Source organism: Streptomyces sp. NBC_01016 (assembly GCF_026341035.1).
Classification (GTDB): Bacteria; Actinomycetota; Actinomycetes; order Streptomycetales; family Streptomycetaceae; genus Streptomyces.
Map to the genome: position 1 here is coordinate 1,027,746 of NZ_JAPEOQ010000002.1, position 57,671 is coordinate 1,085,416.

General features: G+C 70.1%; 51 protein-coding genes (2 of these 51 cut by a window edge). 29 read left to right on the plus strand and 22 right to left on the minus strand.

What is annotated here, in order from left to right; translation table 11 throughout:
- Both OG746_RS31335 and OG746_RS31340 read right to left on the minus strand, forming a co-directional pair.
- Positions 1 to 259: the 5' portion of an anthrone oxygenase family protein gene (locus OG746_RS31335; RefSeq protein ID WP_266720813.1), read on the minus strand. 227 nt of this gene lie to the left of the window's left edge; 259 of the gene's 486 nt are visible here — the first part of the coding sequence; it begins with the start codon at positions 257 to 259; its stop codon lies off the left edge, out of view.
- Positions 260 to 320: 61 nt separating this feature from the next.
- The gene (locus OG746_RS31340) at positions 321 to 1,184 is read right to left on the minus strand and encodes a DUF2293 domain-containing protein (protein WP_266720815.1); all 864 of its coding nucleotides are present in this window, start codon (positions 1,182 to 1,184) and stop codon (positions 321 to 323) included.
- A gap of 35 nt (positions 1,185 to 1,219) precedes the next feature.
- On the opposite strand from OG746_RS31340, the gene OG746_RS31345 reads away from it, so the two are divergent.
- Positions 1,220 to 1,861, plus strand: a complete 642-nt coding sequence (locus tag OG746_RS31345; RefSeq protein ID WP_266720817.1) for a nucleoside/nucleotide kinase family protein — start codon at positions 1,220 to 1,222, stop codon at positions 1,859 to 1,861.
- A 60-nt stretch (positions 1,862 to 1,921) separates the two neighbouring features.
- Here OG746_RS31345 and OG746_RS31350 read toward each other — a convergent pair whose 3' ends face one another.
- Positions 1,922 to 3,049 (minus strand): magnesium and cobalt transport protein CorA, encoded by a 1,128-nt coding sequence (locus tag OG746_RS31350; RefSeq protein ID WP_266720818.1) that lies wholly within the window; start codon positions 3,047 to 3,049, stop codon positions 1,922 to 1,924.
- A 173-nt stretch (positions 3,050 to 3,222) separates the two neighbouring features.
- On the opposite strand from OG746_RS31350, the gene OG746_RS31355 reads away from it, so the two are divergent.
- Positions 3,223 to 4,020 carry a methyltransferase domain-containing protein gene (locus OG746_RS31355; RefSeq protein ID WP_266720820.1) on the plus strand — a complete coding sequence of 266 codons (798 nt, stop codon included), beginning with the start codon at positions 3,223 to 3,225 and terminating at the stop codon, positions 4,018 to 4,020.
- Between the two features lie 619 nt (positions 4,021 to 4,639).
- On the opposite strand, the gene OG746_RS31360 is transcribed toward OG746_RS31355, so the two are convergent.
- The 3 genes from OG746_RS31360 to fdhA form a co-directional block, all read right to left on the minus strand.
- Complete coding sequence (locus OG746_RS31360; protein WP_266720822.1) at positions 4,640 to 5,554, minus strand: carbohydrate kinase family protein; 915 nt, start codon at positions 5,552 to 5,554, stop codon at positions 4,640 to 4,642.
- Positions 5,551 to 6,456, minus strand: a complete 906-nt coding sequence (locus OG746_RS31365; RefSeq protein ID WP_266720824.1) for a pseudouridine-5'-phosphate glycosidase — start codon at positions 6,454 to 6,456, stop codon at positions 5,551 to 5,553. Before OG746_RS31365 ends, OG746_RS31360 begins: the two co-directional genes overlap by 4 nt.
- Before the next feature lie 174 nt (positions 6,457 to 6,630).
- Entirely contained in the window at positions 6,631 to 7,857 is a 1,227-nt protein-coding gene (gene fdhA, locus OG746_RS31370) for a formaldehyde dehydrogenase, glutathione-independent (protein WP_266720826.1), read from the minus strand.
- A 206-nt stretch (positions 7,858 to 8,063) separates the two neighbouring features.
- On the opposite strand from fdhA, the gene OG746_RS31375 reads away from it, so the two are divergent.
- The gene (locus OG746_RS31375; RefSeq protein ID WP_266720828.1) at positions 8,064 to 8,438 is read left to right on the plus strand and encodes a cupin domain-containing protein; all 375 of its coding nucleotides are present in this window, start codon (positions 8,064 to 8,066) and stop codon (positions 8,436 to 8,438) included.
- A 43-nt stretch (positions 8,439 to 8,481) separates the two neighbouring features.
- On the opposite strand, the gene OG746_RS31380 is transcribed toward OG746_RS31375, so the two are convergent.
- The 3 genes from OG746_RS31380 to OG746_RS31390 form a co-directional block, all read right to left on the minus strand.
- Positions 8,482 to 9,693, minus strand: coding sequence for an MFS transporter (locus tag OG746_RS31380; RefSeq protein WP_266720830.1), 1,212 nt, complete (start codon positions 9,691 to 9,693; stop codon positions 8,482 to 8,484).
- 133 nt (positions 9,694 to 9,826) lie between these two features.
- The gene (locus tag OG746_RS31385; protein WP_266720832.1) at positions 9,827 to 10,399 is read right to left on the minus strand and encodes a methylated-DNA--[protein]-cysteine S-methyltransferase; all 573 of its coding nucleotides are present in this window, start codon (positions 10,397 to 10,399) and stop codon (positions 9,827 to 9,829) included.
- 41 nt (positions 10,400 to 10,440) lie between these two features.
- On the minus strand, positions 10,441 to 11,316 hold the full coding sequence (locus OG746_RS31390; protein WP_443063065.1) for a glycerophosphodiester phosphodiesterase: 876 nt from the start codon (positions 11,314 to 11,316) through the stop codon (positions 10,441 to 10,443).
- A gap of 270 nt (positions 11,317 to 11,586) precedes the next feature.
- Here OG746_RS31390 and OG746_RS31395 point away from each other — a divergent pair, with 270 nt between their 5' ends.
- The 8 genes from OG746_RS31395 to aroQ all read left to right on the plus strand — a co-directional run bounded on the left by OG746_RS31395 (position 11,587) and on the right by aroQ (position 20,732).
- Positions 11,587 to 12,435 (plus strand): MHYT domain-containing protein, encoded by an 849-nt coding sequence (locus OG746_RS31395; protein WP_266720834.1) that lies wholly within the window; start codon positions 11,587 to 11,589, stop codon positions 12,433 to 12,435.
- A 77-nt stretch (positions 12,436 to 12,512) separates the two neighbouring features.
- Complete coding sequence (gene uvrB, locus OG746_RS31400) at positions 12,513 to 14,654, plus strand: excinuclease ABC subunit UvrB (protein ID WP_266720836.1); 2,142 nt, start codon at positions 12,513 to 12,515, stop codon at positions 14,652 to 14,654.
- 189 nt (positions 14,655 to 14,843) lie between these two features.
- Entirely contained in the window at positions 14,844 to 15,410 is a 567-nt protein-coding gene (locus OG746_RS31405; RefSeq protein ID WP_443063209.1) for a TerD family protein, read from the plus strand.
- A 10-nt stretch (positions 15,411 to 15,420) separates the two neighbouring features.
- Positions 15,421 to 17,334, plus strand: coding sequence for a TerD family protein (locus tag OG746_RS31410; RefSeq protein WP_266720840.1), 1,914 nt, complete (start codon positions 15,421 to 15,423; stop codon positions 17,332 to 17,334).
- 234 nt (positions 17,335 to 17,568) lie between these two features.
- Complete coding sequence (locus tag OG746_RS31415) at positions 17,569 to 18,558, plus strand: TerC family protein (protein ID WP_266720842.1); 990 nt, start codon at positions 17,569 to 17,571, stop codon at positions 18,556 to 18,558.
- A 129-nt stretch (positions 18,559 to 18,687) separates the two neighbouring features.
- Positions 18,688 to 18,990, plus strand: a complete 303-nt coding sequence (locus tag OG746_RS31420; RefSeq protein WP_266720844.1) for a hypothetical protein — start codon at positions 18,688 to 18,690, stop codon at positions 18,988 to 18,990.
- A gap of 83 nt (positions 18,991 to 19,073) precedes the next feature.
- Positions 19,074 to 20,174, plus strand: coding sequence for a calcium:cation antiporter (locus tag OG746_RS31425; protein WP_266720846.1), 1,101 nt, complete (start codon positions 19,074 to 19,076; stop codon positions 20,172 to 20,174).
- An 84-nt stretch (positions 20,175 to 20,258) separates the two neighbouring features.
- Positions 20,259 to 20,732 carry a type II 3-dehydroquinate dehydratase gene (gene aroQ, locus OG746_RS31430; RefSeq protein ID WP_266720848.1) on the plus strand — a complete coding sequence of 158 codons (474 nt, stop codon included), beginning with the start codon at positions 20,259 to 20,261 and terminating at the stop codon, positions 20,730 to 20,732.
- 45 nt (positions 20,733 to 20,777) lie between these two features.
- Here the strand turns inward: aroQ and OG746_RS31435 are convergent, their stop codons facing one another.
- Positions 20,778 to 21,434, minus strand: a complete 657-nt coding sequence (locus OG746_RS31435; RefSeq protein ID WP_266720850.1) for an MBL fold metallo-hydrolase — start codon at positions 21,432 to 21,434, stop codon at positions 20,778 to 20,780.
- 9 nt (positions 21,435 to 21,443) lie between these two features.
- On the minus strand, positions 21,444 to 22,169 hold the full coding sequence (locus OG746_RS31440; RefSeq protein WP_266720851.1) for a maleylpyruvate isomerase family mycothiol-dependent enzyme: 726 nt from the start codon (positions 22,167 to 22,169) through the stop codon (positions 21,444 to 21,446).
- Between the two features lie 308 nt (positions 22,170 to 22,477).
- Here OG746_RS31440 and uvrA point away from each other — a divergent pair, with 308 nt between their 5' ends.
- On the plus strand, positions 22,478 to 25,537 hold the full coding sequence (uvrA, locus tag OG746_RS31445; RefSeq protein ID WP_266720853.1) for an excinuclease ABC subunit UvrA: 3,060 nt from the start codon (positions 22,478 to 22,480) through the stop codon (positions 25,535 to 25,537).
- A 131-nt stretch (positions 25,538 to 25,668) separates the two neighbouring features.
- Here the strand turns inward: uvrA and OG746_RS31450 are convergent, their stop codons facing one another.
- Positions 25,669 to 26,607 (minus strand): carbohydrate kinase family protein, encoded by a 939-nt coding sequence (locus OG746_RS31450; RefSeq protein WP_266720855.1) that lies wholly within the window; start codon positions 26,605 to 26,607, stop codon positions 25,669 to 25,671.
- A gap of 216 nt (positions 26,608 to 26,823) precedes the next feature.
- Complete coding sequence (locus OG746_RS31455; RefSeq protein WP_266725551.1) at positions 26,824 to 27,774, minus strand: hypothetical protein; 951 nt, start codon at positions 27,772 to 27,774, stop codon at positions 26,824 to 26,826.
- Positions 27,775 to 27,936: 162 nt separating this feature from the next.
- On the opposite strand from OG746_RS31455, the gene uvrC reads away from it, so the two are divergent.
- From uvrC to OG746_RS31515, 12 genes are all read left to right on the plus strand, one after another.
- Complete coding sequence (gene uvrC / locus OG746_RS31460) at positions 27,937 to 30,006, plus strand: excinuclease ABC subunit UvrC (protein WP_266720857.1); 2,070 nt, start codon at positions 27,937 to 27,939, stop codon at positions 30,004 to 30,006.
- A complete protein-coding gene (rapZ, locus tag OG746_RS31465) occupies positions 30,003 to 31,112 on the plus strand; it encodes an RNase adapter RapZ (protein ID WP_266720859.1) in 1,110 nt (369 codons plus the stop codon). Before uvrC ends, rapZ begins: the two co-directional genes overlap by 4 nt.
- Positions 31,109 to 32,146 (plus strand): gluconeogenesis factor YvcK family protein, encoded by a 1,038-nt coding sequence (locus OG746_RS31470; protein ID WP_266720861.1) that lies wholly within the window; start codon positions 31,109 to 31,111, stop codon positions 32,144 to 32,146. The genes rapZ and OG746_RS31470 overlap by 4 nt, the downstream gene beginning before the upstream one ends.
- Positions 32,137 to 33,162 carry a DNA-binding protein WhiA gene (gene whiA, locus OG746_RS31475; protein WP_266720863.1) on the plus strand — a complete coding sequence of 342 codons (1,026 nt, stop codon included), beginning with the start codon at positions 32,137 to 32,139 and terminating at the stop codon, positions 33,160 to 33,162. The genes OG746_RS31470 and whiA overlap by 10 nt, the downstream gene beginning before the upstream one ends.
- A 209-nt stretch (positions 33,163 to 33,371) precedes the next feature.
- Positions 33,372 to 36,308: a M14 family metallopeptidase gene (locus OG746_RS31480; protein WP_266720865.1), complete on the plus strand. Its 2,937-nt coding sequence runs from the start codon at positions 33,372 to 33,374 to the stop codon at positions 36,306 to 36,308.
- A 193-nt stretch (positions 36,309 to 36,501) separates the two neighbouring features.
- Positions 36,502 to 37,509: a type I glyceraldehyde-3-phosphate dehydrogenase gene (gene gap / locus OG746_RS31485; RefSeq protein WP_266720867.1), complete on the plus strand. Its 1,008-nt coding sequence runs from the start codon at positions 36,502 to 36,504 to the stop codon at positions 37,507 to 37,509.
- Positions 37,510 to 37,677: 168 nt separating this feature from the next.
- Complete coding sequence (locus OG746_RS31490) at positions 37,678 to 38,889, plus strand: phosphoglycerate kinase (RefSeq protein WP_266720869.1); 1,212 nt, start codon at positions 37,678 to 37,680, stop codon at positions 38,887 to 38,889.
- 39 nt (positions 38,890 to 38,928) lie between these two features.
- The gene (tpiA, locus tag OG746_RS31495; protein ID WP_266725552.1) at positions 38,929 to 39,684 is read left to right on the plus strand and encodes a triose-phosphate isomerase; all 756 of its coding nucleotides are present in this window, start codon (positions 38,929 to 38,931) and stop codon (positions 39,682 to 39,684) included.
- A 118-nt stretch (positions 39,685 to 39,802) separates the two neighbouring features.
- Positions 39,803 to 40,033, plus strand: coding sequence for a preprotein translocase subunit SecG (secG, locus tag OG746_RS31500; RefSeq protein WP_266720871.1), 231 nt, complete (start codon positions 39,803 to 39,805; stop codon positions 40,031 to 40,033).
- A 230-nt stretch (positions 40,034 to 40,263) separates the two neighbouring features.
- Positions 40,264 to 40,599, plus strand: coding sequence for an RNA polymerase-binding protein RbpA (locus tag OG746_RS31505; RefSeq protein ID WP_266720873.1), 336 nt, complete (start codon positions 40,264 to 40,266; stop codon positions 40,597 to 40,599).
- A gap of 159 nt (positions 40,600 to 40,758) precedes the next feature.
- Positions 40,759 to 42,414 carry a glucose-6-phosphate isomerase gene (gene pgi, locus OG746_RS31510; RefSeq protein ID WP_266720874.1) on the plus strand — a complete coding sequence of 552 codons (1,656 nt, stop codon included), beginning with the start codon at positions 40,759 to 40,761 and terminating at the stop codon, positions 42,412 to 42,414.
- A gap of 333 nt (positions 42,415 to 42,747) precedes the next feature.
- Positions 42,748 to 42,969 (plus strand): DUF2087 domain-containing protein, encoded by a 222-nt coding sequence (locus tag OG746_RS31515; protein WP_266725553.1) that lies wholly within the window; start codon positions 42,748 to 42,750, stop codon positions 42,967 to 42,969.
- A gap of 63 nt (positions 42,970 to 43,032) precedes the next feature.
- On the opposite strand, the gene pgl is transcribed toward OG746_RS31515, so the two are convergent.
- From pgl to tkt, 5 genes are read right to left on the minus strand one after another with little or no spacing between them, the layout of a single operon-like run.
- Positions 43,033 to 43,812 carry a 6-phosphogluconolactonase gene (pgl, locus tag OG746_RS31520; protein WP_266720875.1) on the minus strand — a complete coding sequence of 260 codons (780 nt, stop codon included), beginning with the start codon at positions 43,810 to 43,812 and terminating at the stop codon, positions 43,033 to 43,035.
- A gap of 10 nt (positions 43,813 to 43,822) precedes the next feature.
- Positions 43,823 to 44,899 (minus strand): glucose-6-phosphate dehydrogenase assembly protein OpcA, encoded by a 1,077-nt coding sequence (gene opcA / locus OG746_RS31525; protein ID WP_266720877.1) that lies wholly within the window; start codon positions 44,897 to 44,899, stop codon positions 43,823 to 43,825.
- Positions 44,896 to 46,431, minus strand: a complete 1,536-nt coding sequence (gene zwf, locus OG746_RS31530; RefSeq protein WP_266720879.1) for a glucose-6-phosphate dehydrogenase — start codon at positions 46,429 to 46,431, stop codon at positions 44,896 to 44,898. Before zwf ends, opcA begins: the two co-directional genes overlap by 4 nt.
- Positions 46,432 to 46,435: 4 nt before the next feature.
- Positions 46,436 to 47,554, minus strand: a complete 1,119-nt coding sequence (tal, locus tag OG746_RS31535; RefSeq protein WP_266720881.1) for a transaldolase — start codon at positions 47,552 to 47,554, stop codon at positions 46,436 to 46,438.
- A 34-nt stretch (positions 47,555 to 47,588) separates the two neighbouring features.
- Complete coding sequence (gene tkt, locus OG746_RS31540) at positions 47,589 to 49,676, minus strand: transketolase (RefSeq protein ID WP_266720883.1); 2,088 nt, start codon at positions 49,674 to 49,676, stop codon at positions 47,589 to 47,591.
- A gap of 391 nt (positions 49,677 to 50,067) precedes the next feature.
- Here tkt and OG746_RS31545 point away from each other — a divergent pair, with 391 nt between their 5' ends.
- The 3 genes from OG746_RS31545 (at position 50,068) to OG746_RS31555 (ending at position 52,649) form a co-directional block, all read left to right on the plus strand.
- On the plus strand, positions 50,068 to 51,030 hold the full coding sequence (locus OG746_RS31545; RefSeq protein WP_266725554.1) for a heme o synthase: 963 nt from the start codon (positions 50,068 to 50,070) through the stop codon (positions 51,028 to 51,030).
- A gap of 94 nt (positions 51,031 to 51,124) precedes the next feature.
- Complete coding sequence (locus tag OG746_RS31550; protein ID WP_266720885.1) at positions 51,125 to 51,460, plus strand: hypothetical protein; 336 nt, start codon at positions 51,125 to 51,127, stop codon at positions 51,458 to 51,460.
- Positions 51,461 to 51,554: 94 nt separating this feature from the next.
- Positions 51,555 to 52,649, plus strand: coding sequence for an amidohydrolase family protein (locus OG746_RS31555; RefSeq protein WP_266720887.1), 1,095 nt, complete (start codon positions 51,555 to 51,557; stop codon positions 52,647 to 52,649).
- 25 nt (positions 52,650 to 52,674) lie between these two features.
- Here the strand turns inward: OG746_RS31555 and OG746_RS31560 are convergent, their stop codons facing one another.
- From OG746_RS31560 to OG746_RS31575, 4 genes are all read right to left on the minus strand, one after another.
- Entirely contained in the window at positions 52,675 to 53,670 is a 996-nt protein-coding gene (locus OG746_RS31560) for a COX15/CtaA family protein (RefSeq protein ID WP_266720889.1), read from the minus strand.
- Between the two features lie 98 nt (positions 53,671 to 53,768).
- A complete protein-coding gene (locus OG746_RS31565) occupies positions 53,769 to 54,557 on the minus strand; it encodes an ABC transporter permease (protein ID WP_266720891.1) in 789 nt (262 codons plus the stop codon).
- 23 nt (positions 54,558 to 54,580) lie between these two features.
- Positions 54,581 to 55,501 (minus strand): ABC transporter ATP-binding protein, encoded by a 921-nt coding sequence (locus OG746_RS31570; RefSeq protein WP_266720893.1) that lies wholly within the window; start codon positions 55,499 to 55,501, stop codon positions 54,581 to 54,583.
- 66 nt (positions 55,502 to 55,567) lie between these two features.
- On the minus strand, positions 55,568 to 56,359 hold the full coding sequence (locus tag OG746_RS31575; RefSeq protein ID WP_266720894.1) for an AAC(3) family N-acetyltransferase: 792 nt from the start codon (positions 56,357 to 56,359) through the stop codon (positions 55,568 to 55,570).
- A gap of 249 nt (positions 56,360 to 56,608) precedes the next feature.
- Here OG746_RS31575 and OG746_RS31580 point away from each other — a divergent pair, with 249 nt between their 5' ends.
- A complete protein-coding gene (locus tag OG746_RS31580) occupies positions 56,609 to 57,331 on the plus strand; it encodes a helix-turn-helix transcriptional regulator (protein ID WP_266720896.1) in 723 nt (240 codons plus the stop codon).
- Positions 57,328 to 57,671, plus strand: the beginning of a protein-coding gene (sufB, locus tag OG746_RS31585; protein ID WP_266720897.1) for a Fe-S cluster assembly protein SufB. Its footprint extends 1,081 nt past the window's final position; 344 of the gene's 1,425 nt are visible here — the first part of the coding sequence; it begins with the start codon at positions 57,328 to 57,330; its stop codon lies off the right edge, out of view. Before OG746_RS31580 ends, sufB begins: the two co-directional genes overlap by 4 nt.

Sequence of the window (57,671 nt, forward strand, 5' to 3'; positions counted from 1 at the left end):
CGGTGCCGGCCTCGGGCCAGAGCACGAACGTCACGACCGCGATCACCGCGCACAGCACTGCGGCGCCGAGAAAGACGACCATGAACGGCGGCGCGAGGGCGGCGATATTGATGGCGTTCATCGCGGCGATCGCCTGCGCGGCGGGCAGCGCGCCAAGACCGCGCATCACGAACGTGGAGAACGCGATGAACACCCCTGAACTCACCCCGCACCAGACCGCCCCCAGCACGACCAGCGCGAAATACGGACCTTCGATCATGAGCCCCCCTAACAAGAGGGATCATGCCGCAGTTTGTCGGTTGTGGACAGTGATTTCACGATTACATTGAGCGAACGGTGCCGGTTGTGGCGGTTTCGTGGAGTGCCGTGAGAGCGGTGGAGCTGTCGAGGGTGGCGGGGGTGCCGGTGGCGTACGGGTCGGGAGCGGTGGATGGGGCGGGAGTGGGCCCCTGCCACCCGTCCAGTACCGCCGCCACGGCCTCGGTCACCCGGGACCGCGCCTCCCTCCGGGGCACGCCCTCCATCAGCAGCCGGTCGTAGGGCGTGTCCACATGGCGCACGGCGGCCCGCACCGCGGCCGCACCCTCCGAAAGCGCCCGCCCCGCCGCACTCCGGCCCACCCGCCCGCTCCCGCGCGCCCCGGCATGCGCGGCGATCGCCGCCGCCCGGTCCTCGGGGCAACCGGGAAACAGCCGCCGGATCCGCGCCGCGAACTCCGCCACGAACACCGCGTCCTGCGCCGCCCGCCGCGCCGCGTCCCGCGCCCGCCGCCGGGCCCGCGCCTCCGCGTCGGCCAGGCAGCGCGCCTCGGCCCGCGCGAGCGCCTGCTCCTCGATGAGCACGCCCTGTCGCTCGTACCGCCCGCGCCGCCGATGGAAGCGCACGACGACGGCCGAGAGCGCGCTCTCCTCGCGTGCCCTGCGGGTCAGCGCCGTGTCCCCGCGCGGCAGAAACACGAGGTGTCCCAGGTCGGCGCAGTCCAGACAGCGGGGCTGCCCGCCCTCCAGGGTCAGGAGCCGGAGCGGCCCCCGACGGCAGGCGCCGCACCGCTTGCGCTTGACCGACTGGAAGACGAGGGGACTGCGCGCGACGGCCGGTGCGGGGGTGGTGTGCGTGGCCTGCGGCGGGGCGGCGCTGGTCGGCGGTGGGGCGGCTCGGGGCAGTGGTGGGGTGGCTCTGGTCATACGGGCGTGATGCCCGCCCGGGCGTGCCCTGCATCATGGAGTGCGTGCGACTTGAAGCGATCACCTGGGAACGGCTCGGCGACACCCTCGCCGAGCGGCTGCTCGACCTGAAGCCGGCCGACGGCGGCCCGTGGGTGAAGGTCGCCCTCGACGGGGCGCCGGCCGCCCGCCCCGGCGAGCTCGCGGCGCTCGTCTCCGAAGCCCTGCGCGTCCGCGGCCGGTCTTCGCTCACGGTCGGCGCGGAGGGTTTTCTGCGCCCGGCCTCGCTCCGGTTCGAGTACGGGCACCAGGACGTCGAGGCGTACTACAGCGGCTGGTTCGACACGGGCGCCCTGTGGCGCGAGGTGTTCGGACCGCTCGAACCGGACGGCACGGGCCGCGTCCTGCCCGACCTGTGGGACCCGGTCGCGGACCGCGCGACCCGCAGCGGATACGTCCAACTCCCGCCCGGCGGAGTGCTGTTGATGCACGGCCCCCTCCTCCTGCACCACTGGTTCCCCTTCGATCTGACCATTCACGTGAGCCTGTCGCAGGGCGCGCTGCGACGACGTACCGCCGAGTCCGAGCAGTGGACGCTCCCGGCCTTCGAGCGCTACGACTCCGAGACGGACCCCGCGGCGAGCGCCGACGTCGTCATCCGCGCGGACGACCCGCGCCACCCGGCGTGGAGCGGGTGACTGTCCCGCGCGGTGCGGCCGTGGGGCCCGTGCGGCCCTGTGCGCGTGCGGTTCCGCGGCTCACAGCCAGCCGTTGCGCTTGAATCCCCGGTAGACGACGAAACAGATCACGGCGATGACGGACATCATCAGCGGATAGCCGAACCGCCAGTGCAGCTCCGGCATGTTCTCGAAGTTCATGCCGTAGACGCCGCAGCCCATCGTCGGCACGGCCACGATGGCGGCCCACGCCGTGATCTTGCGCATGTCCTCGTTCTGCGCGACCGTCACCTGCGCCAGATGCGCCTGGAGGATCGAGTTGAGCAGTTCGTCGAAGGACGCTATCTGTTCCGCCGCCCGCAGCAAGTGGTCCGACACGTCGCGGAAGTACGCCTGTATCTCCGGCGGCACGGCGGGGAAGGGGCGCCCCGAGAGTTCCTGTATCGGCCGGGTCAGCGGCACCACGGCCCGCTTCAACTCGAGCAGCTCGCGCTTGAGTTGATAGATCCTGCCGGGGTCGGCCTTCGCTCCGTTCGGCGCGAAGACGTCCGCCTCGACCTCGTCGATGTCCGCCTGGACCTCGTCGATCACCGTCAGGTAGTCGTCGACGACGTTGTCCGCGATCGCGTGCAGCACCGCCGCCGGGCCCTTGGCCAGCTGCTCCGTGTCCGCCTCGATGCGCTCGCGCACGGGGCCGAGGGAGCCGTGCCGGCCGTGCCGCACCGTGATGACGAAGTCCTGGCCGAGGAACACCATGATCTCGCCGGTGTCCACGACCTCGCTGGTCGCGGTGAGCTCCGCGTGGTCGACGTAGCAGACCGTCTTCAGGACCGCGAAGAGCGTCTGCCCGTACCGCTCCACCTTGGGGCGCTGGTGCGCGTGCACCGCGTCCTCCACGGCCAAGGGGTGCAGGTCGAACATCTCGGCGATGTCCGCGAACTCCAGCTCCGACGGCTCGTGCAGCCCCAGCCAGACGAATCCGTCCGCCGCCTTGCGCACCGCGCGCACCGACTCGACGAGATCGCTGCCGCCCGACTCGCGCACGCCGTCCCGATAGGTCACGCAGTTGACCACCGCGGAGCCCAGCGGCGAGCGCGCCGGGTGGCTCAGGTCGACCTTGGGCGTCCGCCTCGCGAGCCGCGCGACCTTGCGCAGGCTGCCCACCCTGCGCAGACCGCCGACCTTCCGCAGATTGCCCGCCATCGACATGCTCGGCCCCTCCCGTTTCCCATCCGCTTTCCATCGCGATTCCGTCGCGAAGATGACTTGGTGGGCCAGTCTGCCAGCGGTCACCGACAGTGCGTCCACCCCTGTGGGAACGGAAGGCTCCGCTCCGCTGCGCAATGTCCCGTATCCAACGATTGGGCTGAGATGATCGGTTCATGATGCGATCAGGCGAGCACGCGTACCTCCTCGACAACCAGCAGCCGGAGGCGGGGCGGCGCTTCGACGCCTTCTCGGTCCTCTTCGACCCCACGACGTTCCGGCACATCGAGCGTCTCGGTATCGGTTCCGGCTGGCGCTGTTGGGAGGTCGGGGCCGGTGGTACGTCGGTGGTCTCGTGGCTCGCGCGGAAGGTCGGGCCGACCGGGCGGGTCCTCGCCACCGACATCGACACGTCCTGGCAGACCGCCACGCCGCGGACGCCCGTCGAGGTGCGGCGCCACGACATCGGTGTCGACGAGCCGCCCGCGGAGAGTTTCGATCTGGTGCACGCGCGGCTCGTCCTGGTCCATGTCCCGGACCGGGAGCGGGCGTTGGCGTCGATGATCCGTGCGCTTCGCCCCGGCGGGCGGCTGCTCATCGAGGATGCCGACCCGGCGCTTCAGCCCCTGCTCTGCCCGGACGAGGCGGGGCCCGCGCAGGAGCTGGCCAACCGCCTTCGGCACGGCTTCCGTTCCTTGCTGGCTGAGCGTGGCGCCGACCTGTCGTACGGCCGCAAGCTGCCGGGGCTGCTGCGTGCGGCGGGCCTGCGGCAGGTCGAGGCGGACGCGTACTTTCCGCTGGCGTCACCGGCCTGTACGGCGCTGGAGACGGCGACGGTCGGGCAGATCCGCGAGCAGCTCGTGACGGCGGGCCTGGCAACGGACGCCGAGATCGACCAGCATCTGGCGAACGTGGCCGAGGGCACGATGGACCTGGCGACGGCGCCGCTGATCTCGGCGTGGGGCAAGAGGTAGGCGCGCTCGCCTCCGGCGGGGCCTGGACCGATCCGCCGCGATACGGCTCCTTGCCTGTTGCGGCGGATCGCCTTACGCCCAGGGGCTCCGCCTGTTGCGCCCGACCGCCCTACGCCACGGGGCTCCGCCCCGGACCCCGCGCCTCAATCGCCGGCGGGGCTGGAAAGATCGGGGCTCCGCCCCGGGCCCCGCGCCTCAATCGCCGGTGGGGCTTGATTTGCCCCGCCCCCCGGCAGGCAATGGCCCGGCTCCCGCCCATCTCCCACCACCCGCCCCCTCCGGGGGCGTCGGCCCGACGGGGCCGCACCACGCCTTGGGCAACCTCCGCCAGCCGCGACTCCCCGCCCGCTGCGGTCGACGCCTCCCCGCCTTGGGTAACGCCCACTACGGCTCCCCACCCGCTGCGGTCGGCCGCCCCCGCCTTGGGCAATCTGCCGCCTTGGGCGGCAGGGTGGGCAAGGCGGCGCCCCGGTGCCGCGCAACCAGAACGACAGGCGCCGGCCCCGGCAAAGCGTCGAACCCCGGTGCCGCGCGTCGGCCACCGTGGGCGTCCGCCCCGATACAGCTCAACGACCCCGGTACCGCGCAGCAGTCACGCGGGGCCCGGCCCGACGGCCGGTTACCGCCCAGGTGGCCTCCCGCCCACCACTCCCACCGCCACCGCCCCGGCCCGGCACCCCTCGTCCACGGACTCCCGCCACCCCGCACCCCGGAGCCGCGCAGCGAGGACCGTTCCGGTGAAGGCGTCGCCCGCCCCCGTGGAATCGCGCACCACCACCCCCGCCGCGGCGCCCACCCGCTCGCGGACCACCCCGCCCCGCGCCACACACGCCCCCGCCGCCCCCGCCTTCACCACCACCACGGGAAACCGCCCGCTCAACTTCGCCGCCGCCCCCTCCGCCCCCGGCTCCCCGCTCAGCAACACCGCCTCGTCCCGGCTCGGCACCAGCACATCCACCCCGTCGACCAGCGCAAGGAACCGCTCGACCCCGAGCTCCCGCAGGAACCCGGTCGACGCCGGATCCAGACTCACCGGCACACCACGCGCGCGTGCATCGGCCACGGCTGCGGACACCAACTCCCGCCCGGTGGCGGAGAAGCACAGGTACCCGGACAGATGGAGCAGCTCGACCCCGTCGAGCAACGCCGGCGACCAGTCCTCGGGCCCCACCCGCACCGAAGCCCCACCGTCCGCCAAGAACGTCCGCTCACCCCCGGCACCCGCGTCCACCAGACAGATCACCGCCCCGGTCGGCGCCTCCGCGTCCACCACGAGCCGCGGCCGCACCCCGCACCGTACGAGCTCCTCCTCGTGCCACCGCGCGGAATCCACGCCGACCCGCCCGAGCAGCACCACATCCCGGCAGCCCTGGTACGCCGCCCAGCACGCCACATTGGCCCCGGCGCCACCCGGCACCGTACGGATCGAGGCCGCCGTGTCCGTGCCCGTCGCAAGCGGCCCACGATGCCGCGCGACGACATCCGTCACGACGTCGCCGACCACCAGCAACGCCCCGCCGCCGGCCCCCGTCACACCGCGGCCCAGGCCACCGCGACGCGCGCGGCGAGCCGCACGTTCCCGCGCACGGCCGCCAGGTTGGCCTCCAAGGACGCACCCTTCGTCAGCCGCGCCAAGTAGTCGAGCAAGAAGGGCGTCACGGCCTGCCCGCCGACGCCCTGCCGCTCGCACTCCCGCAACCCGCTCTCCAGCACGCGCGCGTGCAACGCCGGATCCAACTGCTCCGCTTCCGGTACGGGATTGGCGAGGATCAACGCCGAATCGCCGGCGGCCAGGTCGTCCTGGGCGCGCATCACAGCCGCCACCTCACCCGGAGAGCGCAGTGTCCAGTCCACCGGCTCGCCCGAGTCGGCGAGATAGAAGCCGGGGAAGCGCTCGGTCCGATAGCCCGCCACGGACACCCCCAGGGTCTCCAGGCGCTGCAACGTCGCGGGCACGTCCAGAATCGACTTCACACCGGCGCACACCACGGTGATCCGGGTCCGCGCGAGCAGACCCAGGTCCGCCGACTCGTCCTGCGTCTGCGTCCACCCCCGGTGCACCCCGCCGAGCCCACCCGTGGCGAACACCCGCACCCCGGCCCGCGACGCGAGCAGCGCCGTCGCCGAGACGGTCGTCGCGCCGCTCGCGCCCGTCGCCACCGCCGGTGGGAGATCGCGGTGGCTGAGCTTGCGGATCGCGTCGTCGTTCGCCACCCGCTCCAACTGCTGCTTGTCCAGGCCGACATGCGGCCGCCCGTCGAGCACCGCGATCGTCGCGGGCACCGCGCCCTCGTCGCGTACGGCCTTCTCCAGTTCGTGCGCGACCCGCAGATTGCGCGGTCTCGGCAGCCCGTGCGCGATGATCGTCGACTCGAGGGCCACCACCGGGCGCCCCGCCCCGACCGCGTCCCGCACCTCCTCCGAAACGATCAACATGCCTCCGCCTCCGGTCAGTTGACTGTCACCTCTGACATCTTCCCCCGCTCCACTGACATCCCTGGCGGACGCGCGTCGCCCCCAAACGCTCCATGAACCGGAAAGTGGGCCCCACGCGCGCGTGGAGCCCACTTTCCTCGGCCGACCGACCTCGGACCGACCTCAGACCCGGCCTCAGACCGGTCGGGCGCCGCTCAACACACCGTGCGGATCGAGGACGTACTTACGGCTCGCGCCCTGGTCGAACTCCGCGTAACCGCGCGGCGCGTCCTCGATGCCGATGACGGTCGCGTTGACGGCCTTCGCGATGTGCACGCGCTCGTGCAGGATCGCCATCATCAGGCCCCGGTTGTACTGCATCACCGGGCACTGCCCCGTCGTGAGCTGGTGGCTCTTCGCCCAGCCGAGGCCGAGCCGCACCTTCAGCGTTCCGGTGCGTGCGTCCTGGTCGACGCCGCCCGGATCGTCGGTGACGTACAGGCCCGGGATGCCGAGCGCGCCGCCGGCCGCCGTGAGCCCCATCAGGGAGTTGAGGACCGTGGCCGGCGCCTCGGGCGCGTCCGGACCGTGTGCGCGGGCCTCGAAGCCGACCGCGTCCACGGCCGCGTCCACCTCGGGGACGCCGAGGATCTCGGCGACCTGCTCCTCCACCGTGCCGCGCGTGAGGTCGACCGTCTCGCAGCCGAAACTCCGTGCCTGCGCGAGCCGTTCGGCGTTCATGTCCCCGACGATCACGACGGCCGCGCCGAGCAGCTGCGCCGATGCCGCCGCCGCGAGCCCGACGGGCCCGGCCCCGGCCACGTACACGGTCGAACCGACCTTCGTGCCCGCCGTCACCGCGCCGTGGAATCCGGTCGGGAAGATGTCGGAGAGCATGGTCAGGTCGAGGAGCTTCTCGCGCGCCTGGTCGGCGTCGGGGAAGCGCAGCGCGTTGAAGTCCGCGTAGGGGATCATGGCGTACTCGGCCTGACCGCCGACCCAGCCGCCCATGTCGACGTAGCCGTAAGCCGCCCCGGGGCGTGCCGGGTTGACGTTCAGGCAGATGCCGGTCTTGCGCTCCTTGCAGTTGCGGCACCGCCCGCAGGCGATGTTGAACGGCACGGAGACGATGTCCCCGACGTCCAGGAACTCGACGTCCGGGCCCTTCTCCACGATCTCGCCGGTGATCTCGTGCCCCAGGACGAGGCCCTCGGGCGCCGTGGTGCGGCCGCGCACCATGTGCTGGTCACTGCCGCAGATGTTGGTGGCGAGGACCTTGAGGATCACGCCGTGCCGACAGGTCCGGCCCACGTTCGCCGACGCCACCCCCGGCCCGTCCTTCAGCTCGAGCGTCGGGTGCTCGATGGTCCTGACCTCCACCGCTCCCGGCTTGAGATATGCGACTGCCCTGTTTCCGCTCATGCCTGATCGCCGTCCCTTCGGCTCCGTGACTCGCTCTGCGGGATGCTCCGGCTGTGCGCATGGCGGAGTCTGCTACCGAAACGGCGTTCTGAGGAGCCCTCCGGGACGGGTTGTTGAAGCCTCGACGAGCCGTCCAGTCGGCGGGGCCCGTACGGCACAGGCCGTCCAGTGAGAGGAGGGGCGCAGGTCATCTACGGTGACTGGCCATGACCACGAACGATCGACCCGCAACCGCCCTCGGCTCCTTCGCCGTCCACGTCCCGGACGTGGACCTCGAACCCGAGCCTCTCGACCCCGCCCAGATCGCCTCCGGCGCCCCCGAGGTGACCGGAAAGGTGCTGTGGGAGTCGGCCGACGGCAAGCAGCTGCGCGGCATCTGGCAGATCACGCCCGGCGTGGTCACCGACACCGAGGCGAACGAGCTGTTCGTGGTCGTCAGCGGCCGCGCCACCGTCGCGGTCGAGGGCGGCGAGAGCCTGGAGCTCGGCCCCGGCACGGCCGCCGTGCTGCGCGAGGGCGACCGGACGACGTGGACCGTGCACGAGACGCTGCGCAAGGCGTACCACATCACCCTGAGCTGACCCGCGTACGAACGTCCCCTCCCGCTACGGGTGTTGGGTCCCGCTACGGGTGTCGGGCCCGCCGCGTGAACAGGGCCAACGCCCCGAGCGGGAGCAGCAGGCACGCCGCGGCCAGGTTCAGCCACGCGTAGCTCGCCGTCGCCATCACGAGGCCCGCCGCCGCGCCGCCGATGCCCGCCGACAGGCTCATCGTCAGATCGGAGAGCCCCTGCGCGGCGGCCTGCGCGGCCTGCGGCACGGAGTCGGTGAGCAGCGCGGAGCCCGCGACGAGCCCGGCCGACCAGCCGAGCCCCAGCAGGAACAGGGCCGCCGCGCTCTGCCCGTGGTGCCCGCCCGCGGTCCCGGCGAGCAGCGCCGCGCACGCGAGCAGGCCCACCGCGAGCCCGATCACCGTGAGACGCCCGAACTTGTCGGCGAGACGGCCCATCACCGGCGAGAACGCGTACATGCCCGCGATGTGCCCACTGATGACGAGCCCGATCAACTCGATGCCCGCGCCGTGGTGTTCGAGGTCCACCGGGGTCATCGACATGACGGACACCATCGCCGTGTGCGACACCGCCACGGTCACCAGCGCGAGCCGGGCGCGCGGGGACGCGGACACGGCCGCGAACCCCGCCCGTATGGAGCGCGCGGCAGGCGACTGATCCTCGGCGGGAGCCAGGGATCGCGCGGTCAATAGCGGGTCGGGGCGCAGCAGTACGTGCACCACGGCCGCCGATATCAGGAACACCCCGGCCGCCCAGACGAACGGCCCGGCCTCCGCCGGTATGCCGAGTCCGGAGACGCTGCGGCCCGCGGGCGCCGCTATGTTCGGGCCGAGGACGGCGCCGATGGTGGTGGCCCAGACGACGGTCGAGATGGCGCGGGCCCGCCGGTCGGGCTCGGCCAGGTCGGCCGCCGCGTACCGGGCCTGGAGGTTGGCGGACGAGGCCGCGCCGAATCCCATCAGGCCGATGAGCAGCAGCGGAAAGCTCCCGATCGCCGCGGCGACGACGGTGACCACGGCCCCCAGCGTGCCGATCAGATAGGCCAGTACGAGACCGGCCCGCCGTCCGCGCGCGTTCATCAGCGCGGCCAACGGCACCGACAGGACCGCGGTCCCGGCGACGCTCGCCGTGGACGCGAGGCCGGAGAGCGCCTCGTCCCCGCTGACCTTCTTGGCGAGCACGGCGGCCAGCGCGATCCCGGTGGCGGTCCCGAGCCCGCCCAGTATCTGCGAGGCGACGAGCACCCGCTGCGTACGCTGCTGCACCGGCCCGACCCCCGGCCCAGGCCCCGGTTCCGCGGCCTTCGGCCGATCGAGCCGCCCCTCATCCGTGCTCAACGCACACCCCCGCCCCGATCAACCCGCGGACTGCAGGCATCCGCCCCACCCCGGGACCGTCTCAGAACAACGGCTCGGGCAACACCCCTTCCAGCGCGAGCAACTTCCGCTTCGTCTCGAGTCCGCCCCCGAAGCCGCCGATCCCGCCGTCGCGCTCCACGACCCGGTGGCACGGCACCACGACCGGCAGCGGATTCGACCCCATCGCCAGGCCCACGGCCTGCGCGGCTCCGGGCTGTCCGACCCGGTGGGCCAGATCCCCGTACCCGACGACCGCCCCGTACGGCACCCCGGCGAACAGCTCGCGCAGCACCTCCCGGTTGAACCCGGAGATCAGTGACCAGTCGAGCGGCACATCGAACTCGCGTCGACGGCCGCCGAAGTACTCCGCGAACTGCCGTATCGCCTCGGCGAGCAGGGGAGATTCGGGCGCCTCGACGGGCTCGGTCCCGAGTCGGGAGCCGAGCCGGTCGAGTGCCTTGTCCCGCACCGCGTCGGTGGCGTGGAAGACCACGTTCACCAGACCGGCGTCCGTCGCGGCGAGCAGCAGCGGGCCGATGTCACTGCGCACGACGGCCCACACGGCCTGCCGCGGCGCGGCGGGAGTGGTCTCGCTTGGTCCAGTGGCGTTCATGCCGACCACGGTACGGCCGGGCACTGACAACGCCCGGCGGGTCAGCCGCCGACGGCCGCCCGCACCACGTCAGGGGCGTTGCTGATGATTCCGTCGACGCCGAAGCCGGCCACCTGCTGCGCGGTCTTCGCGTCGTTGACGGTCCAGGTGTAGGACTCGAGCGGCTTGCCGTGCGGGCCCTTGAGCGCGTGCACCGCCTTGACGTAGTCCGCCGAGATCGTCGTGTGCGAGGGGTTGATCTGGTCGGCGAACTTCGCGTACGCGGGAAGCTCGGACACGGCGGGTGTGCCGAGGAAGCCCGTCTTGATGTCCGGGCGCCGCGCGTGCAGGGTCCGCATGCTGTCCGCGTTGAAGCTCTGGATGATCAGCCGGTGCTTGACGTCCCAGGAGTCCAGCCAGCCGTCCCTGCGCAACTCGCGCAGGATCTGGCCCTCGATGCCCGGGTACAGCTCGGGCGACTTGATCTCCATGAGCAGCTTCTGATGGTTGCGGTCGACGCGCCGCAGGTACTCGTGGAGCGTCGGGATCCGGGCGCCCGTGTACTCGACGCCCTTCCAGCTGCCCGCGTCCAGCTTGGCGATCTCGTTCGAGGTGAAGTCCGCCACGTTCCACGGGGAGCGGTCGGGATAGACCTGCTCGACGTTGGTGGTGCGGGCCAGCGTGGTGTCGTGGAGGACGACCAGGGCGCCGTCCTTGGTGCGCTGCACATCGTTCTCGACCCAGGTGATACCCAGGGCGTGCGCCCTGTCGATGGCTGCCAGGGTGTTCTCGGGGGCGTAGGCGGAGGCCCCGCGGTGGGCGACGACCGCGGTTCTGTTGTGTGCGGGGGCGGCTTGTGCGGCGGTCGGCAGGACCAGGACACCGATGACGACGGAGCCCGCCACTGAGGTCAGAGCGGCTGCTGCGCGTGCGTGCACGTGTGCTCCTCATACGTCGTGGGATCACGGACTGTACGAGATTGACAGCTGAGAGCGAACGAAAAGTAGGCGCAGGATGGTCACGAGTTGAATGGAGTCACTCAAGTGCGGTCGACCCCCGTGTCGTGCGGCCGGTTTCTTTGCCGGAAAATCGTTCGGACGTTCCCGTGTGCGCTTTAATCTCTGCCTCACCCGCGGTCGCTCCGGCCGCCGCGCGCGAAGGGACGAGCTGCACATCTCACGGAAATCCAGGCGGAAGGGCTGTCACGCATGCAGGGCTCGGTGGACGGCTTCAGTTACGGGCTCGTCACCCCGGTGGTGGCGTATCTCATGGCCTGCCTCGGAGGGGCCCTGGGACTGCGCTGCACCACCAGATCCCTGCTCGTCGCCAACACCTGGCGGGTCGGATGGCTCGCGCTGGGCTCCGCGGCGATCGGCTCCGGGATCTGGACCATGCACTTCATCGCGATGATGGGCTTCAGCGTGGAGGGCATGCCGATCCGTTACGACCCGCTGACGACGTTCGCGAGCCTCGGCCTGGCCATCCTGATGGTCGGCATTGGCGTCTTCATCGTCGGCTACAAGGGCGCGACCGGCACCGCTCTGTTCACCGGAGGCACCATCACGGGCCTCGGAGTGGCATCGATGCACTACCTGGGAATGGCTGGAATGCGCCTTCACGGGACAATCAGTTACAACACGTTCACCGTGGCAGCCTCAGTGGTGATCGCCATGGCGGCCTCGACCGCCGCCCTGTGGGCGGCCGTCCAGGTACGGGGCATCATGTGGAGCCTCGGCGCCAGCATGGTCATGGGGCTCGCCGTATCGGGGATGCACTACATGGCGATGGCGGGAGTCAGCGTCCACGCGCACACCGATGCCGCCGGTTCCCTCGGAGGGGACCCGGCCACCGCCATCCTCGCCCCCATGCTGATCGGCCCGCTGAGCTTCCTGCTCCTGGCCGGGGTGGTCGTCGTCTTCGACCCGATGCTGGTCACGGGCCGCCCCGACTGGCGTGACAGCCGAGCGGCGAAGGACCGGCTCGGGACCCCCGCGCCGGCCGCCTCGCGCCTGCGCCGCCCCCTCGGGCGATCGGCTTCGCGCGCACCGCAGGACTAGTGACCCGGGGCCCCTGAAGGGCGGGCCCGACAGTGGTTCGGGCCCGGTTGTCAGTGGTGGGTCGTACGGTTGATTCCATGCGGCCCGTATCCAAGATCGAACGCACGGTGGCACCCTTCGAGGTCGTCAGCCCGTACCAGCCCAGCGGTGACCAGCCCGCGGCCATCGCCGAGCTGGAGAAGCGCGTGACGGGAGGCGAGAAGGACGTCGTCCTGCTCGGCGCGACCGGCACCGGCAAGTCCGCCACCACGGCGTGGATGATCGAGAAGCTCCAGCGCCCCACGCTCGTGATGGCGCCGAACAAGACGCTGGCCGCCCAGCTGGCCAACGAGTTCCGCGAGCTGCTTCCGAACAACGCGGTCGAGTACTTCGTCTCGTACTACGACTACTACCAACCCGAGGCGTACGTGCCGCAGTCGGACACGTACATCGAGAAGGACTCCTCGATCAACGAGGAGGTGGAGCGCCTGCGCCACTCCGCGACGAACTCGCTGCTGACCCGCAGGGACGTCGTCGTGGTCGCCTCCGTCTCCTGCATCTACGGCCTCGGTACTCCGCAGGAGTACGTGGACCGCATGGTCTCCCTGAAGGTCGGGGACGAGCTCGACCGGGACGACCTGCTGCGCCGCTTCGTGGACATCCAGTACACGCGCAACGACGTGGCGTTCCAGCGCGGCACGTTCCGGGTGCGCGGCGACACCATCGAGATCTTCCCCGTCTACGAAGAGCTCGCGGTCCGCATCGAGATGTTCGGCGACGAGATCGAGTCGCTCTCCACCCTCCACCCCCTCACCGGCGAGGTCATCAGCGACGACGACTCGCTGTACATCTTCCCGGCGACCCACTACGTGGCCGGCCCCGAGCGCCTGGAGCGCGCGGCCAACGACATCGAGAAGGAGCTGGAGGAGCGCCTCGCCGAGCTCGAGAAGCAGGGCAAGATGCTCGAGGCCCAGCGCCTTCGCATGCGCACCACGTACGACCTCGAGATGCTCCGCCAGATCGGCTCCTGCTCCGGCGTGGAGAACTACTCGATGCACTTCGACGGCCGTGAGCCCGGCTCCCCGCCGAACACGCTGCTCGACTACTTCCCGGACGACTTCCTGCTCGTCATCGACGAGTCGCACGTCACCGTGCCGCAGATCGGCGCCATGTACGAGGGCGACGCCTCCCGTAAGCGCACGCTCGTGGACCACGGGTTCCGGCTGCCGTCCGCGCTCGACAACCGCCCGCTGAAGTGGGAGGAGTTCCAGGAGCGCATCGGCCAGACCGTCTACCTGTCCGCGACCCCCGGCAAGTACGAGCTCGCGCGCGCGGACGGCTACGTCGAGCAGATCATCCGCCCCACCGGCCTCGTCGACCCGGAAGTCGTCGTGAAGCCCACCGAGGGCCAGATCGACGACCTGGTGCACGAGATCCGTATGCGCACGGAGAAGGACGAGCGCGTCCTGGTCACCACGCTCACCAAGAAGATGGCCGAGGACCTCACGGACTACTTCATCGAGCTCGGCATCCAGGTGCGCTACCTGCACAGCGACGTCGACACGCTCCGCCGTGTCGAGCTGCTGCGCGAGCTGCGCGCGGGCGAGTTCGACGTCCTGGTCGGCATCAACCTGCTGCGTGAGGGCCTCGACCTGCCCGAGGTCTCCCTGGTCGCGATCCTCGACGCCGACAAGGAGGGTTTCCTGCGCTCCGGCACGTCGCTGATCCAGACGATCGGCCGCGCGGCGCGAAACGTCTCGGGCCAGGTCCACATGTACGCCGACAAGATCACCCCGGCGATGGAGAAGGCCATCGACGAGACCAACCGCCGCCGGGAGAAGCAGGTCGCGTACAACGAGGCGAACGGGATCGACCCCCAGCCCCTCCGTAAGAAGATCAACGACATCGTGGCGTCCATCGCGCGCGAGGACGTCGACACGGAGGCACTGCTCGGCAGCGGCTACCGCAAGGGCGGCAAGGACGGAAAGGGAGCCAAGACCCCCGTCTCCGCGGCCGGCAAGGCGGACAAGGCACCGGCCAAGAAGAAGCGCGGCAAGGCGGACGAGACGGTTCCCACCGACCGTCCCGCGGCCGAGCTGTCCGAGCAGATCGAGGAGATGACCGAGCGGATGCGGGCCGCCGCCGCGGACCTGCAGTTCGAGGTCGCGGCACGGCTGCGCGACGAGGTGTCGGAGATGAAGAAGGAACTGCGGCAGATGAAGGAGGCAGGCATCGCCTGACCTGCCACGACGGGCGGGGTGCCGGGGGTGTGTTGCAGGACCGCCACAAAACCCCGCCCGTGGTAGCGGCGTTGTCAGTGCCGCCCTCTAGGGTTTGGACCAGGGCCTGATCCAAACGACAGGCCCTCACCGTGCATATGGCGCGGCAACAGGGGACGGTTCGAGAGGGGACAGCGCGTGGGCATCGACTTGACCAAGGGTCAGGCCATCAGCCTGGAGAAGCAGGGCGGGGGAACCCTCACCGCGGTACGGATGGGACTCGGCTGGCAGGCGGCCCCTCGGCGCGGCCTGTTCGGCACCCGCACGCGCGAGATCGACCTCGACGCGTCAGCGGTTCTCTTCGCCGACAAGCAGCCTGTCGACGTGGTCTTCTTCCGCCACCTCGTCAGCGACGACGGCTCGGTGCGGCACACCGGTGACAACCTGGTCGGCGGCGCGGGACAGGGCGGCGACGACGAGTCGATCGTCGTCGACCTGCAGCGTGTCCCGGTCCATATCGACCAGATCATCTTCACGGTCAACTCCTTCACGGGGCAGACCTTCCAGGAGGTGCAGAACGCGTTCTGCCGCCTGGTCGACGAGACGAACGGGCAGGAGCTCGCCCGCTACACGCTCGACGGCGGCGGCAAGTACACGGCGCAGATCATGGCGAAGGTGCACCGTGCGGGCCCCGGCTGGAAGATGACAGCCCTGGGCGAGGCGGCCAACGGCCGTACGTTCCAGGACCTGATGCCCTCGATCCTGCCCAGCCTGTAGCGGACCCACGATGGCGGCCGAACTGGTGAGGGGCCAGAACCACCCCCTCACCCAGACCCGTCTGGAGATCCGGGTGTCGGCCGGCCACCCGGTCGTCGCGGGCGCCACGCTCGCCGACGACCGGGGCGCCGTGCGGGGCGCGGACCGGATCGCCCACCCCGGCGCGCCCGCGCTGCCGGGCCTCGAAGTCCCGCGCCAGGCCGCGGCCGACCACCGCCTGGCCGTCGACCTGGACGCGCTGCCGCAGGACGTGCACCGCGTCACCGTGCTGCTCGCGCTGCCCGTGAGCGACGCCGGTCCGGCACGGTTCGGCGCCGCGGCGGCCCCGTTCGTCGCCGTCAGGGGGCCGGACGGCGCGGAGGAAGCCAGCTACACGATCACCGACCTCGACACGGAGTCGGCCGTCGTCGCCCTGGAGCTCTACCGCAGGCACGGCGCCTGGAAGGTGCGCGCCGTGGGCCAGGGCTATGCCGAGGGCCTCGCCGGGCTCCTCGCCGACCAGGGCCTGCCGGACGCGCAGGCCCTCGCGGGCTCCATCCATGACGCCGTCGCCCGTGGCCGCGACCGCGCGGTGGCGCCCCCGCCGCGTACCTCGGAGACCGTGGACGAGGCCCACGCGAGTGGATCCCACGTCCGCGCGGCAGCCACCGCGGGCCACGCCTCCGGCGCCCTGCCCCCGGCCGCCCCCGCGACCGTGCCCACCGCGGCACCGGACGACCCCATCGACTACACGCACCCCGCCCGCCGGGAACCCGTACCGTCCGCGCCGGCGCAGCAGCCCGCGACGCCGGTCGCCGGGGACGCGGCGGGCTGGTCTCTGGAGGAGCGGCTCTACAACCAGGTGTGGGGCATGTTCGAGGACCTGGCCCGCACCACGGCCGCGTACCGCAGCGCCGTCGACTTCGCGGACTCCCGCCTGGAGCGCGAGCTCGACGGGCTCCTCGCCGACTCCGCCGATCCACGCGGCCGCCTCGACGGCCGGGGCGACGCCGCGCGCGAGGCCGCCCGCGCCAGGCACGGCGCCCTGGTCGACCGGGCCAGGGAAGCGCTCGACCGGGACCTGGCGCAGCTCGCCGCCGAGGGTGAGGTCGTCGAGCCCGCCCTCCCGGCGGCGTACGCGGGCTGGGGCAGCCCCTGCTGGCACGCCTACCGCAGCCCCGTGGAGAGCCCCATGGCCGTCCGTCTCGGGGAGCTGAGCCTGCCCGAGAGCGAGAGCGCGGGGCTGCGCATCCCGATGCTCGTACGGCTGCCGCTGGAGCGCGGACTGTGGATCGACGCGGGGCCGTCCGCCGCCGACGGCCTCGCCGACGCCGACGCACTACGCGCGCGTGCCGCCCACACCGCCGTCCTCCATGCGGCCCGGCTGCTTGCGGCCTACCCGGCGGGCGAGCTCAGCGTGCACGTCATCGACCCGGCGGGCACCGCTGCGGGCGCGCTCGCCCCGCTCGTGGACGCGGGCGTGCTCGCCGGTCCGCCGGCCAGGGGAGCGGCGGGCGTCGCGGACACGCTGACCCGGCTGACCGAGCGCGTGGACCTCGTACAGATGGCGGCCCGGGCGGGCGCGGCCGACGCGCTGCCACCGGACTTGGACGTCGCCGAGCAGCTCCTGGTCGTGCACGACTTTCCGCACGGCTTCGACGACCGGGACATCAACCGGCTGCGCTACCTCGCGGACGAGGGGCCGCCGGTCGGCGTGCACCTGATGGTCGTGGCCGACCGGGAGGACGCCGCCGAGTACGGACCGCTGCTCGACCCGCTGTGGCGCGCGCTGCTGCGCCTGACGCCCGTGCCCGACGGACACCTCGCCGACCCCTGGGTGGGCCACGCATGGACGTACGAGCCGTCGACGGTCCCGCCGGGCAGCGGAATCCTGCGGCAGGTGCTCGCGGAGGTGACGAAAGCCCGTCGACAGATGGGCCTCTGACCTGCGAACTTGGTGACTACTTTACCTTCCCCTTTACCTTTCATGGGTGTTTCTAGTACGCTCCTTGACGCGGAGGGGAGTACTCCAACGCGGCGTTCCCGTCAGTACGGACGACAGGCCAGAAGGCGGTCGATCCCGGGGCGCCGGCCCGAGACGCGCCAAGGCGCTCGGGTGGAAGAGACCTCCGGCAGCGACGACGCTGATCAGTAGCCGTACGACGCCGGAGGCGCAGTAGTGGACGTATCAATGACTGTGTGGGTGCTGACCGTTCTCGGTCTGTGCGCCCTCATTGCGGTCGACTTCTTCATCGGGCGAAAGCCCCACGACGTATCGATCAAGGAAGCGGGCATCTGGACCATCGTCTGGATCGTGCTCGCCGCGCTGTTCGGCGTCGGCGTGATGATCTGGGGGAGCAGCCAGGCCGGCGGTGAGTTCTTCGCGGGCTTCATCACGGAGAAGTCGCTCAGTGTCGACAACCTCTTCGTCTTCATCCTGATCATGGCGAAGTTCTCGGTCCCGACCCACCTGCAGCAGCGTGTGCTCCTGTTCGGTGTGCTCATCGCCCTGGTTCTGCGAGCGATCTTCATCGCGGCGGGCGCGGCGGTCATCGCCAACTTCTCGTGGGTCTTCTACATCTTCGGTGCCTTCCTCATCTACACCGCCTGGAAGCTCATCAAGGAGGCGATGTCCGACGAGGAAGAGGAGGACTGGGACGAGAACCGCGTCCTGAAGTCGATCGAGAAGAAGTTCGGTGTCGCGGACCAGTACCACGGCACGAAGCTCTTCATCCGGCAGCACGGCAAGAAGGTCATGACGCCGCTCCTGGTCGTCATGCTCGCCATCGGTATGACCGACGTGCTGTTCGCGATGGACTCGATCCCGGCGATCTTCGGCCTGACCCAGGACCCGTACATCGTCTTCACGGCGAACGCGTTCGCGCTGATGGGCCTGCGCCAGCTGTACTTCCTCATCGGTGGTCTGCTCAGGAAGCTGGTCCACCTCAGCTACGGCCTGTCGGTGATCCTCGCCTTCATCGGCGTGAAGCTGGTCCTGCACGCGCTGCACGAGTCCGGGGTGCACGTACCGGAGATCTCCATCCCGGTCTCGCTCTCCGTCATCTGCGGCGTCCTGATCATCACGACGATCACCAGCCTCATCGCCTCGAAGAAGCAGGCCGAGAGGGACGCGGCCGAAGAGGCTCAGAAGGACAGCATCGAGGCCTGACGGCGTCGAGCGTAGGAATTACCAGCACCGGGAGCGGTGCGCGGCCGATTGCCGCGTGCCCCTCCCGGTGCTTCGTTGTGTCCTGAGCGCGTCCCGCAGGGGCGCGAGGGCACGACGGGGGAGGCCCCCATGAAGTTCGTCCAGATCATCGACTTCGAGTCCCAGCGGTTCGGCGAGATGCGGGAGCTGCTCGAGTCGTTCGAGCAGCAGATGAAGGGCGTATCGGGCGGCCCCACGCACCGCATGATGCTCAAGGACCGGGACACCACGGGCCGCTATCTCGCGGTCATCGAGTTCGAGTCCTACGAGGACGCGATGCGCAGCAACGAGCGCCCCGAGGTGGCCGAGCTCAACCAGCGCCTCTCGGCCCTGTGCACCCGCCCGCCGGCCTTCATCAACTGCGACCTCAAGGACATCCGCGAACTCAAGTGACCTATGTTCCCGGGGCCCGGGGCCCGTCTGCCGCTGCCACCGCCGGAGTCGCGCCCCCGCCGCGCCACCGGCACCATCGATGAATGATCACCAGAGTGCGGGCGCTGAGTACGCAGTGGACCGTGGTGGTGCCACTGATCGCGATCGTGCTGCTCGCGTTCACCTGGGGGCGCGAGCTGCCGGGTGCCGTGGTCGCCGTCGTCGCGGTGGTCCTCGCGGCCTCCGTGCTCGCTGCCGTGCACCACGCGGAGGTCGTCGCCCACCGGGTCGGTGAACCCTTCGGTTCGCTCGTGCTCGCGGTGGCCGTGACGATCATCGAGGTGGCACTGATCGTCACTTTGATGGCCGACGGCGGGGCCAAGAGCTCCACACTCGCCCGCGACACCGTGTTCGCCGCCGTCATGATCACCTGCAACGGCATCGTCGGCGTCAGCCTGCTCGCGGCCGCGCTGCGGCACCGCGTGGCGATCTTCCAGTCCGAGGGCACCGGGGGAGCCCTCGCCACCGTGGCCACGCTCGCGACGCTCTGCCTGGTCCTGCCGACCTTCACCACCAGCAAGCTCGGACCGGAGTTCTCCACCTCCCAGCTGGTCTTCTCGGCCGTCGCCGCGCTCGTCCTGTACGGGCTCTTCGTCGCGACGCAGACCGTGCGCCACCGCGACTACTTCCTGCCGATCACCAAGCACGGCGAGGTGATCGACGCCGATGACCACGCCGACGTACCGAGCACCCGGACCGCCCTGTTCAGCCTCGGCCTGCTCGGGCTCGCCCTGGTCGCCGTCGTCGGACTCACCAAGGGCGTCTCGAAGACGATCGAGCAGGGGGTGGAGGCGGCGGGCATGCCGCAGGCGGTGGTCGGAGTGATCATCGCGCTGCTCGTGCTGCTGCCCGAGACGATCGCGGCGCTGCGCGCGGCTCGCAGGGACCGCGTGCAGACCAGCCTCAACCTCGCGCTCGGCTCGTCCATGGCCAGCATCGGCCTCACGGTGCCGGCCGTCGCCATCGCCTCGTACTGGCTGACGGGGCCGCTCGTCCTCGGGCTCGGCGCCACCCACATGGTGCTGCTCGCGCTGACCATGGTGGTCGCGACCCTCACCATCGTTCCGGGCCGTGCCACACCGCTGCAGGGCGGCGTCCATCTGGTGATCCTCGCCGCGTACATCGAGCTCGCCGTCACGCCCTGACCGCCCTGCACCCACCGCCCTTCGGGCGGTAGTGGCGCCGTGATAGACCCTCAAGGAGCAAACGCTCTTCTACGGAGGTCCCTCGTGCCGCGCACGCTCGCCAACGCCCCGATCATGGTTCTCAACGGTCCGAACCTGAACCTGCTCGGCAAGCGCCAGCCTGAGATCTACGGCCGCGACACCCTCGCCGACGTCGAGGCACTGTGCGTGAAGGCGGCTGCCGCGCACGGCGCCACCGTGGACTTCCGGCAGTCCAACCACGAGGGCGAGCTCGTCGACTGGATCCATGAGGCGCGCGAGAACCACGTGGGCGTCGTCATCAACCCGGCCGCCTACTCGCACACCTCCGTGGCGATCCTGGACGCGCTCAACACCTGTGACGGCATGCCGGTGGTGGAGGTCCACATCTCCAACATCCACCAGCGCGAGGAGTTCCGGCACCACTCCTACGTATCGCTGCGCGCCGACGGCGTGATCGCCGGATGCGGCGTGCAGGGATACGCGTTCGGCGTCGAGCGGGTGGCGGCGCTCGCCGCACCGGGGACGGCGCAGGCGTAAAACGCCGCTACAGGGCGGGCCGCGGCGAAACGGCCCGCCTACAAGTCACCAGCCCCGCTCGCGCCACTCCTGGAGGTGGGGACGTTCGGCGCCCAGCGTCGTGTCGCCCCCGTGGCCGGGGTAGACCCATGTCTCGTCCGGCAGCGTGCCGAAGATCTTCGTCTCCACGTCGTCGATGAGGCTCGCGAAGGCCTCGGGGTCCTTCCACGTGTTGCCCACGCCACCCGGGAACAGGCAGTCACCGGTGAAGACGTGCGGGTGGCCGTGCGGGTCGTCGTAGACCAGGGCGATCGAACCGGGCGTGTGGCCGACCAGGTGGCGGGCCGTGAGCGTGATCCGACCGAACTCGATCGTGTCCCCGTCGGCGACGGCGACGTCCGTCGCCACCGGGATCCCCTCGACGTCCTCGCGCCCCGCGTACGTGCGCGCGCCGGTCGCCTCGACGACCTCCTGGAGGGCCTGCCAGTGGTCGCCGTGCCGGTGCGTGGTGACGACGGCCCCGATGCCGTCCTCGCCGATGAGGTGCCGCAGCGTCTCCGGCTCGTTGGCCGCGTCGATCAGGAGCTGCTGATCGGTCGCGCGGCAGCGCAACAAGTAGGCGTTGTTGTCCATCGGCCCGACCGCGACCTTGGAGATCATCAGGTCCTGCAACTCGTGCACATCCGCCGGGCCGCCGACCTTCACCGCTCCGCTGTACGTCATGGATTCAGCCTATAGCGGGGGCAGGGGCGGCAGGGAGCCCCGGTCGACGGTGAGGGCGCCGCCGTCTCTGCGGCCCGCGAGCCAGCCCAGGAGGTCCGCCTGGCGGCCCCGGATGACGATGCCGAGTGGGACGGGAGCGTCGGCCTTGATCTCCTCAAGGGTGAGCGCCTGAACGGCCCCCGTGGAGATCATCCGGCCGTCGTCCTGCTTGATCAGCAGGGGCGGCAGGCCGGGGTGGTCGCGGAACCGCTTCGCGAGGAAGTTGATCTCCCGCTGGGTGAACTCGGCGGAGAGGTCCTCCAGTTCGTATCCGATCCCGAGGTCCACGTGGTGCAGCTCGACCTCGATCCAGCGCCGGAACGGCACGTTCGAGGCGAGATCCTTCACACCGTTGCGCAGCTCCACCGTGCGGGCCCAGTCGGCGTCCTCGGCCCCCAGACGCTGGAAGCGCTCGGCGCTGTCCTGTACGTCGCCGAGCTGCTCGCGCAGTCCGCGCGGGGCGTCCCGGTCGATGTCGGCGTCGCGGGAGCGGGCGCTCTCGTACATGGGGCGGCCCTCGAGGACGTTGACGAGCGCGTCCGCGTTACGGGCGAGGTGGGCGAGAACGTGCCCGCGGCTCCACCCCGGAAGCCGTGACGGCTCGGTCACAGTGGAGTTGTCCAGGGTGCCGACCGCGGCGAGCAGCCGGTCGGTCGCTTCGCGTACTGACGCCAGGTCGCGCACATGATCACTCATGGCGCCGACGATAGCCCCGCCACACGTTCGGGTGAAGGTGGCCTACGAAGGCCTACGATCCGCGTGAATCGAATGTACGTGCTATATGGTCGAGGGCGGCGTCGGGCATGCTGGAAGTTCTGGTGGGTCGAGTTTGTTACCACCCAGGGAATCCGACCGGCGTTGTCAGTGGCTCCCTCTAGTCTTCGAAGGACAGTCTTCTCAGGGCTGCTCCGCCTCGATCGTGGCGTGAGCGCCCTTGAGAGTCAGACCTCGAGAGACGGGGGCCCGCCCCTGTCACTTGTCTCTCAAGAAAGGTGCGGACCGGCGTGGCCGACCGTCTCATCGTCCGTGGCGCGCGCGAGCACAATCTTCGGAATGTCTCGCTCGACCTCCCGCGCGACTCCCTCATCGTCTTCACCGGTCTGTCGGGCTCCGGTAAGTCCTCCCTCGCGTTCGACACGATCTTCGCCGAGGGGCAGCGCCGGTACGTCGAGTCGCTGTCCTCGTACGCCCGCCAGTTCCTCGGCCAGATGGACAAGCCGGACGTCGACTTCATCGAGGGCCTCTCCCCGGCCGTCTCGATCGACCAGAAGTCCACGTCGCGCAACCCGCGCTCCACGGTCGGCACCATCACCGAGGTCTACGACTACCTGCGCCTGCTCTTCGCGCGCGTCGGCAAGCCGCACTGCCCGGAGTGCGGCCGGCCCATCGCCCGCCAGTCGCCGCAGGCCATCGTCGACAAGGTCCTCGAGCTGCCCGAGGGCAGCCGCTTCCAGGTCCTGTCGCCGCTCGTGCGCGAGCGCAAGGGCGAGTTCGTCGACCTCTTCAGCGACCTGCAGACCAAGGGCTACTCCCGCGCGCGCGTGGACGGGCAGACGATCCAGCTGTCCGAGCCGCCGACGCTGAAGAAGCAGGAGAAGCACACGATCGAGGTGGTCGTCGACCGCCTCACCGTGAAGAGCTCCGCCAAGCGCCGCCTGACCGACTCCGTGGAGACCGCGCTCGGCCTCTCCGGCGGCATGGTCGTGCTCGACTTCGTCGACCTCCCCGAGGACGACCCGGAGCGCGAGCGCATGTACTCGGAGCACCTGTACTGCACGTACGACGACCTGTCCTTCGAGGAGCTGGAGCCGCGCTCCTTCTCCTTCAACTCGCCCTTCGGCGCCTGCCCCGACTGCACCGGCATCGGTACGCGCATGGAGGTCGACCCCGAGCTGATCGTCCCCGACGAGGACAAGTCGCTCGACGAGGGTGCCATCCACCCGTGGTCGCACGGGCACACGAAGGACTACTTCGGCCGCCTCATCGGCGCCCTCGCGGACGCGCTCGGCTTCCGTACGGACATCCCCTTCGCCGGCCTCCCGCAGCGCGCCAAGAAGGCGCTCCTGAACGGGCACAAGACGCAGATCGAGGTCCGCTACCGCAACCGGTACGGGCGCGAGCGCCGCTACACGACGCCCTTCGAGGGCGCCGTCCCGTTCGTGAAGCGCCGGCACAGCGAGGCCGAGTCGGACGCGAGCCGCGAGCGCTTCGAGGGCTACATGCGCGAGGTGCCCTGCCCGACCTGTGAGGGCACACGACTGAAGCCGCTGATCCTGGCCGTCACGGTCATGGGGAAGTCGATCGCCGAGGTCTCGGCGATGTCCATCAGCGACTGCGCCGACTTCCTGAGCGAGCTGAAGCTGAACGCGCGCGACAAGAAGATCGCCGAGCGCGTCCTGAAGGAGGTCAACGAGCGGCTGCGCTTCCTGGTCGACGTCGGCCTCGACTATCTGTCGCTCAACCGCGCGGCGGGCACCCTCTCCGGCGGCGAGGCCCAGCGCATCCGGCTCGCCACGCAGATCGGATCCGGCCTCGTCGGCGTCCTGTACGTGCTCGACGAGCCGTCCATCGGTCTGCACCAGCGCGACAACCACCGGCTCATCGAGACGCTCGTCCGGCTCCGCGACATGGGCAACACGCTCATCGTGGTCGAGCACGACGAGGACACGATCAAGGTCGCCGACTGGATCGTCGACATCGGCCCCGGCGCGGGCGAGCACGGCGGCAAGGTCGTGCACAGCGGTCCGTTGAAGGAGCTGCTGGCTAACCCCGAGTCGATGACCGGCCAGTACCTGGCGGGCAAGAAGGCCATCGCGATGCCGGACATCCGGCGGCCCGTGGACCCGGGACGCCGCCTCACCGTGCACGGCGCCAAGGAGAACAACCTCCGGGACATCGACGTGTCGTTCCCGCTGGGCGTCCTCACGGCCGTCACCGGCGTCTCCGGATCCGGCAAGTCGACGCTGGTGAACGACATCCTGTACACGCACCTGGCAAGGGAGTTGAACGGGGCGCGCTCCGTTCCCGGCCGGCACACGCGCGTGGACGGCGACGACCTCGTCGACAAGGTCGTGCACGTCGACCAGTCGCCCATCGGCCGCACCCCGCGGTCGAACCCGGCGACGTACACCGGAGTCTTCGACAACGTCCGCAAGCTGTTCGCCGAGACGACCGAGGCGAAGGTCCGCGGCTACCTGCCGGGGCGCTTCTCCTTCAACGTCAAGGGCGGCCGCTGCGAGAACTGCTCGGGCGACGGCACGATCAAGATCGAGATGAACTTCCTGCCGGACGTGTACGTCCCGTGCGAGGTCTGCCACGGTGCGCGCTACAACCGGGAAACCCTTGAGGTCCACTACAAGGGCAAGTCCATCTCCGAGGTCCTGGACATGCCGATCGAGGAGGCGCTGAGCTTCTTCGAGGCCGTCCCGGCGATCGCCCGGCACCTCAGGACGCTCAACGACGTGGGCCTCGGCTACGTCCGGCTCGGGCAGCCCGCGCCGACGCTCTCCGGTGGTGAGGCGCAGCGCGTGAAGCTCGCCAGTGAGCTGCAGAAGCGTTCCACGGGCCGCACGGTGTACGTGCTCGACGAGCCGACGACCGGTCTGCACTTCGAGGACATCAGCAAGCTCATCACGGTGCTCTCGGGCCTCGTCGACAAGGGCAACACGGTCATCGTCATCGAGCACAACCTCGACGTGATCAAGACCGCCGACTGGATCGTCGACATGGGCCCCGAGGGTGGCAGCGGCGGTGGTCTCGTCGTCGCGGAGGGCACTCCGGAGGAGGTCGCGGCCGTCCCGACGAGCCACACCGGCAAGTTCCTGCGCGATGTCCTCGGCGCCGACCGGGTCAGCGACGCGGCCGTGCCCGCGGCGCGCCCCCGTAAGGCGGCGAAGAAGACCGTGGCGGCGACGAAGGCGCCCGCCAAGAAGACGGCCACGGCGAAGGCGGCCGCCGCCAAGACGACGACCAAGTCGACCGCCAAGACGGCCACCAAGACCGCCAAGACGGCCGCGAAGAAGCCCGCCGCCAAGAAGGCGACCGGGAAGGCCCGCAAGGCCTGACAGAGGTCCGGCCCCGCCGGTGGACGAGCGACGGCGCCCCGTGGGAACTCCCCACGGGGCGCCGCGCGTTCAGTACTCGGCCGGTCCTCACCAGGCGAGACCCTGACCCTCGTCAGGCGGGACCCCGGTCCTCACCAGGCAGGACCCACCAGTTCGGTGGCGTAGGGCGGCTCCGCGCCCGCCCGTGAGCAGGTGACCGCCGCCGCCCGCGCGGCGAACCGCAGCAGCCGGGACCAGTCGTCGCCGCCGAGCCCGGCGATCCCGGCGGGGGAGAGGGCGTCCTGGCGCGAAAGCCCGTGCAGCAGCGCGGCGTTGACGGTGTCACCGGCGCCGATCGTGTCCACGACGTCGACCCGCTCGCCCGGCACCGAGTACTCGCCCCCGTCCCGCGTGAGCGCGGTGAGCCCCTCCCCGCCGCGCGTGATCACCACGGCGGCGGGCCCCGCGGCCAGCCACTCCTGCGGGGTGCCGCCCAGCCACTCGGCGTCCTCCTCTGAGAGCTTCAGCAGCGTCGTCGACGCGAGCCAGCTCTTGAAGCGGGCCCGGTAGGCGTCCGCGTCCGGGATCAGGCCGGCCCGGATGTTCGGGTCGAGCGCCGTGCACAGGCCCTGCGCGGCGGCCGAGCGCATCACGTCCTCATACGCGGTGGCGCCCGGTTCGAGCGCCAGCGAGCAGGTGCCGAACGACACCGCGCGCGTGCCCGCCGGTAGTGCCTCGGGCACCGTGAAGAGCCGGTCGGCGGTCCCCTCCACGTAGAAGGAGTACCCGGCGGAGCCGTCGGCCCCGATCGAGGCCACGGCGAGCGTCGTCGGCTCGTCGCCCCGCTGCACCGGGGACACATCCACCCCGGCCGTCCGCAGGCCGCCGAGCAGGGCCTCCCCGAAGGCGTCCCGCGACACCCGCGAGCAGAACGCCACGGACGAGCCGAGGCGGCCGAGTGCCACCGCCGTGTTGTACGGGCCGCCGCCGAGCCGCGGGGCGAGGGCGGGCAGCTCGGTGACGGGTCCGCCGTCGGTGGGCACGCCCTGTGGGACGAGGTCGATCAGTGCCTCTCCGGCGACGACAATCACGGTGCTTCCTTTCGGGCGGGCGGGCGTGCGGCGGGTGTGGTGGGGCCCGCTGTTCACGTCGACGCTAGAGCCTCACGCCGGGCGCGGCACCCGCCTCACGCGAACCGGGCAGGCACGCCGCGGACCCGGGCACGTACGCCCTGCATCCGGGCACGATCCACTCCCGGACCCAGTACTCCCAGTCCCATCACACCCGGCCCCAGCACTTCCGGCTCCTCACTCCCAATCCCACCCGATGCCCACAAGGCCCGCCCGCACCTGCGGCTCCACCATGTGCACCGACCGGTGGGGGCCGCTCAGGGCGAGTTCGTGGCGGCCGTCGCGCGGGCCCGCGGCCGACCGCTGGACGAAGCGGTGGCAGCGCACGGGCAGCGTGTCGTCCGCGAACCGGACCTGGAGCGCGTACTGCCCTCCGGCGGAGCCGAACCCGCGGACGTACTCGGTGGCGGACCTGGCCGTCCCGTCCTCGAAGCCGTACTGGAACATATGGGTGTCGCCGGCCCGCAGCCGCGCGTCGAAGAGCAGCTCCGCGACCAGGACGCCCGTCCCGTCGTCCCAACGCACCCGCCCCGTACGGCAGTTCTCCATGGCGTACACCGCCACATCCGCCGGGGAACACCCCGGGGCGCCATGGTGGATGGCCATATAACGGTCCACGCCGTCGCGGTGCGCCCGCACGATCTGCTGCGAGTCCCTGCCCTGGAGCTGCCGGTGCGCGCCGATCCGCACCCGCTCGTGGTGCCCGACGGTGTGCAGCCCGCCGTCCAGCGGGGTCTCCAGCTCCGCGAGCAGCCGCTCGACGGCCCCGGACGCCTCGATGAGCGACCGGTACGAGCGGGTCGCCGGGCGCTTGGGCACGGCCGCTTCGGGAACCGGGCCGAGCAGCCGGATCAGCGATTCCTCGGGCAGTTCGAGGATCTCCTCCAGGGCGCGCACCGCCCGCATCGACTCCGGACGCTGTGGCCGCCGCGCGCCCTGCTGCCAGTAACTCAGGCTGGTGAGGCCGATGGTGACGCCTCGGCGGGCCAGATGGTGCCGTACGCGGTGCAGCGGCAGTTGCCGGGCGATGATCGCGGCCCGCAGGGCGCTGTGGAACGGGCCGGAGCGCAGGGCTCCCGCCAGGTCCGGTGCCTGTGCCGCGTTCACTTGTCGTTCGCCGAGCCGCATCCGGGCCTCCTGCTTGTGCGCGCTGCGCCCGCGGGCCGCCACTGGGAACAAGTCACCCGGCATTGAAGCGTGCCGCCCAGCCCCCGACAAGACTTCGGGGTGCCCGGCGCCACCGCCGCCGGGCACCCCGAACTGTCACACACCGCCAGTAGGGTGTCTGACATGGCCGACCCCTCCAGCTACCGCCCCAAGCCGGGACAGATCCCCGACTCTCCAGGGGTGTACAGGTTCCGCGACGAGCACCGCCGGGTGATCTACGTCGGGAAGGCGAAAAGCCTGCGCCAGCGCCTGGCGAACTACTTCCAGGACCTGGCGAACCTGCACCCCCGTACGCGCACGATGGTCACCACGGCCGCGTCCGTGGAGTGGACGGTGGTGTCCACGGAGGTCGAGGCGCTGCAGCTGGAGTACTCCTGGATCAAGGAGTACGACCCCCGGTTCAACGTCAAGTACCGCGACGACAAGAGCTACCCGTACCTCGCGGTGACGATGAACGAGGACTTCCCGCGGGTCCAGGTGATGCGCGGCCAGAAGAAGAAGGGCGTGCGCTACTTCGGTCCGTACGGGCACGCGTGGGCGATCCGCGACACCGTGGACCTGCTCCTGCGCGTCTTCCCGGTACGCACCTGCTCCAAGGGCGTGTTCAAGAACGCGGAGCGCACCGGCCGCCCCTGCCTGCTGGGCTACATCGGCAAGTGCTCGGCGCCCTGTGTGGGCCGCGTCACGCCCGACGAGCACCGCGAACTGGCCGAGGAATTCTGCGACTTCATGGCGGGGCGTACGGGGACGTACATCCGGCGCCTGGAGAAGGACATGGCCGCGGCCGCCGACGAGATGGAGTACGAGCGGGCGGCCCGCCTGCGCGACGACGTCGAGGCGCTCAAGAAGGCCATGGAGAAGAGCGCGGTCGTCCTCACCGACGCCACCGACGCCGACCTGATCGCCCTGGCCGAGGACGAGCTGGAGGCGGCCGTCCAGATCTTCCATGTGCGCGGCGGACGCGTGCGCGGCCAGCGCGGCTGGGTCACCGACAAGGTCGAGGCGGTCACCAGCGGTGACCTCGTCGAGCACGCGTTGCAGCAGCTCTACGGGGAGGAGACCGGGGACGCCGTCCCCAAGGAGGTCCTCGTCCCCGCGCTGCCCGACCCCCTGGAGCCCGTCCAGGCCTGGCTCACGGAGCGCCGCGGGGCGAACGTGTCGCTGCGTATCCCGCAGCGGGGCGACAAGAAGGCGCTCATGGAGACGGTCCACAGGAACGCGCAGCAGTCGCTCGTCCTGCACAAGACGAAGCGCGCCTCCGACCTCACCACGCGCTCGCGCGCGCTGGAGGAGATCGCCGGCGCCCTCGACCTGGACGGCGCTCCGCTGCGGATCGAGTGCTACGACATCTCGCACCTCCAGGGTGACGACGTCGTGGCCTCCATGGTCGTCTTCGAGGACGGTCTTGCCCGCAAGAGCGAGTACCGCCGCTTCGAGATCAAGGGCTTCGAGGGACAGGACGACGTCCGTTCCATGCACGAGGTCATCACCCGCCGCTTCAAGCGCTACCTTGCCGCTCAGGAGAAGTCCCGCGACTGGTCCGACGAGGAGCCGGACGCGGGCGAGGAGACGGTGGTCGAGGAGTCGCGCCTCACGGAGGAGGACGGCCGGCCCAAGAAGTTCGCCTACCCGCCGCAGCTCGTGGTGGTCGACGGCGGCCAGCCGCAGGTCGCGGCGGCCAAGCGGGCCCTGGACGAGCTCGGCATCGACGACATCGCGGTGTGCGGCCTCGCCAAGCGCCTCGAAGAGGTCTGGGTGCCGGACGAGGAGGACCCGGTCGTCCTTCCCCGGACCAGCGAAGGGCTCTATCTGCTCCAGCGCGTCCGCGACGAGGCGCACCGCTTCGCGATCACCTACCAGCGCAGCAAGCGGGCCAAGCGCTTCAGGGCGGGCCCGCTGGACGATGTGCAGGGGCTCGGGGACTCGCGCAAGCAGGCACTGCTCAAGCACTTCGGGTCGGTGAAGCGGCTGCGGGCCGCCACCATCGACCAGATCTGCGAGGTCCCCGGCATAGGCCGCAAGACGGCCGAGGCCATCGTGGTGGCCTTCGCCAAGGCCGCACCCGCTGCGCCCGCGGTGAACACGGCCACCGGAGAGATCATGGAAGACGAGGACGGCACGACGGACGTGCCGACCGGCGGGGACCCCGTCAGCGCGGGTGCCCCGGAAGAACGACGGGGGCAGGAGTCATGAGCGAGCAGGACCACGAGAGCAGCGACACCAGCGACACCAGCGGCACGCCAGAGGGCCCCGCAGCACAGGAACAGCCGCAACCACAGCACGGAGCACAAGTGAGCACGGGCACCGGATCAGGGACAGAACCAGGTACGGAACCAGGCGCGGGCACGGGCGCGGACTCGGACACCGCCACGGGCGCGGACTCGGACACCGGAGCGGGAGCCGGCAAGACCGCCGAGGCGCCGGGTGTCCCCGACGCCGCCATCCCCGAGCTCGTGATCATCTCCGGGATGTCCGGCGCGGGCCGCTCCACGGCAGCGAAGTGCCTGGAGGACCTCGGCTGGTTCGTCGTCGACAACCTGCCGCCCGCACTGATCCCCACCATGGTGGAGCTCGGCGCCCGCTCGCAGGGCAACGTGGCGCGGATCGCGGTCGTCGTCGACGTACGGGGACGGCGCTTCTTCGACAACCTCCGGCAGTCCCTCGCGGACCTGGAGGCCAAGCACGTCACGCGGCGCATCGTCTTCCTGGAGTCCTCCGACGAGGCCCTGGTGCGCCGCTTCGAGTCCGTGCGCCGTCCGCACCCCCTCCAGGGCGACGGCCGCATCGTCGACGGCATCGACGCCGAGCGCGAGCTGCTGCGCGAGCTGCGGGGCGACGCGGACCTGGTCATCGACACCTCCAGCCTCAATGTCCACGAACTGCGCGCCAAGATGGACGCCCAGTTCGCCGGCGACGAGGAGCCCGAGCTGCGGGCCACCGTCATGTCGTTCGGCTTCAAGTACGGCCTGCCGGTCGACGCCGACCTCGTGGTCGACATGCGCTTCCTGCCGAACCCGCACTGGGTCCCCGAGCTGCGCCCCTTCACCGGGCTCAACGAAGAGGTCTCGAACTACGTCTTCTCGCAGCCCAGCGCCAAGGAGTTCCTCGACCGCTATACCGAGCTGCTCCAGCTGATCGCCGCGGGCTACCGCCGTGAGGGCAAGCGCTACGTGACGATCGCCGTCGGCTGTACGGGCGGCAAGCACCGCTCCGTCGCGACGTCGGAGAAGCTCGCCGCCCGCCTCGCCGCGCAGGGCGTGGAGACCGTGGTCGTCCACCGCGACATGGGACGGGAATGACGGGACGTACCCTGCGGCTCACCAGCAGGATCCGCCGCAGGACCTCGCCGGTGAAGCCGGGCAAGGGCGCCACCCCGAAGGTGGTGGCCCTGGGCGGCGGCATGGGCCTGTCGGCGTCCCTGGCCGCGCTGCGCCGCATCACGAACAACCTCACGGCCGTCGTCACGGTCGCCGACGACGGGGGCTCCAGTGGCCGCCTGCGCGACGAACTGGGCGTGCTGCCGCCCGGTGACCTGCGCAAGGCCCTCGCGGCCCTGTGCGGGGACGACGACTGGGGCCAGACCTGGGCCCGCGTCATCCAGCACCGCTTCCAGTCCAAGGGCGAGCTGCACGAGCACGCGGTCGGCAATCTGCTGATCGTCGCCCTGTGGGAGCAGCTCGGCGATCATGTGCAGGCCCTGGACCTGGTCGGCAAGCTGCTCGGCGCGCAGGGCCGTGTGCTGCCCATGTCCGCCGTCCCGCTGGAACTCCAGGCACTGGTGAAGGGGCACGATCCGACACGCCCGGACGACATCGAGACCGTGCGCGGTCAGGCGACGGTCGCGCTCACCCGCGGCGAGGTCCAGTCCGTCCACGTGGTGCCGCGCGATCCGCCGGCCGTCCCGGAGGCGGTCGCCGCGGTGCTCGACGCGGACTGGGTGGTGCTGGGCCCGGGCTCCTGGTTCTCCTCCGTGATTCCGCATCTGCTGGTCCCGGAGCTGCTCGACGCGCTGGTCGAGACGAAGGCCCGCAAGGTCCTCTCGCTGAACCTCGCGCCGCAACCCGGAGAAACTGAGGGGTTCTCCCCGCAGCGTCATTTGGAAGTTTTGGGACGACACGCACCTAAACTCGCCCTGGACGTGGTGCTGGCCGACGAGGCCGCCGTGCCCGACCGCGAAGAGCTCATCGACTCCGCCAAGGAGCGTTTCGGTGCCGCGGTCGAGCTGGCGCCGGTGGCCAGGCCCGACGGCACTCCGAGGCACGACCCGGAGCTGTTGGCCGCCGCGTACGACCGTATTTTTCGGATGCATGGAAGGATCGGCCCATGGCGATGACGGCAGCGGTGAAGGACGAGATCTCCCGGCTTCCCGTCACCCGGACCTGCTGCAGGAAGGCCGAGGTCTCGGCCATTCTGCGGTTTGCGGGCGGCCTTCACCTGGTGAGCGGCCGCATCGTGATCGAGGCGGAGCTGGACACCGCGATGGCCGCACGGCGGCTCAAGCGGGACATTCTCGAGATCTTCGGGCACAGCTCGGAGCTGATCGTGATGGCGCCCGGCGGGCTGCGCCGCGGCTCGCGGTTCGTTGTACGAGTGGTGGCGGGCGGCGACCAGCTGGCCCGCCAGACGGGCCTGGTGGACGGCCGCGGCCGTCCGATCCGGGGCCTGCCGCCGCAGGTGGTCTCGGGGGCCACCTGTGACGCGGAGGCGGCCTGGCGCGGCGCTTTCCTGGCGCACGGCTCGCTCACCGAGCCGGGGCGCTCCAGCTCGCTCGAGGTGACGTGCCCGGGCCCGGAGGCGGCGCTCGCCCTGGTCGGCGCCGCCCGCAGGCTGCAGATCGCGAGCAAGGCCCGTGAGGTGCGCGGCGTGGACCGCGTGGTGGTGCGCGACGGCGACGCGATCGGCGCGCTCCTCACCCGCATGGGAGCGCACGAGTCGGTGCTCGCCTGGGAGGAGCGGCGGATGCGCCGCGAGGTCCGCGCCACGGCGAACCGCCTCGCGAACTTCGACGACGCGAACCTGCGCCGCTCGGCCCGCGCCGCGGTCGCGGCCGGCGCCCGGGTGCAGCGCGCCCTGGAGATCCTCGCCGACGACGTGCCCGAGCACCTCGCCGCCGCGGGCCGCCTGCGCATGGACCACAAGCAGGCCTCCCTGGAAGAGCTGGGCGCGCTCGCGGACCCGCCGCTGACCAAGGACGCCGTCGCGGGCCGCATTCGCCGCCTGCTGGCCATGGCGGACAAGCGGGCCCAGGACCTCGGCATCCCCGGCACGGAGTCCAACATCACGGAGGACATGGCGGAGGAGATGACGGAGGAGATGGCGGAGAGCCTCGCGCAGAACATGGTGGGCTGATCCGCACGACAACATGGTGAGCTGATCCGCACGACAGCTCCGAAAAGCCGGTGGCGGCGCCCGATCCCGGGCGCCGCCACCGGCTTTTCCGCGTCCGCGAACGGGAGTTGAGGCCCCCTTGACTTGACCATGAACTGTCACGATTCTGACGCTTGTTCGCTTCTGCGGCATCACGCCACAACCGTGGCAGACAACTGCAAGGGGGGCTCATGCGTCGAAGAGCAGGAAGAGCGGGACGAAGAGCGAGATCGATCCTCGCTGTCGGAGCGCTTGTTCTGGGGGTGGGAGGCGCCGCACTGGCACCCGTCGCCTACGCGGACAACGGCCCGGCGAAGGACAGTCCAGGCGCGGACGCCGTCAAGGTGTTCCGCGCCGACGTGTCGAAGGAGCAGATACCGCTGCTCCTCCAGGCCGGCCAGGACGGCCACGAACTCGGCGAGCAGGCGCCCGACAAGGGCACTTCGAAGGTCGAGGTCTACCTCACCGACAAGCAGGCAGACGGCCTTCGTAAGAAGGGCGTCGAGCTCACCGAGCACAAGCTGACCGCCAAGGCCACGTCCCGCGTGAAGGCCGCCGGTGACGGCGTCTTCCGCCCGTACAGCGGCACGGGCGGCCTCCAGGAGGAGATCCTCCGCACCGGCCAGGAGCACCCCGACCTCACCAAGGTCGTCTCCATCGGCAAGACGCTCCAGGGCCAGGACATCCTCGCGCTCAAGCTCAGCAAGGGCGCCAAGAAGGTCAAGGACGGCGCGAAGCCGTCCGTGCTCTACATGTCGAACCAGCACGCGCGCGAGTGGATCACCCCGGAGATGACCCGCCGCCTGATGCACCACTACGTGGACAACTACTCCAAGGACGCGCGCATCAAGAAGCTCGTCGACTCCACGGAGATGTGGTTCGTCCTCTCCGCCAACCCCGACGGCTACGACTGGACGTTCAAGGACGCCGCCAACCGCCAGTGGCGCAAGAACATGCGCGACAACAACGGCGACGGCAAGTACACCACCGGCGACGGCGTCGACCTCAACCGCAACTTCGCCTACAAGTGGGGCTACGACGACGAGGGTTCGTCCCCCGAACCCGCCAACCAGACCTACCGTGGCGCGAGCCCGAACTCCGAGCCGGAGACCAAGGCCGTCGACGCCTTCGAGAAGCGCGTCGGCTTCGACTACGCCATCAACTACCACTCGGCCGCCGAGCTGCTGCTCTACGGAGTGGGCTGGCAGGTCGCCACACCGACCCCGGACGACGTGCTCTACAAGGCGCTCGCCGGCACCCCGGAGAAGTCCGCGATCCCCGGCTACCACCCGCAGGTCTCCTCGGAGCTGTACACGACGAACGGCGAGGCCGACGGGCACGCGGGCAACGTCAACGGCGTCTCGATGTTCACGCCGGAGATGAGCACCTGCCAGACCGCGTCGAACGTCGACCCCAATGACGCGTGGAACGCCGCCGACTGCGCGTCGGTCTTCACGTTCCCGGACGACGAGAAGCTCATCCAGGCCGAGTTCCAGAAGAACATCCCCTTCGCGATGTCGGTCGCCGAGACCGCCTCGCACCCGGACCAGCCGTCGTCCTCGGTCGGCATGGAGGCGCCCGACTTCACCCCGGCGAAGTTCACGACTTCGTACGCCCGCGGTGGCGACCAGGAAGTCTCCGTGACCGCGCGGAAGTCCGTGTCCGACAAGGAGCTGAACTACCGCGTCAATGGCGGCCGTTCGCACGATGAGAAATTGCGCGCCTGGAAGGGCGGCGAGACCTACGGCGGCGAAGACAATCTGCACTTCGACGCCTATAGGGCGGAGGTCGAGGACGCCGATGTCGGCGACAAGGTAGAGGTGTGGTTCACGGGACGGACGAAATCCGGAAAGCGCACAAGTAGCGAGCACTTCACCTACAGCGTCGCCGCACGCGACAAGGGCGACACTCTTGTCGTCGCGGAGAACGACGCCGCAGGTGTGCAATCGGCCGCCTACGTAGCTGCGCTCAAGGCTGCGGGCCACTCCGCGGCCGTCTGGAACGTCGCGAAGCAGGGCGCTCCCGACCCCCTCGCCGTCCTCGGCCACTTCAAGGCGGTCGTCCACTACACGAGCGCCGACCGTCCGGCCCTCGCCACTCAACTCGCCATACGCGACTACCTGAACGAGGGCGGCAAGCTCGTCGAGGCCGGCGAGAAGGCGGGCGGCTCCGTCGACATCGGCGACACCACGACGAACGACTTCAGCCAGTACTACCTGGGCGCCTACTCGCGTACGGCCGCCCCTGTGGCGACCCGATTCGACGGCTCCGGCGCCCTCGAAGGCATCGCCGCGTCCCTCGGCGACGCCCCCGGCAACCCGCTGAACGGCGCGGGCCTGTACGAGGCGACCTCCGCGACCCTGCCGAAGTTCAAGAGTGCGGGAGCCGGCCAGTACGAGGGTGCGGGCATGGCGGCCGCCGTCCACACGGACGACGCGTACAAGCGTCTGACCCGCACCGTCGACCTCACCGGGGTCACCGCGGCCCAGCAGCCGTCCCTGCGGATGCAACTCCTGTGGGACACCGAACCGGGCTACGACCACGTGCTCCTGGAGGCGCACACGACCGGTGCGGAGGACTGGACGACCCTGCCGGACAAGGACGGTCTGACCTCGAACAAGGTGCCCACCGAGTGCGAGGCCGGCTTCTTCCTGGAGGACCACCCGGCGCTCACCCGCTACCTGACACCGGGCGGCGCCGCCTGCGGCAACACCGGTACCTCCGGGCAGTGGAACAGCCTCACCGGCTCCTCGGACGACTGGAAGACGGTCACGTACGACCTGAGCGCCTACGCCGGCAAGTCCGTCGAGGTGTCCCTGAGTTACGTGAGTGACCCCGGCACCGGCGGCGAGGGCGTGCGCGCCGACAACGCCTCCGTCGTCATCGGGGGACAGGCCACCGACACCGAGGGCTTCGAGACGTCCCTGGGCGTCTGGAGCGTCCCCGGACCGCCCGCGGGCAGCCCGCCCGCCGTGAAGGACTGGGCGCTCGCCAAGGACCTGTTCACGACCTACGGGGCGATCAGCACGCCGGACACCGTGCTCCTCGGATTCGGTCTGGAACACGTCACCGCGACAGCCGACAGAAATGCGCTCATCAGAAAGGCCCTGCGCTCAATTAGCGACTGATCGGGGTCTGAATTACCCCCGAAATACACGGCGACCCGTACGTTACTCACGAGTACGGGTCGCTGTGTCCTGCATGGAGTCGCTCGATGTCACCCCGAGCGCTTATGGGAGGTAGGGTCGGAGGCGGTCGGGGACATCCCAAATAAATCTCGCCGGCGTCGATACTCCGGCGTACCAACGAGGAGATCGGTTCGTGACGATCCGCGTAGGCATCAACGGCTTTGGCCGCATCGGTCGCAATTATTTCCGCGCCCTTCTTGACCAGGGTGCAGACATCGAGATCGTTGCTGTCAACGACCTGGGTGACACCGCGACCACCGCACACCTTCTGAAGTACGACACCATCCTGGGCCGCCTCAAGGCCGAGGTGTCGCACACCGAGGACACCATCACGGTCGACGGCCACACCATCAAGGTGCTGTCCGAGCGCAACCCCTCCGACATCCCGTGGGGCCAGCTCGGTGTCGACATCGTGATCGAGTCCACGGGCATCTTCACGAAGAAGGCCGACGCCGAGAAGCACATCGCCGGCGGCGCCAAGAAGGTCCTCATCTCGGCTCCGGCCAAGGACGAGGACATCACCATCGTGATGGGCGTCAACCAGGACCAGTACGACCCGGCGAACCACCACGTCATCTCGAACGCGTCGTGCACCACCAACTGTGTGGCGCCGATGGCGAAGGTTCTCGACGAGAACTTCGGCATCAACCGTGGCCTGATGACGACGGTTCACGCGTACACGAACGACCAGCGGATCCTGGACTTCCCGCACAGCGACCTGCGTCGCGCGCGTGCCGCCGCGGAGAACATCATTCCGACCACGACGGGCGCCGCCAAGGCCACCGCTCTGGTCCTGCCGCAGCTCAAGGGCAAGCTCGACGGCATCGCGATGCGCGTCCCGGTCCCGACCGGCTCGGCCACCGACCTGGTCGTGGAGCTGCAGCGCGAGACCACCAAGGAAGAGGTCAACGCCGCGTTCAAGAAGGCCGCGGACGGCGAGCTCAAGGGCATCCTGTACTACACCGAGGACCCGATCGTGTCCTCGGACATCGTCGGCGAGCCGGCCTCCTGCACCTTCGACTCCTCCCTGACCATGGTCCAGGAGGGCAACTCGGTGAAGATCCTCGGCTGGTACGACAACGAGTGGGGCTACTCCAACCGTCTCGTCGACCTCACGGTCTTCGTCGGCGGCCAGCTCTGAACCTCTAAGGTTCTGGAGCAGCAAGGCACTCAGATGTGAGCGAAGGGTCCGGACCCGCGCGATGCCGCGCGACAGTCCGGACCCTTCGCGCGTCAGCCGCCACGGTTCAGCCTTCGAGGCTCGCCCTCTCAAGAACGTGCACGACCAGCCCTCTCAAGGAGCCCATCCATGAAGACGATTGAGGAACTTCTCGCCGAAGGGGTCGACGGGAAGCGGGTGTTCGTCCGCGCCGACCTCAACGTGCCGCTGGCCGACGGCCTCATCACCGACGACGGCCGCATCCGCGCCGTCCTGCCCACCGTCAAGGCCCTGGCCGACGCGGGCGCCAAGGTGATCGTCGCCTCCCACCTGGGCCGTCCGAAGGGCGCCCCGGACCCGCAGTTCTCCCTGCTGCCCGCCGCCGAGCGCCTCGGCGAACTGCTCGGCAAGCCGGTCGCCTTCGCCCAGGACACGGTCGGCCCCGCGGCCAACGAGGCCGTGGACGGCCTGGAGCCCGGCCAGGTCGCCGTCATCGAGAACCTGCGCTTCAACGCCGGCGAGACGAGCAAGGACGACGCAGAGCGCGGCGACTTCGCCGAGCAGCTCGCGAACCTTGCCGACGTCTACGTAGGCGACGGTTTCGGCGCCGTGCACCGCAAGCACGCCTCCGTGTATGACCTGCCGAAGCGGCTTCCGCACTACGCCGGGTTCCTCATCGCCACCGAGGTCGGCGTCCTCAAGAAGCTCACCGACGACGTCAAGCGCCCCTACGTGGTCGCGCTCGGCGGCGCCAAGGTCTCCGACAAGCTGGCCGTCATCGACCAGCTGCTCGGCAAGGCCGACCGCCTCCTCATCGGCGGCGGCATGGCGTACACCTTCCTCAAGGCCAAGGGCTACGAGGTCGGCATCTCGCTCCTCCAGGAGGACCAGCTCCCGACCGTCACCGAGTACATGGAGCGCGCCGAGAAGAACGGCGTGGAGCTCGTGCTCCCGGTCGACGTCCTGGTCTCGGGCGAGTTCCCGGACCTCAAGACCAAGGCCCCGGCCAACCCCACCACCGTCGCCGCGGACGCCATCCCGGCCGACCAGGAGGGCCTGGACATCGGCCCCGAGACCCGCAAGCTGTACGCCTCGAAGCTCGTCGACGCCGAGACCGTGTTCTGGAACGGCCCGATGGGCGTCTTCGAGCACCCCGACTACGCCGAGGGCACCAAGGCGGTCGCCCAGGCCCTCATCGACGCTCCCGGCTTCACCGTCGTGGGTGGCGGAGACTCCGCCGCGGCGGTCCGTACGCTGGGCTTCGACGAGAAGGCATTCGGCCACATCTCGACCGGCGGTGGCGCCTCCCTCGAGTACCTCGAGGGCAAGACGCTGCCCGGTCTCGCCGCACTGGAGGACTGACCCCGCATGACTGCTCCCGTACAGGGCCGCACGCCGCTGATGGCGGGCAACTGGAAGATGAACCTCAACCACCTCGAGGCCATCGCGCACGTCCAGAAGCTCGCCTTCGCTCTCGCGGACAAGGACTACGACTCCGTCGAGGTCGCCGTCCTTCCGCCGTTCACCGACCTGCGCTCCGTGCAGACGCTGGTCGACGGCGACAAGCTCAAGATCAAGTACGGCGCCCAGGACCTCTCGGCGCACGACTCCGGCGCGTACACCGGTGAGATCTCCGGCCCGATGCTCGCCAAGCTCAAGTGCACCTTCGTGGCGATCGGCCACTCGGAGCGCCGGCAGTACCACGACGAGACCGACGAGATCGTCAACGGCAAGGTGAAGGCCGCGTACAAGCACGGCCTGACGCCGATCCTGTGCGTCGGTGAGGAGCTGGACGTCCGCGAGGCGGGCAACCACGTCTCCCACACGCTCGGCCAGGTCGAGGGCGGCCTCAAGGACCTGCCCGCCGAGCAGGCCGAGACCATCGTCATCGCGTACGAGCCCGTGTGGGCCATCGGCACCGGCAAGGTGTGCGGCGCCGACGACGCGCAGGAGGTCTGCGCGGCGATCCGCGGCAAGCTCGCCGAGCTGTACTCGCAGGACGTCGCCGACAAGGTCCGCATCCAGTACGGCGGCTCGGTGAAGTCCGGCAACGTCGCGGAGATCATGTCCAAGCCCGACATCGACGGCGCGCTGATCGGCGGCGCCTCGCTGGACGCCGACGAGTTCGTCAAGATCGTTCGCTTCCACGAGCAGTGACACGAGCAGCGAGTAGGCGCTAGCCGCCATACGTCGTACCCTGGCGGGGCCGTAGCTCTATACCGAGCTTCGGCCCCGTCGTCCGAAAAGTTCCGAGGAAGTTGGTCCAGCCGTGGTTATGGGGTTCTCGATCGCCCTGATCGTCTTCAGCCTGCTGCTGATGCTCCTGGTGCTCATGCACAAGGGAAAGGGTGGCGGCCTCTCCGACATGTTCGGTGGCGGCATGCAGTCCTCGGTCGGTGGCTCCTCGGTCGCCGAGCGGAACCTCGACCGGATCACGATCGTGATCGGTCTCCTGTGGTTCGCGTGCATCGTGGTGCTCGGCATTCTGATGAAGATCAACAGGTAATTTTTGGGCCCCGGTCCTTCGGGCCGGCCCGTCACAACCGCATATCTCCCACGTAAAGCCCCATGTTCGGTACGCGCTCAACAACGCGGCCTATCATGGGGCTTGCGTCTGGGGAGCGATGTAACTCCAAGCACTGGACGCGCGTTGGGCCTTACGTAGACTGAGGCGCTCCGCGGCGAAGCGCGAACGCCGACACGCTTCGCGGCACCATCACGCAGGGAGTTACGACCGTGGCAAGTGGCAACGCGATCCGAGGAAGTCGGGTCGGGGCGGGGCCGATGGGCGAGGCCGAGCGCGGCGAGTCCGCGCCGCGCCTGCGCATCTCCTTCTGGTGCTCGAACGGGCACGAGACGCAGCCGAGCTTCGCCTCCGACGCGCAGGTGCCGGAGACCTGGGACTGTCCGCGCTGCGGCTTCCCTGCCGGGCAGGACCGGGACAGCCCGCCGGCCCCGCCGCGTACGGAGCCGTACAAGACGCATCTGGCCTACGTGCGCGAGCGGCGCAGCGACGCGGACGGCGAGGCCATCCTCGCCGAGGCGCTCGCGAAACTGCGGGGCGAGATCTGACCGGCCGAAAAGGGCCGGGCACTTGAGAAGGTGCCCGGCCCTTTCTCGTACCTCTTTCGTGTGGCCGCGGAAAGGCCCGATTCACCCTGATCAATTAGGTTGGACGGGAGCAGCGGGGCACCGTACGTACGCAGGTACGAGAGAAGGCTGAAGTTCGAGATGAACGCGTCCGACAAGCAGACAGCACTCACCCAGACGCCCGAATGGCAGGCGCTCGTCAAGCACCGGGAGCAGCTGGGCGACGTACAGCTGCGGGAGTTGTTCGAGGCCGATCCCGCGCGCGGGTCCGACTGGACGCTGCGGGTCGGTGACCTGCACGTCGACTACTCCAAGCACCTGGTCGCCGACGAGACGCTGCGGCTGCTGCGCGAGCTGGCCGCCGCGACCGATGTGTTCGGCCTGCGCGACGCCATGTTCCGTGGCGACAAGATCAATACGACCGAGGACCGCGCCGTCCTGCACACCGCGCTGCGCGCCCCGCGGGACGCCGTGATCGAGGTCGACGGCGAGAACGTGGTGCCGGGCGTGCACGCCGTGCTCGACAAGATGGCCGCCTTCGCCGACCGCGTCAGGTCGGGGGAGTGGACCGGGCACACCGGCAAGCGGATCAGGAACGTCGTCAACATCGGCATCGGCGGCTCCGACCTCGGGCCCGCGATGGCGTACGAGGTGCTGCGCTCCTTCGCCGACCGCGACCTCACCGTCCGCTTCGTGTCGAACGTCGACGGGGCCGATCTGCACGAGGCCGTACGGGACCTGGACCCGGCCGAGACGCTGTTCGTCATCGCCTCGAAGACCTTCACCACCATCGAGACGATCACCAACGCGACGTCCGCGCGCGACTGGCTGCTCACCGAGCTGAGGGCCAGTCAGGAAGCCGTCGCCAAGCACTTCGTGGCGCTTTCGACGAACGCCGAGAAGGTGTCGGAGTTCGGCATCGACACGGACAACATGTTCGAGTTCTGGGACTGGGTCGGCGGACGTTATTCGTATGACTCCGCGATTGGCCTGGCGCTGATGATCGCGATCGGTCCCGACCGCTTCCGCGAGATGCTCGACGGATTCCACCTCGTCGACGAGCACTTCCGCACGGCGCCCGCCGAGTCCAACGTCCCTCTGCTGATGGGCCTGTTGGGCATCTGGTACGGCAACTTCCACGACGCCCAGTCGCACGCCGTGCTGCCGTACTCGCACTACCTCTCCAAGTTCACGGCGTACCTCCAGCAGCTCGACATGGAGTCGAACGGCAAGTACGTGCAGAGGAACGGCGAGGAGGTCGGCTGGCAGACCGGCCCCGTGGTGTGGGGCACGCCGGGCACGAACGGGCAGCACGCGTACTACCAACTCATCCACCAGGGAACGAAGTTGATCCCGGCGGACTTCATCGGCTTCGCCGAGCCCGTCGCCGATCTGCTGCCGGGGCTCGTCGCCCAGCACGACCTCCTCATGGCCAACTTCTTCGCGCAGACCCAGGCGCTCGCGTTCGGCAAGACGCCCGACGAGGTGCGCGCCGAGGGGGTGCCCGAGGAGCTGGTGCCGCACAAGACGTTCAAGGGCAACCACCCGACGACCACGATCTTCGCGAAGGACCTCACGCCGTCCGTGCTCGGGCAGTTGGTCGCCCTCTACGAGCACAAGGTGTTCGTGCAGGGCGCCGTCTGGAACATCGACTCCTTCGACCAGTGGGGCGTCGAACTCGGCAAGGTGCTCGCCAAGCGCGTGGAGCCGGCGCTCACCGAGGGCGAGGACGTACCGGGGCTCGACACGTCGACGCAGGCGCTGGTCGCGAAGTACCGGGAGCTGCGGGGTCGTTAATCATTATTGGGGTGCGCAAAGTCCTTCCGGCGGGTGAGACTGCCCGTCCGTGACCCTGCCGGGAGGCACCCTGTGGATCAGCTCATGTCGGCGCTCGCCGACCCCGAACGACTCAGGCTTTACGCGCGCATCGTCCTCGACGACCTGCCGCCGCGCGAGGCCGACTCCCCGGTGGCCCGCAAGCACCTCGGCAAGCTGATCGGCGCCGGCCTCGTCGAGCGCCTCGACGACGGCTCGTTGCGGGCGGGACCCGAAGTCTTCCGCCGCCACAGGACCCCCGAGCCCACCACGGGCGTTCCGCGTCACCTCACGGGATTCTTCTCCCGGGGCAGGCTGACGGCCATACCGGTACGGCCCGCCGTCCGCCATGAACTCCTGGTGCACCTCACGGGCACCCTCTTCGACGCCGAGCGCACCTACAGCGAGCGCGAGGTCAACGAGGCGCTGCGTACGGTCCACGACGACACGGCGGCGCTGCGCCGCTACTGCGTCACGGACGGCCTCCTCGTACGGGAGAACGACGGTTCCGACTACCGGGTGCCGCAGTACGCGTAAGGCCCCACTTCTTAAAGAAGCGGGGCCTTCGACTACGTAAGCCGCTGTGACGAGCAGCCGTTGTTACGAGACGGCCGGCGGATACAGCTCCGGCGGCAGCTGCGACGCCGCGGCCGCGTCCAGCAGCCACAGCGTGCGCGAGCGGCCGTACGCCCCCGCGGCAGGGGCCTGGATCTCGCCCGCGCCGGACAGCGCGATCGCCGCGGCCTTCGCCTTGTCCTCGCCCGCGGCCAGCAGCCACACCTCGCGCGCGGCCCGGATCGCCGGGAGCGTGAGCGTGGTGCGGGTGGGCGGGGGCTTGGGGGCTCCGTGCACGCCGACGACCGTGCGCTCCGTCTCGCGGACCGCCGGAAGCTCGGGGAAGAGCGACGCGACGTGCGTGTCCGGGCCGACGCCGAGCATCAGGACGTCGAAGGTCGGCACGGGGCCGTGGTCCTCGGGGCCCGCGGCGTTCGCGAGCTCGGCCGCGTACGCCTCGGCAGCGGCCTCCACCTCGAAGGGCCCGTCCGACGCGGGCATGGGGTGCACGCGCGCGGGGTCGAGCGGCACCGCGTCGAGCAGCGCCTCCTTCGCCTGCGTGTAGTTGCGCTCGGGGTCGCCGTCCGGCAGGAAGCGCTCGTCACCCCACCACAGGTCGAGCCTGCCCCAGTCGATCGCGTCCCGGGCGGGCGCCGTCTTCAGCGCGGCCAGCAGGCCGTTGCCGTTGCGGCCGCCCGTCAGGACGACGGAGGCGGAGCCGCGGGCGGACTGGGCGTCGACGATCTTGGTGATCAGCCGGGCCGCGGCCGCCTGCGCCATCAGCTCCTTGTCGCGGTGGACGACGAGTTGGGGTGCTGCACTCACTTGTCTGCGCTCACTTCGTCGTTGCCTTCTTGGCCGGAGCCTTTTTGGCAGGGGCCTTCTTGGCCGGTGCCTTCTTCGCGGCCGCCTTCTGGGCGGACGCCGCCGCCGGAGCGGCCGAGGCTGCCGACGACACCGACTCCGGCACCGTCTTCTGGTCCTCGGGCTCGCCCAGCCGGTCCACGCCGAACCGCAGCGCGGCCGCGTACGTGTCGTCCGGGTCGAGCCGGCGCAGCTCCTCCGCGATCAGCTCGGACGTCTCGCGGCGCTTGAGCGCGACCGCGCGGTCCGGCTGGCCCTGGATGGAGAGCGTGGCGAGGGTGCCGTCGGCCCGGTCGAGGACGATCGGGCCGCAGGTGGACTCCAGGCGTACGCCGGTGAGCCCGGGCCCCGCCGACAGGCTGCGCCGCACCGGGACGTCGAGCCGGTCCGCGAGCCACATCGCGAGCAGCTCGCAGCTCGGGTTGAACTCCTCGCCCTCGACCTCGACCGAGGTGACGTCGCAGGTCACCTGGTCGAGCGCGGCGGCCAGCATCGAGCGCCACGGCGTGATCCGGGTCCACGACAGATCGGTGTCCCCGGGGGCGTAGGACTCGGCCCTGGCCTCCAGCTCGTGAACCGGCTGCTCGGCCGCGTACGTGTCCGTGACGCGGCGCTGGGCCAGGGCGCCCAGCGGGTCGTTCGCGGGGTCCAGCGGCGCGTCCACGGGCCACCACACCACCGTCGGGGCGTCCGGCAGCAGCAGCGGCAGGACGACCGACTGGGCGTGGTTGATGACCTCGCCGTACAGGCGCAGGACGACGGTCTCGCCGGTGCCCGCCTCGGCGCCCACGCGAACCTCGGCGTCGAGCCGGGACTTCGTACGGTCGCGAGGGGAGCGCGAGACGCGCTTGATGACCACGAGGGTGCGCGAGGGGTGCTCGCGCGAGGCCTCGTTGGCGGCCTTCAGGGCGTCGTAGGCGTTCTCCTCGTCGGTGACGATGACGAGGGTCAGCACCATGCCGACGGCGGGGGTGCCGATCGCCCGGCGCCCCTTCACGAGGGCCTTGTTGATCTTGCTGGACGTGGTGTCCGTCAGGTCGATCTTCATGGGCGCCGCCAGCTCCGTCCGTCTCGTGCGAGCATTTCGTCCGCCTCGGCGGGCCCCCACGTGCCGGACGGGTACTGCGCGGGCTTGCCGTGCTTGTCCCAGTAGCCCTCGATCGGGTCGAGGATGTTCCAGGACAGCTCGACCTCCTCCGTGCGCGGGAAGAGGTTGGCGTCGCCCAACAGGACGTCCAGGATGAGCCGTTCGTACGCCTCGGGGCTCGACTCGGTGAAGGACTCGCCGTAGGCGAAGTCCATCGAGACGTCCCGGATCTCCATCGACGTGCCCGGCACCTTCGAGCCGAAGCGGACCGTGATGCCCTCGTCCGGCTGGACGCGGATCACGATCGCGTTCTGCCCCAGCTCCTCCGTCGCCGTGTGGTCGAAGGGGGAGTGCGGCGCCCGCTGGAAGACGACGGCGATCTCGGTGACGCGACGCCCAAGACGCTTACCGGTCCGCAGATAGAAGGGCACGCCCGCCCAACGGCGGTTGTCCACCTCCAACTTGACGGCCGCGTAGGTGTCGGTCTTCGACTTCGGGTCGATGCCGTCTTCCTGGAGGTAGCCGACGGCCTTCTCGCCGCCCTGCCACCCGGCCGCGTACTGCGCGAACACCGTGTCCTTGCCGATGTCCTTCGGCAGCTTCACGGCGCCCAGCACCTTGGCCTTCTCGGCGACGAGCGCGTCCGCGTCGAAGGAGGCGGGCTCCTCCATGGCGGTCAGCGCCATCAGCTGGAGCAGGTGGTTCTGGATGACGTCACGGGCGGCGCCGATGCCGTCGTAGTAGCCGGCGCGGCCGCCGATGCCGATGTCCTCGGCCATCGTGATCTGGATGTGGTCGACGTACGACCGGTTCCAGATCGGCTCGAACATCTGGTTGGCGAAGCGCAGCGCCAGGATGTTCTGGACGGTCTCCTTGCCGAGGTAGTGGTCGATCCGGAACACCTGGTCCGGGTCGAACACCTCGTGCACGATCGCGTTGAGGTCCTGGGCGGAGGCGAGGTCGTGGCCGAAGGGCTTCTCGATGACGGCGCGCCGCCAGGAGCCGTCGGGCGCGTCCGCGAGGCCGTGCTTCTTCAGCTGCTGGACCACGTTCGGGAAGAACTTGGGGGGTACGGAGAGGTAGAACGCGAAGTTGCCGCCCGTGCCCTGCGACTTGTCCAGGTCGTTGATGGTCGACTTGAGGTTCTCGAACGCGTCGTCGTCGTCGAAGTTGCCCTGGACGAAGCGCATCCCCTGGATGAGCTGCTGCCAGACCTCCTCGCGAAACGGCGTGCGCGCGTGCTGCTTGACCGCGTCGTGCACTTCCTGCGCGAAGTCCTCGTCCTGCCACTCGCGACGGGCGAACCCGATGAGCGAGAAGCCGGGCGGGAGGAGACCCCGGTTCGCCAGGTCGTAAACAGCGGGCATCAGCTTCTTACGTGACAAATCGCCCGTAACGCCGAAAATCACCAGGCCCGACGGCCCCGCGATGCGCGGGAGCCGTCGGTCGGCGGCGTCACGGAGCGGATTGTTGTTCGCTCCGTGTGCGGTCAAGGGATCAGCCCTCCGAGGGGGCGAGGCGCTTGAGCTCCGCCTCGGTCGACTTCAGCAGGTCGTTCCAGGCCGCCTCGAACTTCTCGACGCCCTCGTCCTCCAGGAGCTGCACGACCTCGTCGTACGAGATCCCCAGCTTCTCGACGGCCTCGATCTCCTTGCGGGACTGGTCGTACGTGCCCGCGATCGTGTTGCCGGTGATCTGGCCGTGGTCGGCCGTCGCCTCCAGGGTGGCCTCCGGCATGGTGTTCACCGTGCCGGGAGCGACCAGGTCGTCGACGTACAGGGTGTCCTTGTACGCCTTGTCCTTGACGCCGGTCGAGGCCCACAGCGGACGCTGCTTGTTGGCCTGCGCCTTGTCGAGCGCGGCCCAGCGGTCGCTGCCGAACACCTCTTCGTACGCCTCGTAGGCGAGCCGGGCGTTGGCGAGGGCGGCCTTGCCGCGCGCCGCCTTGGCGTCGTCCGTGCCGAGGGCGTCGATCCGCTTGTCGATCTCGGCGTCCACGCGGGACACGAAGAACGAGGCGACCGAGTGGATCGTCGACAGGTCCAGGCCCTTGGCCTTCGCCTTCTCCAGGCCGGCGAGGTAGGCGTCCATGACCTCGCGGTAGCGCTCGAGGGAGAAGATCAGCGTGACGTTGACGCTGATGCCGTTGCCGATCGTCTCGGTGATCGCGGGCAGGCCCGCCTTGGTCGCCGGGATCTTGATCAGCGTGTTCGGCCGGTCCACCAGCCACGCGAGCTGGCGGGCCTCGGCGACCGTCGCCTTGGTGTTGTGCGCCAGGCGCGGGTCGACCTCGATCGACACGCGGCCGTCCTGGCCGCCCGTCGCGTCGAAGTCCGGGCGCAGGATGTCGGCGGCGTCACGGACGTCCGCCGTCGTGATCATGCGGATCGCCTCTTCGACGGTGACCTTGCGGGCGGCGAGGTCGGCGAGCTGCTGCTCGTAACCGTCACCGCTGGAGATCGCCTTCTGGAAGATCGACGGGTTGGTGGTGACGCCCACGACGTGCTGCTCGTCGATCAGTTCGGCGAGGTTGCCGGACGTGATCCGCTTGCGCGACAGGTCGTCCAGCCAGATCGCGACGCCTTCTTCGGAGAGGCGCTTGAGTGCGTCTGTCATGGAAATTGCATCTCCTACAGGTCGTGTATGGGCGTCAGCGCTTGGCCGCGGCGAGAGATTCCTTGGCCTTGGCTGCCACGTTCTCCGCGGTGAAGCCGAACTCCTTGAAGAGGACCTTGCCGTCGGCGGACGCGCCGAAGTGCTCCAGCGAAACGATGCGACCGGCGTCACCGACGAAGCGGTGCCAGGTCAGACCGATCCCGGCCTCGACGGCGACGCGCGCCTTCACGGCGGGCGGCAGGACGCTGTCCCGGTACCCCTGCTCCTGCTCGTCGAACCACTCGACACACGGCATCGAGACGACGCGGGTGGCGATGCCCTCGGCCTCCAGCTGCTCGCGGGCCTCGACGGCCACGTGCACCTCGGAGCCGGTGGCGATCAGGATCAGGTCCGGCGTGGCCTTGGAGGCCTCGACGAGGACGTAGCCGCCCTTGACGGTGTCCTCGTTGGCCTCGTACGTCGGCACACCCTGGCGGGTCAGCGACAGGCCGTGCGGGTGCGAGACCTCGTACTCCTTCTTGCCGCGCTTGAGGATCTCGCGCCAGGCGATCGCCGTCTCGTTGGCGTCCGCGGGGCGGACGACGTTGAGGCCGGGGATGGCGCGCAGCGACGCGAGGTGCTCGACGGGCTGGTGCGTCGGGCCGTCCTCACCGAGACCGACGGAGTCGTGCGTCCACACGTAGGTGACGGGCAGCGACATGAGGGCCGACAGGCGCACGGCGTTGCGCATGTAGTCGGAGAACACCAGGAAGGTGCCGCCGTAGATGCGCGTGTGGCCGTGCAGCGCGATGCCGTTCATCTCCGCGGCCATCGAGTGCTCACGGATACCGAAGTGGATCGTGCGGCCGTACGGGTCGGCCTCCGGCAGCGGGTTCCCGGCGGGCAGGAATGACGACGTCTTGTCGATCGTCGTGTTGTTCGAGCCCGCGAGGTCGGCGGAGCCGCCCCACAGCTCGGGGATCACAGCGCCGAGCGCCTGCAGCACCTTGCCGGAGGCGGCACGGGTGGCGACGCCCTTGCCGGTCTCGAAGACAGGGAGCTTCTCCTCCCAGCCGGCCGGCAGCTCGCCCGCGTTGATGCGGTCGAACTCGGCGGCCCGCTCCGGGTTGGCGTTGCGCCACTCGGCGAGCTGCTTGCTCCACTCGGCCTTCGCCTGCGCGCCGCGCTCCAGGGCGCCGCGCGTGTGGCTGATGACCTCGTCGGAGACCTCGAAGGACTTCTCCGGGTCGAAGCCGAGGACGCGCTTGGTGGCGGCCACCTCGTCGTCGCCGAGCGCCGAGCCGTGCGCGGCCTCGGTGTTCTGCGCGTTCGGGGCGGGCCAGGCGATGATCGAGCGCAGGGCGATGAAGGACGGCTTGTCCGTCACGGCCTTGGCGGCCTCGATGGCGTTGTGGACGGCCTCGGGGTCGAGGTCGCCGTCGGCCTTCGGCTCGACGCGCTGGACGTGCCAGCCGTAGGCCTCGTAGCGCTTGCAGGTGTCCTCGGAGACCGCGGTCTCGGTGTCGCCCTCGATCGAGATGTGGTTGTCGTCCCACAGCAGGATCAGGTTGCCGAGCTGCTGGTGCCCGGCCATGGACGACGCCTCGGAGGAGATGCCCTCCTGAAGGCAGCCGTCACCGGCGATCGCGTAGATGTAGTGGTCGAAGGGGCTCTCGCCCGCAGCGGCCTCGGGGTCGAACAGGCCGCGCTCGTAGCGGGCGGCCATGGCCATGCCCACCGCGTTGGCGACACCCTGGCCGAGCGGCCCCGTGGTGGTCTCCACACCGGTGGTGTGCCCGTACTCCGGGTGGCCCGGCGTCTTGGAGCCCCAGGTACGGAACGCCTTCAGGTCGTCCAGCTCCAGGCCGAAGCCGGCCAGGTAGAGCTGGATGTAAAGGGTCAGGGACGAGTGACCCGCGGACAGGACGAAACGGTCCCGCCCGACCCAGTCGGCGTCCGCCGGGTCGTGCCGCATCACCTTCTGGAAGAGGGTGTACGCGGCCGGGGCCAGGCTCATCGCCGTACCGGGATGGCCGTTGCCGACCTTCTGTACGGCGTCGGCGGCCAGGACGCGAGCGGTGTCCACGGCCCGCTGGTCCACATCGGTCCACTCGAAGTCTGTGGTGGTCGGCTTGGTGCTCACCCTGGGTCAGGGCTCCTCTCCACATGTCTCATGCCGGTGACGTCTGTCACCAGCCGTTGTCGAGCCTACCCTCGCTTGAACGTGCTTTTTTTCGAGTCATTCCAGACTGCCGGGAGTCTGTCGGATCCGCCTCCTGACGCGGATCGACGCGCTTTCGACACGTGAATACGCGGCCGCTCAGATGGGGGCTCATCCGTGGTCGGAATTGCTCATCCGGAGAGGCCTCCAATGAGGGGCTCGAAGGGGCGTTACGGCATGCGGGCCAACACGACCCACCCCCACGAAGGGCTGGGTATGGGCAACGTCTAGAGTGGCGTGGTACGCGCGAGCCTTTACCGGGACTTCACATCAAGTGGTCCGCATCGGGGGCTCGCTGGAGTCTCTGTCAGGGGTGTGCGTGACGGCCGTCGAATCCCGTCCACCGGGAGCGCTCGGGACGAGCAACACGAGCAGCAGCCGGGGTCAGCGGCCGTTCGGGGCCCGAGTCAAGGCATTCGTGGCGCTGACCAAGCCGCGAATTATCGAACTGCTTCTCATCACCACGGTTCCGGTGATGTTTCTTGCCGAACAGGGTGTGCCCGACCTTCGGCTCGTGCTGATCACCTGCCTCGGCGGTTACCTTTCCGCGGGCGGTGCCAACGCCCTGAACATGTGGTACGACCGCGATATCGACGCCCTCATGGAGCGCACGTCGCAGCGTCCGCTGGTCACCGGCATGGTCAGCCCGAACGAGTGCCTGGCGTTCGGTATCGCCCTCGCGGTGATCTCGACGCTGCTGTTCGGCTTCGCGGTGAACTGGCTGTCCGCCTGGCTGTCCCTGGGCGCACTGCTCTTCTACGTAGTCGTCTACACGATGATCCTGAAGCGTCGTACGGCGCAGAACATCGTGTGGGGCGGCATCGCGGGCTGTCTGCCCGTCCTCATCGGCTGGTCGTCGGTCACGAACTCCATGTCGTGGGCGCCGGTCATCCTCTTCGGGGTCATGTTCTTCTGGACGCCGCCGCACTACTGGCCGCTCTCCATGAAGGTGAAGGACGACTACGCGCGCGCGGGCGTTCCGATGCTTCCGGTCCTCGCCTCCAACAAGGTCGTGGCCAGGCAGATCGTCGCCTACAGCTGGGTGATGGTGGCGGTCTCGCTGCTGCTCCAGCCGCTCGGCTACACGGGCTGGTTCTACACGGCGGTCGCGCTGCTCGCCGGCGGGTTCTGGCTGTGGGAGGCGCACGGTCTGCAGAACCGCGCCAAGGCCGAGGTCACGGGCGGGAAGCTCAAGGAGATGCGGCTGTTCCACTGGTCCATCACCTATGTGTCGCTGGTGTTCGTGGCGATCGCGGTGGATCCGTTCCTGCGCTGAACTTCATAAGAAGTCCTCGATAAGTGGGGTGCGTGGCCCAGGCCACGCACCCCACTTATCGCTTGTTTGACTACTCGTCGGTAGCATCCTGTCCATGGCAGAGACTCAGACGATTGAGGCGCCCCGCAAGGCAGCCAAGGACGAGCGCCGGGCGGCCAAGCTGGCCCAGCAGATCGGCGCGTTCGCCAAGGCGCACGGCGGTGCCGAGGGACAGCTCGCGTACATCGGTGAGCACGGCACGCGCATCGTGCTCGTCGGCGAGGACGGCGGCTGGGGCGACCTGGTGGCGTCGACGTACGAGGTCGCGCAGAAGGCCGTCGAGAAGGCGGGCATCACCGTCCACGAGGACTTCGACGGCGACTTCGCCGCCAAGGTCGAGACGGGCCCGTACGAATGGAAGCGGATGGCGGGCATCCAGCTCGGCGGCTGAATCGGGCGTTTGTGCGGCTCCGATGTCGAGCAACACCAAACACCCGTTCACCCGTTAGGACTGTAGGAGCACGGTCCACATACGGGGAGCCCGGATGATCGAAACGCCGTCCCTCGTGGATCAGTACTGCCATGGGGTGCTGCGTACGGAGCTGGGCCTCGGGACTTTCGAGGCCCACCTCGGCCGGGGTGAGGGGCCGCCCGCTCCCGGCACCACCTTCTTCGACACCCAGACCGGGTTCGCGGTGCGCCGCTGGTGCCCGCCGCTGCTCGGTCTGGAACCCCACTGTCCGCCCGCCCGCTATCTGGCCAGGCGCCGCGAGCTGGGCGTCGTCGAGGCGGGGCGCAGGCTGCTGCGCGGCAGCGGCATCACCACATATCTCGTGGACACGGGTCTCGCCGACGATCTGACCGGGCCCGCCGAGCTGGCCTCCGCAGCCCTGAGCGAGGCCCACGAGATCGTCCGCCTCGAACTCCTCGCGGAGCAGGTCGCGGACACCTCGGGGACCGTCGACTCCTTCCTCGCCAACCTCGCCGAATCGGTGCACGCCGCGTCCTCCGGCGCGGTCGCCTTCACCTCGGTCGCCGGCGTACGCCACGGGCTCGCGCTCGAGCCGCAGCCGCCGGGACCCGGCGAGGTGCGCGACGCGGCGGGGCGGTGGCTGGCGGGGCGGCAGGTCGGCGGCGCCCTCAGGGACCCGGTGCTGCTGCGGCACCTGCTGTGGGTCGCGGTCGCATCGGGGCGCCCGCTGCAACTGCGCTGGGGGGACCTCGACCACACGGATCCGGTGGCGCTCGCCGAGTTCGCCCGCGCCACGGCGGGGCTCGGCACGGACGTGGTGCTGCTGCACGGCTACCCGTACCACCGCCACGCGGCGCATCTGGCGGGCGTCTTCCCGCACGTCTACGCGGACCTGGGTCCTGCGCTCGCCCGTACGGGGGCGCGGGCGGCGGGGCTGCTCGCGGAGTTCCTGGAGCTGGCGCCGTTCGGGAAGCTGCTGTTCTCGACCGGGGCGCAGGGGCTGCCCGAGCTGCATGTCGTGGGCGCGCGGCTGTTCCGGCAGGCGCTCGGGCGGGTGCTCGGGGAGTGGGTCGCCGACGGGGCGTGGTCGCTGAGCGACGCGCAGCGGGTCGCCGGGATGATCGCGTCGGGGACGGCGCGGAGGGTGTACGGGCTCGGAGCTGCCTGAGCGTTCCCGAACCCGTACGGGGGCGTCAGACCGCCGAGAGTTCCTGGCCCGGCTTCGACAGGAGATCCGGCTCCGGCACCGGGCGTTCGCGCAGCGAGAGCACCACGCGCACCACCCCGATCCACACCAGCGCCGAGCCCAGCATGTGCAGGCCGACCAGGATCTCCGGCAGGTCCGTGAAGTACTGGACGTAGCCGATGACGCCCTGCGCGAGCAGGATCAGGAACAGGTCGCGGGTGCGGTGCAGCGGGCCCTTGGGGGCGTCGACCGCCTTCAGGACGAACCACAGAGCGAAGGTCAGCGTCACCACGATCCAGGCCAGGACCGCGTGCACCTTCGCGACCGTCTCCCAGTCCAGCGGCATCCGGTGGACGTCGCTGGAGTCGCCCGCGTGCGGGCCCGCGCCGGTCACCACCGTGCCGACGAGGATCAGCAGCGCCGCCGCCGCGACCAGGGCCCAGACCAGCTGCTTGATGGCCTTGCCGACCAGCGGGCGCGGCTCGGAGTCGCCCTCACGGGTGCGCTGCCACATCACGACGGCGACCGTGAGCAGGGTGGTGGTCAGGACGAAGTGGGCCGCCACCGTGTACGGGTTGAGGCCGACCAGGACGACGATGCCGCCGAGCACCGCGTTGCCCATCACGATCCAGAACTGGGCCCAGCCGAGCCGGGTCACCGTGCGCCGCCACGGCTTCTGCGAGCGGGCGGCGATGATCGCCCAGCCGACCGCGGCGCACAGCACGTAGGTGAGCATGCGGTTGCCGAACTCGATGGCTCCGTGGAAGCCCATCTCGCTCGTCGCGGTCAGCGACTGGTCGGTGCACTTGGGCCAGGTCGGGCAGCCGAGGCCCGAGCCGGTCAGGCGCACGGCGCCGCCGGTGCAGACGATGAGCACCGTCATGACGACGGCGGACATGGCCGCGCGCTGGACGGTCCGCTGAGTGGGAGTCCAGTACTCGGCGATGAAGGCGAGCGGATTGCGCAGCGCCCGCGCGGCGTCGGTGGGGGTCAGCTTTGGCACGGGCCCATCGTAGGCGGCCGCTTGTGCACGGCTTCACGAGGGGGACGTAACTGGGCCATCTGTGACGCAAGTTACGCTCCCGCGGGCCTGCCGCGCGCTCACTCCCAGCGGAAGAAGCGCCCCGCCGCGCCCAGCCCCACGACCGCCCAGACGGCCAGGATCCCCAGGTCGCCCCACGGCATCGCCGCACCGTGCTGCAGCACGTCCCGCAGGCCGTCGGAGAGCGCCGAGATGGGCAGCAGGCCGAGGACCGACTGGGCCGCGTCGGGGAACTTGTCGAGCGGCACGATGACGCCGCCGCCGACCAGGAGGAGCAGAAAGACGAGGTTCGCCGCGGCCAGCGTGGCCTCCGCCTTGAGCGTGCCCGCCATCAGGAGACCGAGGCCGGAGAACGCCGCCGTGCCGAGCACCAGGAGGAGGAGAACGGCGAACGGGTTCCCGTGCGGGGACCAGCCGAGCGCGAACGCGATGACCGTGAGGAGGACGACCTGGAGCACCTCGGTGACCAGAACCGAGAGCGTCTTCGCCGTCATCAGCCCCCAGCGCGGCAGCGGCGAGGCGCCGAGCCGCTTGAGGACGCCGTAGCGCCGCTCGAAGCCGGTGGCGATGGCCTGGCCGGTGAAGGCCGTGGACATCACGGCCAGCGCCAGGATGCCGGGGGCGAGGAAGTCGACGGCCTTGCCGGAACCCGTGTCGACGATGTCGACCGCCGAGAACAGCACGAGCAGCAGCGTCGGGATGACGACCGTGAGCAGCAGCTGTTCGCCGTTGCGCAGCAGCATCTTCGTCTCGAGCGCGGCCTGGGTCGCGATCATGCGGGGGAGCGGGGCGGCTCCGGGGCTCGGTGCGTACGTACCGGTGCCGCGCTGGGTCTCGGTGGCGCTCATCGGCGCAGCTCCATTCGTGCTCATCAGCGCAGTTCCCGCCCGGTCATTTCCAGGAATACGTCTTCGAGGGTGTGCCGCTCGACGGAGATCTTCTCCGGCATCACGCCGTGCTGGGCGCACCAGGAGGTGACCGTCGCGAGGAGCTGGGGGTCGACCTTGCCGCTGACGCGGTAGGAGCCGGGGGTGAGCTCGACGGCCGCGGCGTCGGCGGGCAGGGCCTTGAGGAGCGAGGCCACGTCGAGCCCAGGACGCCCGGAGAAGCGGAGCGTGTTCTCGGCGCCGCCCTTGCACAGCTGCTCGGGGGAGCCCTGCGTGATGACCTTGCCGGCGTCGACGATCGCCACGTCGTCGGCGAGCTGCTCCGCCTCGTCCATGTAGTGCGTGGTGAGGATGACGGAGACGCCGTCGGCGCGCAGGTCCCGCACCAGGTCCCAGGTGGCGTGCCGGGCCTGCGGGTCGAGGCCCGCGGTCGGCTCGTCGAGGAAGACGAGCTCGGGCCGGCCCACGACGGCCATGGCGAGCGCGAGCCGCTGCTGCTGGCCGCCGGACAGGCGCCGGTAGGTGGTGCGGCCGCAGCTGCCGAGTCCCAGGCGCTCGATGAGGGCGTCCACATCGAGCGGACGGGCGTGCAGCTTGGCGATGTGGCGGAGCATTTCGTCGGCGCGGGCGCCGGAGTAGACGCCGCCGGACTGCAGCATGACGCCGATCCGGGGGCGCAGCGCGGAGGCCTGCTTGACCGGGTCGAGGCCGAGGACCCGGACGGTGCCGGAGTCCGGCCTGCGGTAGCCCTCGCAGGTCTCGATCGTGGTGGTCTTGCCCGCGCCGTTGGGGCCGAGGACGGCCGTGATGCCGGGGGCCGCCGTGAGGTCGAGGCCGTCGACCGCGGTCTTGGATCCGTACCGCTTCACCAGACCGGTGATGTGGACGACTGGCTCACTTCGCATGGTGGGCAAGTCTAGGGACGCGGCGCGGCTCCCGGACGCGCGGGGCGCAAGAAGGCCGCGGACCGGTCAAACGGCGGCGGGGCGGTGCGCGGGCAGCCACTTCTCCGCGTAGGCCACGGCGTCCGCGAGCGGGAAGAAGCGGGCCTCGGCGGCGCCGACGCGGCCGCGGACGACCGGGGCGTCGCGCTCGAAGGCGGCGCCCAGCTCGTCGAACCGGTCGGAGTCGATAGCCACCTCGCGCACGTGTTCCCAGCCGTGGGGCCCCGGCCGCCCGGCGTCCTCGTGGCCGCCCGGGACGCGGTACTCGGCCAGGTGGAAGCCCGTACACGCCTCGTATTCGGCGCCCAGGAGCAGCACGCGCGCGTGCAGCTCCTCCAGGCGTGCCAGCGGGCTGTGCTCGCCGAGCCGGCAGTCGACCGCGTGCCCCTCGGTCACCGTGGCGGCGCACGGTCCGAGCGCCGCGAAGGACGTCTGCGGGTGCGCGCTGCGCAGGGCCCCCGGCCAGGTCCGTACGGCCTCCGGGACGACGCCGACGCCCCGCGTGGGTGTGCTCGCCGGGTCGTACGCGGGCATGGTCGCCCGGATCGTCTCCCACCACGCGCGCGGGACCGGCGGGCGGCTCCACTCGGCCGGGTCCGAGATGTCCGCGGACTGCGTCGGTACGACGAGGGTGCCCTCGGTACCGAGCGCGTCGAGGAGGGCGCGGACGACCGCGACGGCTCCGCCGTTCACCCAGCCGAGGCTGCTGAGGGAGGTGTGGACGAGGAGGGTGTCGCCCGATCGGACGCCGAGCGCCCTCAGATCCGCCGTGAGGGACGCCTGCGTGACGAGTGGGCCGGTCGGGAGGGGTGTGGGCATGGAGAGAGTGTCCTCGCGGGGGCGTCCGGGCGCCACGGAATTAGTCGGCGTGGGCCTTTCCCGCATGAGCGTCCCGCTTTCCCGCATGACCGTTCCGATAGGCGGTCCGACCTGCGTTCCGATCGATCAAAGATCGTTTCCGCAGGTCACGGCACGTAATGACTTAGGTTTACCTAAGTGATGTACGGCACCGAGCGGCGATCACCGCCGCGCTTGTCAGGGTCTGAGGAATTACGCAACAATGGCGTTGTGAAAAACGTTGGCGAGGTCCCTGAGGAGCTCACGACCGGGGAGCGGTCCACCCGCAACCGTGTCGCGCGCTCCATCCTGGACCACGGCCCGTCCACCGTCGCCGAGCTGGCAGCGCGCCTCGGCCTCACCCAGGCCGCCGTACGCCGCCACCTCGACGCACTGGGAGCGGACAAGGTCGTGGAGCCCAGGGACCAGCGTGTCTACGGGGCCCGCACCCGCGGTCGCCCCGCCAAGGTGTTCGCGCTGACCGACTGCGGCCGGGACGCCTTCGACCAGTCCTACGACAAGCTCGCCGCGGAAGCGCTCCGCTGGATCAAGGAGCAGGCCGGCGGCGACGAGGCGCTCGTCTCCTTCGCCCGCGCACGGATCGCCGCACAGGCCGGTCCCTACAAGGCGGCGATCGAGGCGGCAGCCCCCGAAGAGCGCGCCCAGGCCCTGGCGAGGGCCTTGAGCGCGGACGGGTACGCTGCTACGGCGCGTAGCGCACCGGTCGGTGAGCAGCTCTGCCAGCACCACTGCCCAGTCGCCCACGTGGCCGAGCAGTTCCCGCAGCTGTGCGAGGCGGAGACGGAAATGTTCTCCCAGCTGCTCGGTACTCACGTACAGCGACTGGCCACCATCGCCCATGGCGACGGGGTCTGCACGACGTTCATCCCCAAGAACACCCCCAACACGACCACCAACGCATCTGCAAGCACGGCCGGGAGGAACCCCGCATGACTCTCCCCATCGAGGAGACTGCCCACCCTGAGCTCGACGGCCTGGGCAAGTACGAATACGGCTGGGCGGACTCGGACGCGGCCGGCGCCTCTGCCAAGCGCGGTATCAACGAGGACGTCGTCAAGGACATCTCCGCCAAGAAGTCCGAGCCGGAGTGGATGACCAAGCTCCGTCTCAAGGGCCTGAAGCTGTTCGGCAAGAAGCCCATGCCGAACTGGGGCTCGGACCTGTCGGGCATCGACTTCGACAACATCAAGTACTTCGTGCGCTCCACGGAGAAGCAGGCGGAGTCCTGGGAGGACCTGCCCGAGGACATCAAGAACACGTACGACAAGCTCGG

Bases quoted from the DNA above. Each gene is read 5' to 3' on its own strand.
- whiA (WP_266720863.1), top strand. From the start codon at position 32,137: ATGGCGATGACGGCAGCGGTGAAGGACGAGATCTCCCGGCTTCCCGTC.
- OG746_RS31340 (WP_266720815.1), bottom strand. From the start codon at position 1,184: ATGACCAGAGCCACCCCACCACTGCCCCGAGCCGCCCCACCGCCGACC.
- uvrB (WP_266720836.1), top strand. From the start codon at position 12,513: ATGCGGCCCGTATCCAAGATCGAACGCACGGTGGCACCCTTCGAGGTC.
- OG746_RS31350 (WP_266720818.1), bottom strand. From the start codon at position 3,049: ATGTCGATGGCGGGCAATCTGCGGAAGGTCGGCGGTCTGCGCAGGGTG.
- OG746_RS31470 (WP_266720861.1), top strand. From the start codon at position 31,109: ATGACGGGACGTACCCTGCGGCTCACCAGCAGGATCCGCCGCAGGACC.
- OG746_RS31355 (WP_266720820.1), top strand. From the start codon at position 3,223: ATGATGCGATCAGGCGAGCACGCGTACCTCCTCGACAACCAGCAGCCG.
- OG746_RS31575 (WP_266720894.1), bottom strand. From the start codon at position 56,359: ATGCCCACACCCCTCCCGACCGGCCCACTCGTCACGCAGGCGTCCCTC.
- OG746_RS31375 (WP_266720828.1), top strand. From the start codon at position 8,064: ATGACCACGAACGATCGACCCGCAACCGCCCTCGGCTCCTTCGCCGTC.
- rapZ (WP_266720859.1), top strand. From the start codon at position 30,003: ATGAGCGAGCAGGACCACGAGAGCAGCGACACCAGCGACACCAGCGGC.
- OG746_RS31455 (WP_266725551.1), bottom strand. From the start codon at position 27,774: ATGCGGCTCGGCGAACGACAAGTGAACGCGGCACAGGCACCGGACCTG.
- tal (WP_266720881.1), bottom strand. From the start codon at position 47,554: ATGACAGACGCACTCAAGCGCCTCTCCGAAGAAGGCGTCGCGATCTGG.
- OG746_RS31565 (WP_266720891.1), bottom strand. From the start codon at position 54,557: ATGAGCGCCACCGAGACCCAGCGCGGCACCGGTACGTACGCACCGAGC.
- OG746_RS31425 (WP_266720846.1), top strand. From the start codon at position 19,074: ATGATCACCAGAGTGCGGGCGCTGAGTACGCAGTGGACCGTGGTGGTG.
- tpiA (WP_266725552.1), top strand. From the start codon at position 38,929: ATGGCGGGCAACTGGAAGATGAACCTCAACCACCTCGAGGCCATCGCG.
- OG746_RS31395 (WP_266720834.1), top strand. From the start codon at position 11,587: ATGCAGGGCTCGGTGGACGGCTTCAGTTACGGGCTCGTCACCCCGGTG.
- OG746_RS31410 (WP_266720840.1), top strand. From the start codon at position 15,421: ATGGCGGCCGAACTGGTGAGGGGCCAGAACCACCCCCTCACCCAGACC.
- opcA (WP_266720877.1), bottom strand. From the start codon at position 44,899: ATGAAGATCGACCTGACGGACACCACGTCCAGCAAGATCAACAAGGCC.
- OG746_RS31440 (WP_266720851.1), bottom strand. From the start codon at position 22,169: ATGAGTGATCATGTGCGCGACCTGGCGTCAGTACGCGAAGCGACCGAC.
- OG746_RS31490 (WP_266720869.1), top strand. From the start codon at position 37,678: ATGAAGACGATTGAGGAACTTCTCGCCGAAGGGGTCGACGGGAAGCGG.
- OG746_RS31385 (WP_266720832.1), bottom strand. From the start codon at position 10,399: ATGAACGCCACTGGACCAAGCGAGACCACTCCCGCCGCGCCGCGGCAG.
- secG (WP_266720871.1), top strand. From the start codon at position 39,803: ATGGGGTTCTCGATCGCCCTGATCGTCTTCAGCCTGCTGCTGATGCTC.
- OG746_RS31550 (WP_266720885.1), top strand. From the start codon at position 51,125: ATGGCAGAGACTCAGACGATTGAGGCGCCCCGCAAGGCAGCCAAGGAC.
- OG746_RS31365 (WP_266720824.1), bottom strand. From the start codon at position 6,456: ATGTTGATCGTTTCGGAGGAGGTGCGGGACGCGGTCGGGGCGGGGCGC.
- OG746_RS31345 (WP_266720817.1), top strand. From the start codon at position 1,220: ATGGAGTGCGTGCGACTTGAAGCGATCACCTGGGAACGGCTCGGCGAC.
- OG746_RS31420 (WP_266720844.1), top strand. From the start codon at position 18,688: ATGAAGTTCGTCCAGATCATCGACTTCGAGTCCCAGCGGTTCGGCGAG.
- uvrC (WP_266720857.1), top strand. From the start codon at position 27,937: ATGGCCGACCCCTCCAGCTACCGCCCCAAGCCGGGACAGATCCCCGAC.
- pgi (WP_266720874.1), top strand. From the start codon at position 40,759: ATGAACGCGTCCGACAAGCAGACAGCACTCACCCAGACGCCCGAATGG.
- OG746_RS31555 (WP_266720887.1), top strand. From the start codon at position 51,555: ATGATCGAAACGCCGTCCCTCGTGGATCAGTACTGCCATGGGGTGCTG.
- OG746_RS31435 (WP_266720850.1), bottom strand. From the start codon at position 21,434: ATGACGTACAGCGGAGCGGTGAAGGTCGGCGGCCCGGCGGATGTGCAC.
- OG746_RS31480 (WP_266720865.1), top strand. From the start codon at position 33,372: ATGCGTCGAAGAGCAGGAAGAGCGGGACGAAGAGCGAGATCGATCCTC.
- fdhA (WP_266720826.1), bottom strand. From the start codon at position 7,857: ATGAGCGGAAACAGGGCAGTCGCATATCTCAAGCCGGGAGCGGTGGAG.
- OG746_RS31570 (WP_266720893.1), bottom strand. From the start codon at position 55,501: ATGCGAAGTGAGCCAGTCGTCCACATCACCGGTCTGGTGAAGCGGTAC.